This window comes from Microbacterium bovistercoris, assembly GCF_003387575.1.
GTDB classification, from domain to species: Bacteria; Actinomycetota; Actinomycetes; order Actinomycetales; family Microbacteriaceae; genus Microbacterium; species Microbacterium bovistercoris.
The window spans coordinates 57,672-114,446 of record NZ_QUAB01000015.1 but is presented as its reverse complement, the minus strand read 5'-3'; the positions used below and the strand labels follow the sequence as shown (position 1 = coordinate 114,446).

Below are 56,775 nucleotides of genomic sequence, written 5' to 3'. Positions count from 1 at the left end.
GCCGACGAGGGCGACGCCAGGAAGACGGCGGCGCCGGCGAAGTCCTCGGGCAGCCCGTTGCGCCCGATCATCGTGCGGGCGGCGAGTTCGGCGACCTTCTGCGGATCCTGCTGCAGCCTGGCGTTCAGCGGGGTGAGCACGAAGCCCGGCACGAGCGCATTGCTGGTGACGCCCGTGCCGCCCCATGCCTCGGCCTCGGAGCGTACGAGGGACTCGATCGCGCCCTTCGAGACGCCGTACACGCCGCTCTGCACGAACGCGCGATGCGCCTGCTGCGAGCTGATGTGGATGAGCCGGCCGAAACCGCGTTCGGCCATGCCGGGCGCGAAGCGCTGGCCCAGCAGGAACGGTGCGAGCGCGTTCACCGTCATCGTGGCGTCCCAGTCGTCCTCGGTGATCTCGGTGAACGACGGGCGGATGTTGATGCCGGCCGAGTGCACGACGATGTCCGGCTCGCCGAACGGGCCGGCCGCGGCGTCGGCGACGGCATGGATGCCGGCGCGAGTGCTCAGATCACCGGGCAGGGCTGCGGCGCGGCATCCGGCTTCCGTCAGCTCGTGCACCGTCTCGGCGACCCGTTCCTCGCCGCGTGCCACGATCACGACCGCGGCTCCGGCGCGCGCGAGCGCGGTCGCTATGCCGCGGCCGATTCCCGACGAACCGCCGGTTACGACGGCCGTGCGTCCGGCGAGCGAGAAGAGATCGGCGAGGTAGGCGTTCACCCGATCACCGTATCGGCTGTCGACGGTGCCCGGCTGCGGATGCCACGGAGGAGACTCCGCGGCATCGCCGGCCCGTGTCACCAATGCAGCGCCTCCGAGAGGCCGGGGTCGGGGGTGGCGTGTGCGAACTCTGGCAGCGCCCGCAGCGTCGCCACGAAGGCGTCGAGCTCGGCTCGGTAGGCGGGGTCGGGATGCGTGGCGGCGATGTGCGTCAGCGGCGGCACGTCCATGGCCAGGATCAGGTCGAGACGGGCGACGACCGCGGCGGATGCGCCGGCCTGCTGCAGCACCCGGATGCCGCCGAGCAGCGCGGCGAGGTAGTCGCGCAGCACCGGCAGCCGGTCCTTGCCCTGCGTGATGGAGGTGCCGTCGGCGCGCAGCCGCCAGTGCACGAGCACGTCGGGGACGACGTCGAAGGCGCGGGCCGTCACGTACATCTGCTGCGCGACGATCTGGTCCTCGTAGGCGACCCCGACCGGAAAGCGGCGGCCGTCCCAGAAGGCGGTGCGGCTGATCTTCGACCAGGCGACGATGTTAGCGGATGCCGCCGGGTGGGCGTGGATCGTGGTCGACAGCCGCTCCGGATCGGTGGCGGCGGTGGTCCACGGCTGCACGCGCCCCGCTCGGTAGTGGCCGTCGATCAGACGCGAGCGCACGTACGCGCCGGCGACGAAGTCGCTGCCCGTCTCGGCGAGCGTCGCGGTCGTCCTCGCCAGCGCACCCGGGGTGAGCTCATCATCGCCGTCCAGGAAACCGAGGAAGGGCGTGTCGACGAGGTCGAGGCCGGTGTTGCGAGCGGCGCCGAGCCCGCGGGGCTCGTCGTGCCGGACCACGGTGAAACGCGGGTCGGCTGCTGCGGCGGCGGCGAACACGCCGCCGGTGGCATCCGCCGACCCGTCGTCCACGAGGATCGCCCGCCAGCGCCGCTCGGTCTGAGCGCGCAGCGAATCGAGCGCAGCGGGGGCGTATGCCGCGATGTCGCGACCGGGCACGATCATGGTCACGAGCGCTTCGGGCACCCGCCGAGTCTATCCGCGGCTGCCGTGCCGAGGGCGGGGGTTACGGATGCCGGCACCCGTGTGCTGGACTGGGGGGACTCGCAGTCACCCGCCTGACACGGCGGCCACGGAATCCGCGACCAGCCCGGCCAGCGATTCCGGGTTCTCCAGCGGCGCACGTCCGAACGTGAACCGCACCGACGTCTGAGCGACGACCGGATCGATGCCGCAGGCGACCAGCACGTGCGAGGGCTTGTCGCTGCCCGCGGCGCAGGCCGAGCCGCTCGAGGAGACCACACCGCGACGCTCGAGCTCGAGCAGCACCGATTCGCCGCTGACGCCGCCGAAGGTGAAGCTCGCCACGGCGGGCAGGCGGTGATCGTCGTCACCGGTCAGCGCGGCTGACGGCACGAGCCGCAGCACCGCCTCGATGAAGGTCGCCGTCCGTCGGCGCACGAGATCGGCGGATGCCACGCGCTCAGCCTCCGCGAGCTCCAGTGCCACAGCCAAGCCGACTGCCGCCGCGACGTTCTCGGTGCCCGAGCGCCGTCCGTGCTCCTGTCCTCCGCCGTGCAGCAGCGGTTCGACGGGCACGCGTCCGCGCACGGCAAGGGCGCCGATGCCCTTCGGCGCGCCCAGCTTGTGTCCGGCGATGGAGATCGCATCCGCCCCGAGGCCGGCGAGATCCAGCCATCCGGCGGACTGCACGGCGTCGAGGTGCAGCGGGACCGTCCTTGCAGACGGCGGACGATTCTGCAGTCGGCGGGTGCCGTCGCCGTGTGTCGTCCGCCGTCCGCCATCCGCTCCGCCGTCTGCAAGCCGCGTCGCGATCTCGGCGATGTCCTGCACGGTGCCGATCTCGTTGTTGGCGTGCCCGATCGACACCAGCGCCGTGTCAGGGCGTACGGCCGCCGAGACGGCATCCGGATCGACGAGCCCGGTCGCCGAGACCGGCAGCAGGGTGACCTCGACACCATGGAAGCGTCGCAGGTACGCGGCGGACTCCAGGATCGACTCGTGCTCGATCGGCGTGGTGATCAGGTGACGCCTGCCGGATGCCAGCACGATGCCCTTCACGGCGAGGTTGTTCGCCTCGGTGCCGCCGGAGGTGAACACGATGTCGCCGGCGCGCATGCCGAGCACGGCCGCCATGCGTGCGCGGGCGTCCGCCAGGGCTCGGGATGCGGCTTCGCCGATCGTGTGGTGGCTCGACGGGTTGCCGAACACCCCGCCGAGGTACGGCGCCATCGCCTGGAGCACCTCGGGGCGCACCGGCGAGGTGGCGGCGTGATCGGCGTAGAGCACAGTCAGCCGATCCTCACGTCCAGACCCAGGTCGAGAGCCCGTGCCGAGTGGGTGAGCGCGCCGACCGAGATGACCTGCACGCCCGACTGGGCGATCGCACGGACCGTGTCGAGGTTCACCCCGCCGGATGCCTCGGCGACTGCGCGCCCGTCGATGAGGGCGACGGCCTCGCGCAGCTGTTCCGGGGTGAAGTTGTCGAGCAGGATCGTGTCGGCTCCGCCGTCGATCACAGCCACGATCTGATCGATGCGGTCGACCTCAACCACGACGTGGGCGGTGTGCGGCAGCCGTTCGCGCGCGGCGCGGAGACCTGCGGCGAGGTCGCCGCCGTCGCGCGTGAGCAGTGCGAGGTGGTTGTCCTTGGCCATCACCGCGTCCGAGAGCGAGTAGCGGTGGTTGTGGCCGCCGCCGCTGACCACGGCGTGCCGCTCGAACGCGCGCAGACCTGGAGTGGTCTTGCGGGTGTCGGCGATGCGCGCTTCGGTGCCGGCGATCTCGTCGACGTAGGCGGCGGTGAGGGTCGCGATGCCGCTCAGCCGCTGCGTGAAGTTCAGCGCCACGCGCTCGGCGGTGAGGATGCCCCTGGCCGGTCCGGTCACCGTCGCCAGCACGTCGCCGGCCTCGAACCTGTCGCCGTCGGCGACATGCAGGTCCACGGTGATGTCCGGGTCGGTGAGCGCGAAAGCCGTGGCGAAGACCGCGCCGCCGGCGAGCACGCCTGGCTCACGCGCGACGAGATCGGCGACCGCGGCGGCATCCGCGGGGATCAGCGACGTGCTGGTGAGATCACCCCAGGGGGCATCCTCCTCGAGAGCGGCGGAGACGACGCGCGTGAGGGTGGCGGGAGTGATCATCGGGCTCCGATCAGGGCGGGTTCCAGGAAGTGCGCGCCGACCGATACGGGCCGCGCGAGCGCCGCTGCGGCGGTGGCTTCGGCGACGAGGAGCAGGTTCGCGTCCTCGTGCTCGGCGACGGTGACCGGCGGGTGCTGCCGTGCTCTCCAGGCGCGAACGGTGCCGAGCGCGTGCGTGAGCCCTTCGATCGTGCGCAGCAGCCCGACCTCGTCCCACATCAGCTGCTGCAGCGTGGCCCGGCTGAACGGCTCGGCGGGGTCGCAGAACTCGTCGGTCCCGGCATCCGAGAAGGACGGACTCTGCGATCCGGACGGCCACGGGCGACCCAGCGCCTCGACCGCGCGTGCGGCGAACACCGCCCCTTCGAGCAGCGAGTTGGATGCCAGACGGTTCGCGCCGTGCACGCCGGTGCGCGCGACCTCGCCCACCGCCAGCAGTCCGGGGATCGACGTGCGCCCGTCGATGTCGGTCGCGATGCCGCCCATCAGGTAGTGCTCCGCGGGCGTCACCGGGATCGGCTCGCGCGCCCAGTCCAGGCCGCGCTCGCGGACGACACTGTCGATCGTCGGGAAGCGCTCTGCCAGGCGCGCGGCGCCCAGTGCCGTGGCATCCAGCCGCACCGGCGCGCCGTCGGCGGACTGCTGCCGGGCGATCGCCCTCGCGACGACGTCGCGCGGGGCGAGCTCGCCGTCGGGGTGTGCATCGAACGCGAAGCGCCGCCCTGCGGCATCCCGCAGCACAGCTCCCTCGCCGCGCACGGCCTCCGAGATGAGGAACGGGGCGCCGATCGCCAGCATCGTCGGGTGGAACTGCACGAACTCCAGATCGGCGACCGCTGCGCCGGCGCGCAGCGCCGCGGCGATCCCGTCGCCGGTCGCCCCGGCCGGATTGGTCGTGTGCCGGTACAGCTGCCCGGCCCCGCCGGTCGCGAGGATCACGGCATCGGCGAGCAGGACGGCCGGCACCTGGCGGACCGATTCGCGTTCGGCGGCGGATTCCGCGGCGGGTCGTCCGCCATCCGCCGGATCGTCCGCCACCTGCGGTCCCGGGAGGAATCGGATGCCGCGGCACGCACCGCCATCGATCACGAGATCGGTGAGGAATGCGTGCTCGATGACCTCGATCCCGGCTTGCGCCTGGCGGATCGATTCGCGTTCGGCGGTGGATTGCGCGGCGTGTCGTCCGCCATCCGCCGGATGCTCCGCCGTCCGCGAGCCGATCTCGCGGACTCGCGCGACCTGCGATGCGTGCTCGATGACCTCGATCCCTGACGGGCGGCGGATCGATTCGCGTTCGGCGGTGGATTGCGCGGCGTGTCGTCCGCCACCCGCCGGATGCTCCGCCGTCCGCGAGCCGATCTCGCGGACTCGCGCGACCAGCGCCGCCGAGATCGCTGCTCCCGTGGCATCCCCGCCGGCGTGCGCGATGCGCGGATGCGAGTGGGCCGCCTCCTGTCCGCGGGACAGCGTGCCGTCGGCGGACCGGTCGAAGACGACGCCGCGTGCGGCGAGCTCCGCGATGCGCTCGGCGGCATCGGAGACCAGCACGTCGACGGCGAGCGGGTCGGAGAGTCCTGCTCCGGCGGTGCGGGTGTCGGCGGCGTGCTCCGCGGCCGAGTCGTCCGGGCCGTAGACGCCCGCGATGCCGCCCTGCGCGAGCGGCGTGCTGCCGCCGCCGAGCGCGCCCTTGGCGACCAGTGTCACCGCGTACCCCGCCTCGTGGGCGCGCAGCGCCGCGGTCAGACCCGCGATGCCGCTGCCCACGACCACGACGTTCATGCGCTCGCCGCCTCCGGCTTCGCCGCGAGCATCCGCTCCAGGGCGACGCGCGCGGGTTCCGCGACATCGGCGGCGACCGAGATCCGGTTCACCGTGCGCCCTGCGACGAGTTCCTCGAGCGCCCACGCGAGGTAGCCGGGGTGGATGCGGTACATCGTCGAGCAGGGGCAGACGACGGGGTCGAGACAGAAGATCTCGTGCTGCGGATGCTGCGCGGCGAGCCGTCGCACGAGGTTGATCTCGGTGCCGATCGCGAACGTCGTGGGCTCGGTGGCCTCTTCGATCGCCCGGCGGATGTAGGCCGTCGAGCCGGCCTCGTCGGCCGCGTCGACGACCTCCATCGGGCACTCCGGGTGCACGATCACGCGCACGCCGGGATGCTCGGCCCGCGCCTGATCGATCTGCGCGGTCGTGAACCGGCGGTGCACCGAGCAGAACCCGTGCCACAGCAGCACGCGGGCGTCCTCCAGCTGCTCCGCGGTCGATCCGCCCAGCGCCTTCCGCGGGTTCCACAGCGGCATCCGCTCCAGCGGCACGCCCATGGCCTTCGCCGTGTTGCGACCGAGGTGCTGATCGGGGAAGAACAGCACCCTGCGCCCGCGCGTGAACGCCCACTCCAGCACGGTCCTCGCGTTGGACGAGGTGCACACGATGCCGCCGTGCCGGCCCACGAAGCCCTTGATCGCGGCGGAGGAGTTCATGTAGGTCACCGGCACGACGGGGACGCGGCCCTCGGCGTCGGGTACGTCGAGCGGTCCGTAGACGTCGGCGAGCTGCTCCCAGCAGTCCTCGACCTGGTCGATGTCGGCCATGTCGGCCATCGAGCATCCGGCGGCGAGGTTCGGCAGGATGACGGCCTGATCGGGTCGCGACAGCAGATCGGCGGTCTCGGCCATGAAGTGCACGCCGCAGAACACGATCGCCTCGGCCTCCGGCCGGTCCAGCGCGGCCTGTGCGAGCTGGAAGGAATCGCCGACGTAATCGGCGTGCCGCACCACCTCCTCGCGCTGGTAGAAGTGGCCGAGCACGACCACGCGGTCTCCGAGCGCCTGCTTCGCCGTGCGGATGCGCGCCTCGAGGTCTTCCTCGGACGCATCACGGTACGCCGCCGGCAGCTCACCCTGGCGCGGGGCGCCGGTCGGGATCACGTCGCCCATCGACGACCCGGGGCCGTAGCCGGGCCGGGTGTCGAAGTCCCAGGGCCCCGCGGCGAGGTCGGTCGTGCATGTCTCCTCGGTGGAGGCGCCGGTGACGATCAGCTGCAGCGCGTGGTCGACGGAGGGGTCGAGAAGGGGGAGCGATGACATGAGAACCTTCTGGTCGCTATGACACTTACTGTGCGGGACCAGATTATGTCGAACTGACCAGAAGTGCAATCAGGTGTCGCGGTTGCGGCGGTACAGGCGCGCGGGGCGGTGCTTGCCGGTGCGGAACCGCTCGGTCGGCACCAGCTCGTCTGTGCCCTCCAGCAGCCGGCGGAAGTTGGAGGGGTCGAGGCGGCGGCCCAGCACCGCTTCATACACCTCGCGCAGCTCGGTCAGGGTGAACTCGTCGGGCAGCAGCCCTGCGGCGATCCGGCTGTAGCCGACCTTGTTGCGCAGTCGGTCCAGCGCGTAGTCGGCGATGTGGTTGTGGTCGAAGGCGAGGGGCGGGAGATCGTCCGCGTCGAACCACTCGACGTTCTCGGGAGCGCCGGCGGACGAGCGCTGCGCATCGACGAGATCCGAGCGCAGCAGCGCCCAGTACACGATCGAGACGACCCTGGTCGGCGAGCGGTCCACCGCGCCGAACGTGTACAGCTGCTCGAGGTAGCTCGGCATCAGTGCGGTCGTCTCGGCCAGGGTCCGCGACGCGGCGGAATCCAGGTCCTCGTCGGGATCCAGCCAGCCGCCGGGCAGTGCCCACACGCCGAGATGGGGGTCTCGTGTGCGGCGGACCAGGGGGAGCATCAGCCGATCGCCTTCCGGTGCCGAGCGCAGCGAGAAGATCACGGCGGACACGGCGACGCGGATGGCGTCGTCCTCGGTGCTTCTGGTGCTCACGCATCGAGCCTATGGGTTGTGTGCGCCGGCCCCGTGAGGGTTCCGATTCCGAAACGTTACCTGTTCCGGCCGATCCGCCCTTGACACGCCATGAGGATTTGTTAGGTTACTGTCCTAACAAACCTCCACCCATCTCTGCAGTGCAGCACCGAGAGGAAACACAGGAATGATCCGAAACGGCAAGCGCAGCCTCGCGCTCACCGCGCTCGCGGGGGCCTCGGTCCTTGCGATCGCCCTGACCGGCTGCTCGACGGGCGGCGACAGCGGCGCCGGAGCCGCCGCCAGCGGCTTCGACACCAAGGGTGCGAAGAACCAGGACATCACGTTCTGGGTCATGGGTGGCGACACCCCGCAGGAAGCCCGCGACTACCTGGTCAAGGAGTACAAGGCCGCCACCGGCGGCACCCTGACCATTCAGCAGCAGGACTGGACCGATGCGCTCACCAAGCTGACCAACCAGCTGCCCGACGCGAAGAACACCCCCGACGTCACCGAGATCGGCAACACCTGGTCGCCGACCTTCACCACCGCCGGTGCGTTCACCGACCTGAGCGGCATCTACGAGGACCTCGGCGGCGGCGACCTGCTGAAGTCGTTCGTCGACGTCGGCACGGTCGACGGCAAGCAGTACGCGCTGCCCTACTACTTCGGCTCGCGCTACATCACCTACCGCAAGGACATCTGGGAGGCCGCGGGCCTCGAGGTCCCCTCGACTCTCGACGAGTTCAACGCCGACGTCGCCAAGCTGAAGACCGCCGGCCAGTCCGGCTTCTACATCGGTGGTCAGGACTGGCGCAACGGTGTCTCCTGGGTCTTCGCGAACGGCGGGGATCTCGCGGAGAAGGACGGCGACAAGTGGGTCTCCACGCTGTCGAGCGAGAAGACGCAGACCGGTCTGAAGCAGTTCCAGGAGCTGTTCAAGAACGCCTCGAACGCTCCGGCGACCGAGGACGACTCCACCCCGTGGGTGAACATCAACAACGACAAGGACGGGGCCGCCCCCACGGCAGCGACGATCATCGCTCCGGGCTGGGCGCACTGGTCGGTCGGCGACTACAAGGGCGACGACGACAAGGGCAACGAGAAGCGCGAGTGGAACGACGCCACCTTCGGCGTGTTCCCGCTGCCGGGCGTCGAGGCCGGCACCGTCGCACCGGTCTTCGCGGGCGGTTCGAACGTGGCCATCTCGGCGAAGAGCACCAAGCAGGCCGGCGCCAAGGAGCTGCTGCGCATCATCTTCTCCGAGGACTACCAGACCCTGCTGGCCAAGAACGGCCTGGGCCCGGCGAACACGAAGTACGTCGCCGAGCTCGGCACCGACCAGTTCGCCAAGGCGCTCGTCGACTCGGCTCTGGGTTCCAAGCTGACCCCGGCTGCTCCGGGCTGGGCGGCTGTCGAGGGCCAGAAGATCCTCGAGGAGTTCTTCGGCAAGATCGCCGAGGGCGGCGACACCGCCTCCCTGGCGAAGGAGTACGACAGCAAGATCAACGGCATCATCAACGGCTGATGCCTCTCGCGGGGGTCGGGCGTCGCCCGGCCCCCGCACCGTCGTCATCTCCCCCTTCCAGAGACGGGTTTCGCGTTTCCATGACATCCACCGCAGTCCCCACGCAGGCGCAGCCGAAGCAGGCGCCACCGGCGCCTGAGCGCCGCAAGAACTGGGCGCCCTACGCACTCATCACCGGCGCGGTGCTCGTGCTCCTGCTCGGCATGGGGTATCCGGTCGGGTGGCAGATCGTCACCTCGTTCCAGAAGTACGGCGCCCTGCAGCAGCTCGGCGGCAAGGCTCCCGACTTCGTCTGGTTCGACAACTACATCGCCATCGCACAGAACCCCACGTTCTGGGAGGTCACCTTCCGGTCGGTGCTGTTCTGCCTGGTCACCGCCTTCGTCACCGTCGTGGTCGGCGTGCTGATGGCGCTGCTGATGACCAAGGTCCCCGCGGCGTTCCGGTTCATTCTGCAGATCGCACTGCTGCTGGCGTGGGCCATGCCCGTGATCGCCGCCATGACCGTGTGGATCTGGCTGTTCGACCGGCGCAAGGGCGTGATCAACTACCTGATCAACCTCATCCCCGGGGTGGACATCGGCAACTTCAACTGGATCGGCACGACGCCGCTGCTGTTCTTCATCGTCGCGTCGATCATCATCACCTGGATGTCGGTTCCGTTCGTGGCGTTCTCCGCCTACGCCGGCCTCACCCAGGTCTCCGGCGAGGTGCTCGAGGCCGCGCAGCTCGACGGCGCCGGCGCCTTCCAGCGCTTCCAGCACATCATGTACCCGGTGCTCAAGCCCGTGATCGCGATCGTTCTGCTGCTGAACCTGATCTGGGACCTGCGCGTGTTCGCCCAGATCACGCTGCTTCAGGACGCCGGTCCCAAGTCGACCGACTACGACCTGCTCGGCACGTACATCTACAAGACCGGCGTGGCCGGCATGGACTTCGGCGGGGGAGCGGCGATGTCGATCTTCGTCCTCGCCATCACGATCGCGCTGAGCTGGTTCTACGTGCGCAGCCTCATCAAGGAGGAGACCCAGTGACCACCGCAGCAGACACGGCCGTCGTCGCCGAACGACTCGGGAGCGCCCACCCCGCCAAGGATGCCGCACCCGCGGATCGTATCCCGCGCAAGCGCCGTCGGTTCCGGGCATCCACCTGGCTGCTCAGCGCGATCGCTCTCGTGCTCGCCCTGGCGTGGGCCTTCCCGGTGTACTGGATGATCAACTCGTCCATGCTCTCGGCGGCGACCCTCGAGTCCAGGACCCCGACGTTCCTCCCGATCGGAGGCACGTTCAACAACTTCCAGAACGTGCTGACCCCGGCGTTCTTCTCGGCGCTGGGGGTGAGCGTCTCGGTCACGCTGCTCTCCGTCGCGGTCTGCCTGGTCTTCGCGTTCCTGGCGGCCATCGCGATCAGCCGGTTCAAGTTCAAGGGTCGCGTCACGTTCATCGTGACGATCCTGCTCATCCAGATGCTGCCCGCCGAGGGTCTGTTCATCGCGCAGTACAAGATGATGTCCAGCCTCGGTCTGCTCAGCAACGTGCTGGGACTCAGCATCCTGTACGTCGCGGCCGTCGTGCCGTTCACGATCTGGATGCTGCGCGGCTTCGTCGCCGGCGTGCCGGCAGAGCTCGAAGAGGCTGCCATGATCGACGGTCTCAGCCGCACACAGGCGTTCATCCGGATCACCTTTCCGCTGCTCGCTCCGGGACTGGTCGCGACCGGCGTGTTCGCCTTCCTGCAGTGCTGGAACGAGTTCACCGTCGCACTCGTGATCATGGAGAACAACCGCACGCTGCCGCTCTGGCTGCGCGGCTTCGTGCAGCAGAGCCAGACCGAGGCGATCAACTGGGGACAGGTGATGGCGGCATCCGCCATCGTCGCGATCCCCGTGATCATCTTCTTCGTCATCGTCCAGGGCCGCATGACCAGCGGGCTGGTGGCGGGTGCCGTCAAGGGCTGAGCATCCATGGACCCCCGCCCGCGCACCGGCCCCTTGATGTGCGCGGGCGGGCACCATCACGGGCATCCGGAACCGGTATGATTGCCCGAGCAGTGCCCACAACAGAAGACAGGCCGCACGACGCGTGCGGGAGAGCCCGGTGAAGCAGGCCGGGCACCGAAGGAGCAAGCCTCCCCGCCAATCTCTCAGGTACCCCCACCGCCCGCGTCCGGCCACTCTGAAAAGCGATGCACACGCATCCGCCGACGGTGAAAGCCCCGCACCCCTTCTGGCTCCCTGAGCCTGTCGAAGGGCAGGGTGAAGCTCTCAGGCCCATGACAGAGGGGGAGTTCGCAGGACACGGTGATCCGCCGTGCCGCCCGACAACGGGAGAACTCATGACCGACGCCCGCTACACCCCCCTTCGCTCGCGCCACGAGGCGCTGGGGGCATCCTTCACCGACTTCGGCGGCTGGCAGATGCCGGTGCGCTACACGTCGGACCTCGCCGAGCACCACGCCGTGCGCCAGGCCGCCGGTGTCTTCGACATCTCGCACATGGCCGAGTTCACGATCGTCGGCGCGCAGGCGGGGGAGTACCTCGACTACGTGCTCGCCGGGCGGCTGTCCGCCCTGGCGATCGGCAAGGCGAAGTACTCGCTGCTGCTCGCCGAGGACGGCGGCATCATCGACGACGTCATCGTGTACCGCCTGAAGGACGACGAGTATCTGATCATCTCGAATGCCGGCAACCGCGAGTTCGTCGCCGAGGCGCTCTCGGCGCGCGTGGACCGGTTCCTGAGCGAGCGGAGCGAGACGAAGGGCGAGGTCGCTGTGACCGACGTCTCCGACGACTACGCGCTGATCGCCGTGCAGGGCCCGCAGGCCGAGGCGATCGTGTCCGCGATCGCCGGTCTCGACGACGTCAGCGTCGCCTGGGAGGAGCAGAAGTACTACGCCTGGGCGAGCGCCACGTTCGCCGGCAAGCCCGTGCTGGTCGCCCGCACCGGCTACACCGGTGAGGACGGCTTCGAGCTGATGGTCGCGGCCGCCGACGCCGAGTCGCTCTGGGACGCCGTGCTCGCCGCCGGCGAGCCCCTCGGGCTCGTCCCCGCCGGCCTCGCCGCGCGCGACACTCTGCGCCTCGAGGCGGGCATGCCGCTGTACGGCCACGAGCTGAACCGCCAGACCAAGCCCGCGCAGGCCGGGCTCGGCCGCGTGGTCGTCACCGCGAAGGAGCGCTTCGTCGGCAAGGACGCCGTGGAGCCGGCGGCGGATGCTCCGGTGCTGATCGGCCTCGCCGCGGAGGGCCGTCGTGCCGGCCGCGCCGGCTACGCGATCGTGCTCGAGGACGGCACCGCCGTCGGCGAGATCACCAGCGGCGCCCTGAGCCCGACCCTCGGGCATCCGATCGCCATGGCGTTCGTCGCCCCCTCTTACGCGGCGGGCGAAACCCCGCTATTCCTGGATGTGCGCGGGACGAAGATCCCCGCGACCGTGACCGCACTGCCTTTCTACCGGAGGACGAAATGACCGATCTGACCACCCTCAAGTACAGCGAAGAGCACGAGTGGGTCGCCCTCGAGGGCGCCGTCGCGACCGTCGGCATCACCGACTTCGCCGCTGACGCCCTCGGCGACATCGTCTTCGTCGAGCTGCCCGCCGTGGGCACCGAACTGAGCCGCGGCGACGTGTTCGGCGAGGCCGAGTCGACCAAGTCGGTCTCCGAGCTCTACGCACCCGTCGCAGGCACCGTCACCGAGATCAACGACGCCGTCGTCGACGACCCGGCTCTGCTGAACTCCGAGCCCTTCGAGGGTGCCTGGCTGATCAAGGTCGAGGTGGCTGACGGCGCCACCGATGGCCTGCTCGACCGCGACGGCTACGTCGCGATCACGGGGGCCTGATGGTCTCGTTCGCCGATCGCCACATCGGGCCGGATGCCGGTGACCGGGGGCGCATGCTCGATGCCCTCGGCGTCACTTCGACAGGCTCAGCGACCCAGGACCCGATCGACGTCCTGATGCGCCAGGCGGTGCCCGGCACCATCTTCACCGAGCCCGCCGCCGACTCCGTCATCCCGGTCGCCGCCACCGAGGCCGAGGCTCTCGCCGAGCTGCGAGCCCTCGCGAGCCGCAACACCGTGAACCGCGCCATGATCGGGCTGGGCTACTACGGCACGATCACCCCGAGCGTGATCCAGCGCAACGTGCTGGAGAACCCGTCCTGGTACACGGCCTACACGCCGTACCAGCCGGAGATCTCGCAGGGCCGCCTGGAGGCGCTGATCAACTTCCAGACCATGGTGTCCGATCTCACCGGGCTGTCGACCGCCAACGCGTCGATGCTCGACGAGTCCACCGCGGTGGCCGAGGGCATGCTGCTGGCGCGTCGCGCCTCGAAGTCGAAGTCCTCGGTCTTCGTCGTCGACGCCGACGCCCTGCCGCAGACCAAGGCGCTGCTGTACACCCGGGCCGACGCCGTCGGCATCGAGCTGGTCGAGCGCGACTTCGCCGCCGGCGAGGAGCTGCCCGAGGAGCTATTCGGCGTGTTCGTGCAGTACCCCGGAGCATCCGGCCGGGTCGCCGACCCGAGCGCCGTGATCGACGCCGCGCACGTCGCCGGCGGCCTCGCCGTCGTCGCGGCCGACCTGCTCGCGCTGACCCTGCTGCGCTCGCCCGGTTCTCTGGGCGCCGACGTGGCGGTGGGCACGACGCAGCGCTTCGGCGTGCCGATGGCCTTCGGCGGACCGCACGCCGGCTACATGGCCGTGCGCGCAGGACTCGAGCGGCAGCTGCCGGGCCGCCTGGTCGGCGTCTCGCAGGACGCCTCGGGCTACCCCGCGTATCGCCTGGCACTGCAGACCCGTGAGCAGCACATCCGCCGTGAGAAGGCGACCTCGAACATCTGCACCGCCCAGGTGCTGCTGGCCGTGATCGCCTCGATGTACGCCGTCTACCACGGGCCGGACGGGCTCAAGGCGATCGCCGGCGAGGTCGCGGCCAAGGCCGCGCTGCTGCGCGACCGCCTGGTCGCCGCGGGTGCCGAGATCGTGCACGACGCGTTCTTCGACACGGTGCTGGTGCGGACGACGGATGCCGCGGCAGTCGTCGCGCGCGGACACGAGGCCGGCATCCTGCTGCACCTCGCCGGCCCCGACGCCGTCGGCGTCTCGGTGGATGAGACCACGACCTCCGAGGACCTCGATCTCGTGATCCGGGCGTTCACGGGCAAGAGCGCCGACGAGCCGAAGAGCATCGTCTTCACCGGAGCGAACGCCCTCCCGGGCGCTCTGCGTCGCACCGACGACTACCTCACGCACCCGGTCTTCCACGCGCACCGCTCCGAGACCGCCATGATGCGCTATCTCAAGCAGCTCGCCGACCGCGACTACGCGCTCGACCGCGGCATGATCCCGCTGGGGTCCTGCACGATGAAGCTCAACGCCGCGACCGAGATGGCGGCGATCACCTGGCCCGAGTTCGCCCAGCTGCACCCCTTCGCCCCGCGCGAGGACGTGCAGGGCTCGCTCGAGATGATCGACCAGCTCGAGGCGTGGCTCGCCGAGGTGACCGGCTACGACGCGGTCTCGCTGCAGCCGAACGCCGGCTCGCAGGGCGAGCTCGCCGGTCTGCTCGCGATCCGCGGCTACCACCACGCGAACGGCGACGTGCACCGTGACGTCTGCCTGATCCCGTCGTCGGCGCATGGCACGAACGCGGCATCCGCCGTGCTCGCCGGGATGAAGGTGGTCGTCGTGGCCACCGACGAGCTCGGCAACGTCGACCTGGACGACCTGCGCGCGAAGATCGCCGCGAACGCCGACGCGCTCGCCGCGCTGATGATCACCTACCCGTCCACGCACGGCGTGTACGAGGAGCAGGTCACCGACATCACGGCGGCCGTGCACGAGGCCGGCGGTCAGGTGTACGTCGACGGCGCCAACCTCAACGCACTGCTGGGCTACGCCCGGTTCGGCGACCTGGGCGGCGACGTCTCTCACCTCAACCTGCACAAGACGTTCGCGATCCCGCACGGCGGCGGCGGCCCCGGCATCGGCCCGGTGGCGGCCAAGGCGCATCTCGCGCCGCACCTGCCCGGGCATCCGCAGGCGCAGAAGACCGAGCACGCGGGCGGGTACGTCTTCGACGGCGGTCCGGTCTCCGGCGCGCCTTACGGCTCGGCCGGCGTGCTGCCGATCTCGTGGGCGTACGTGCGGATGATGGGTGCGGCAGGCCTGCGCGAGGCGACCGCTGCCGCGGTGCTCTCGGCGAACTACATCGCCGCGCGCCTGGCCGACCACTACCCGGTGCTGTACACCGGCGAGAACGGCCGCGTCGCGCACGAGTGCATCCTGGACCTGCGTCCGCTCAAGGAGGCCACCGGCATCACCGTCGACGACGTCGCCAAGCGGCTCATCGACTACGGCTTCCACGCGCCGACCATGTCGTTCCCGGTCGCGGGGACGCTGATGGTCGAGCCGACGGAGTCCGAGGACCTGGGCGAGCTGGAGCGGTTCATCGAGGCCATGATCATGATCAAGGCCGAGGCGGATGCCGTGGCGGCGGGCACCTGGCCCGCCGACGACAACCCGCTGGTGAACGCGCCGCACACCGCCGTGTCGCTGATCGCGGGGGAGTGGGCGCACGCCTACACCCGTGAGCAGGCGGCGTACCCGGTGCACGCGCAGATCACGACCAAGTACTGGCCGCCGGTGCGCCGGATCGACAACGCCTGGGGCGACCGCAACCTCGTGTGCGCGTGCCCGCCGATCGAGGCCTTCGCCTGATCCTCCGGCATCCGTGCCGGAATTCCGCCCCGTCGCCCTGCGCGACGGGGCGGAATTCGGTTAAGGGTGGATAACAGTTGTCGTCGAAGCGACCCGCGGGAACGTAGAATTGCGCAATGCCGTGTTCGAGGCTGAACACGGACCGCTCTACGTCCATAGGAGGACACAAGTGAAGCGCAACAAGATCGCACTCGCTAGTGCGGCACTGCTGACGGCGGGTGTACTCGCTCTCGCCGGATGCTCGTCAGGCGGCAACGAACCCGAGAAGTCGGAGCCGGCGGGCGACCCGAAGGCCGTCATCACGGTCAACAACATCGAGCCGCAGAACCCGCTCATCCCGACCAACACCAACGAGGTCGGCGGCGGTCTGGTCATCCAGAGCATCTTCGCGGGCCTGGTTTACTACGACGCGGAAGGCGCCGTGCACAACGACGTCGCCGAGTCGATCGAGACCGAGGACTCGCAGAACTACACCATCAAGATCAAGCCCGGCCTGACCTTCACCAACGGCGACCCGGTCGACGCGGAGTCGTTCGTGACGGCGTGGAACTACGGCGCCGCACTCGATAACGCACAGCTGTCGAGCTACTTCTTCGAGTCGATCGAGGGCTTCTCGTACGACGAGAACGTCCCGGAGCTCTCGGGGCTGAAGGTCGTCGACGAGACCACTTTCACCGTCAAGCTGAAGCAGCCCGAGTCGGACTTCCCGCTCCGTCTCGGCTACACCGCCTTCTTCCCGCTGCCCAAGTCGGCCTGGGCCGACCTCAAGGCCTTCGGTGAGAACCCGGTCGGCAACGGACCCTACATGTTCGACGGCGAGGGCGCCTGGAAGCACAACGAGCGCATCGACCTCGTCAAGAACGACGAGTACGACGGCCCTCGCGCGCCGAAGAACGGCGGCGTGGACATGATCCTGTACGCGACCACCGATGCCGCATACGCCGACCTGCAGGGTGGCGAGCTCGACATCATCCAGGAGATCCCGGACAGCGCGCTGCAGACCTTCGAGAGCGACTTCGAGGGTCGCACGGTGAACCAGCCGGCGGCCGCCAACGCGACGATCACGATCCCGGACCGCCTTGAGCACTTCAGCGGTGAGGAAGGCGCGCTCCGTCGTGCTGCGATCTCGCACGCGATCGACCGCAAGGAGATCACCGACGTGGTCTTCAACGGCACCCGCACCCCGGCCAAGGACTTCACCTCCCCGGTGATCGACGGATACTCCGAGGAGATCCCCGGCTCCGAGGTTCTGGAGTTCGACGCCGACAAGGCGAAGGAGCTGTGGGCCGAGGCCGACGCCATCGCCCCGTGGACCGGCAAGTTCGAGATCCAGTACAACGCCGACGGCCCCAACCAGGGCTGGGTCGACGCTGTCGCCAACCAGATCAAGAACAACCTCGGCATCGAGGCGGCCGGCAAGCCGATCCCGACCTTCGCCGAGCACCGCACGCTGATCACCGAGCGCAAGTCGACCACCGCCTTCCGCGCCGGATGGCAGTTCGACTACCCGTCGATGTTCAACGGTCTCGGGCCGATCTACGGCACCGGCGCCGGTTCGAACGACGGTGACTACTCCAGCGCCGAGTTCGACGCTCTGCTGGACGAGGGCCTCTCCGCCTCCGACGTGGAGGAGGGCATCAAGAAGTTCCAGGAGGCCCAGACCATCCTGTTCGAGGACCTCCCCGCCATCCCGCTGTGGTACACCAACGCCATGGGCGCGTGGGGCGAGGACGTCGAGAACGTGCAGTTCGGCTGGGACACCTGGCCGATCCTGTACGAAGTCACGAAGGCCGCCGAGTAAGTCTGACGACCATCACTGTGAGGCGGTGACGAACCCTCGTCACCGCCTCACAGGCTGTGTCCGTCACGCACTGCTCTGCACCCGACAACAGGAATACCCATGTTCGGCTACATCCTGAGACGCCTTCTGCAGGTGATACCGGTCTTCTTCGGTGCCACTCTGCTCATCTACTTCCTCGTGTTCGCCATGCCGGGCGACCCGATCCTCGGTCTCTTCGGCGACCGCACGCCCGCGCCCGAGGTGGTGGAGCAGCTCCGAGATCAGTACCACCTCAACGATCCCTTCCTGGTGCAGTACTGGTACTACATCCTGGGAGTGTTCCAGGGAGATTTCGGCACCACCTTCTCCGGGCGGGCAGTGAGCGCCGTGCTCGCGGAGACGCTGCCCGTCACCGGCCGGCTCGCCGTGATGTCGATTGCCATCGAGTTCACGCTGGCGATCATCATCGGAACGATCTCCGCGCTGCGCAAGGGCAAGATCTTCGACCACACCATGCTGATCGTGGCGCTCGTCGCGATCGCCATCCCGATCTTCGTGATGGCCTTCCTCGCGCAGTACTTCCTGGCCATCCAGTGGGGCTGGTTCAAGCCCACGGTCGGCTCGGACAACGACTGGGGCGGCCTGTGGCTGCCGGCGATCGTGCTCGGGTTCAGCCTGTACGCGGTCAGCATGCGCCTGATGCGCAGCTCGGTGATCGACACGCTCAATCAGGACTGGGTGCGCACCGCGTACAGCAAGGGCCTCTCCCGCAACCGCGTGATCCCCGTGCACGTGCTGCGCAACTCGCTGATCCCGGTGATCACGAACTCGGCAACCAACTTCGGCGTGCTGCTGGTCGGCGCGACCGTCACCGAGGGCATCTTCAACGTGCCGGGCGTCGGCAACGTGCTGTACCAGGCGGCGATCCGCGGTGAGGGTCCGACAGTGGTGTCGTTCGTCACCGTGTTCGTGATCCTCTACGTCCTGGTCAACCTCGTCATCGACCTTCTGTACGGTCTGCTCGACCCAAGGATCCGCTATGCATGACCCGACAACCCCGACGCACTACGTCGCCCCCGTCGAGACGGAGACCATCGCCGTCGACGCCGTGAAGGTGGCCGAGAAGCCGCGGAACCTGTGGCGCGACGCCTGGGCCGACCTGCGGGGCCGCCCGCTGTTCTGGTTCTCGGTCGCACTCGCCGTGTTCTTCCTGATCATGGCACTCTGGCCGACGCTGTTCACGACCGTGCCGCCGAACAGCGATTGCCAGCTGTCCAACAGCAACGGGGGCCCGGAACCCGGACACCCGCTGGGGTACACGTTCCAGGGCTGCGACATCTACGCCCGCATCGTGTGGGGCGCGCGCACGTCGCTCTCGGTCGGCCTGATCGCCACCCTGATCTCGTCGGTGCTCGGCCTGATCATGGGGGCCCTCGCCGGTTTCTACGGCGGCTGGCTCGACTCGGTGCTCTCCCGCGTAGGCGACATCTTCTTCGCGATCCCCTACATCCTGGCCGCCGTCGTCGTCATGACGGTGTTCTCGCAGTACCGCTCGGTGTGGGTGCTCGCGCTCGCGATCGGTGGTTTCGCCTGGGCATCGACGGCGCGCGTCGTGCGCGCCGAGGTGCTCAGAGTGCGGCAGTCCGACTTCGTGGTCGCTTCGCGGGCGCTGGGGCGGTCGCAGTTCGGAACGCTCATCGGACACGTCATCTCGAACGCGCTCGCGCCGCTCCTGGTCATCATGACCCTGAGCCTCGCTGCCTCGATCGTGGCCGAGGCGACCCTGTCGTTCCTCGGCGTCGGCCTCGACAGCGAGACCATGTCCTGGGGCAACGACATCAGCAAGGCGCAGTCGTCGCTGCGCGTCGCCCCGATGGCGCTCATCTATCCGTCGATCGCGCTCACGCTCGCCGTGCTCGCGTTCGTGACCCTGGGCGAGCTCATCCGAGACGCCCTCGACCCGAAGGCGAGGGCACGTCGATGAGCGCATTCGAACCGACCGACGCGCAGGTACCGCTGCTCAGCATCCGCGACCTCAAGGTGGCCTTCCGAACCCAGGAGGGCATGCGCGAAGTGCTGCACGGCGTCAGCTTCGACGTCATGCCCGGTGAGACCGTGGCGATCGTCGGCGAGTCCGGCTCGGGCAAGTCGACGACCGCGACCGCGATCGTCAACCTGCTCCCCGGCACCGGCGAGATCACCGGCGGGTCGATCACGCTCGACGGGCGCGAGCTGACGAAGCTGAACCGCACCTCGATGGAGTCCGTGCGCGGCCGCGACATCGGCTTCGTGCCGCAGGACCCGATGTCGAACCTCAACCCGGTGTGGAGCATCGGCTTCCAGGTGAAGGAGGCCATCCGGGCGAACGGCATCGCACAGGGCCGCGCGGCCGTGAAGGATCGCGCGATCGAGGTGCTGCGCCAGGCTGGCCTGGCCGACGCCGACAAGCGGCTGCACCAGTACCCGCACCAGTTCTCCGGCGGTATGCGGCAGCGTGCCCTGATCGGCATCGGCCTCGCGGCCGATCCGAAGCTGCTGATCGCGGACGAGCCGACCTCAGCACTGGATGTCACGGTGCAGCGCGTGATCCTCGATCACATGGCCAAGCTCACCCGCGAGCAGGGCACGTCGGTGCTGCTGATCACCCACGATCTCGGCCTCGCGGCCGAGCGCGCGGAGAAGATCATCGTGATGAACAACGGGAACATCGTCGAGGCCGGTCCGAGCCGGAAGATCCTCGAGGATCCGCAGCATCCGTACACCCAGCGGCTGGTCGCCGCAGCGCCCAGCATCGCCTCGCAGCGCATCCAGGCCGTTGTCGAGGACCGCGGCATCGAGACGTTCGACGACCTGGCGGACATCCCTCCGACGGTGCGCGTGAGCGGCCTCGTGAAGGATTACAAGATCCGTCAGGGCGGCTTCCGGAGTATCCCGTTCCGTGCCGTCGACGACGTGAGCTTCGACATCCCGCGCGGCAAGACCCTCGCTCTGGTGGGGGAGTCGGGCTCGGGCAAGTCGACCGTCGCGAAGATGGTCCTCAAGCTCGAAGAGCCCACGGCCGGAGCGATCGAGATCGACGGCGAGGACATCTCGAAGCTGTCGAACGCGCAGGCGTTCCGACTCCGGCGGCGCATGCAGCCGGTGTTCCAGGACCCGTACGGGTCGCTCGATCCGCTGCGCAACATCGGCAACACGATCACCGAGCCGCTGAGCATCCACGGCGTGGGTGACTCCGCGGCGCGGCGCGCGCGGGCCAACGAGCTGCTCGACCAGGTCTCGCTGCCGCGTTCGCTGGCGTCCCGGTACCCGAACGAGCTCTCCGGCGGTCAGCGCCAGCGCGTCGCCATCGCGCGTGCGCTGGCGCTCAAGCCCGACATCGTCGTGCTCGATGAGGCGGTGTCCGCCCTCGACGTGCTCGTGCAGGACCAGATCCTGCAGCTGCTCGCCGAGCTGCAGAGCGAACTGGACCTCACCTACCTCTTCATCACCCACGACCTGGCGGTGGTCCGCGTGTCCAGCGACCTGGTCTGCGTGATGGAGAAGGGCAGGGTGGTCGAGCAGGGCACGGTCGACGAGATCTTCTCGAACCCGCAGCAGGAGTACACGGATCGTCTGCTGCAGGCGATCCCCGGCGCATCCATCCCTCTGGGAGGGAAGTGACCGACGAGCAGCCTTCGGTACGCACGTTCCGCGCCTGGGGCGGCATCGTCGGTGTCGCCCTGGGAGCCGCGCTCGTGCTGTTCCTGCTCGGAGACGCGGTGGCCAAGGGCGGCTGGGGGCAGATGCTGCTCCTGGCGCCCTGGCCGCTGCTGATCCTGTGGGGACTCTACGTCTTGACGGCTGCGTCGACGCTGCGCATCGACGACGCCGGCGCGGTCGTGCAGAACATGCTCCGCCGGACGAGCTTCGGATGGCGGCGGCTGCGTGAGGCGGACTTCCGCTGGCAGCTCGAGTTCCTGCTGGATGACGGCCGCCGCGTGACGGCGATGGCCGGGCCGGCACGTTCCCGCGCTCGCCGTCGTGTCGGGCCGGACGGCGAGGACCGATCCGCTGCGGTGCCGAACGGCGTCCGGATCCTGGGCGAGATCCAGGATCGGCAGGATGCCGCAGGCGCCGATGCGGAGGCGCCGATCCGGCGGACCTGGGACTGGGTGGCGCTCGGTGCCCTCCTCGTCCTCGTGCTGTGGGCGTTCGCCGCGGTGATGATCACCCGCTGAGCCGTTTCATAGGACCGGCTGGTTGGGTGGGGGCATGCAATGTCCCGCAGATGGTACGACCCTTGTGATGAGCGAGCGCAGCGGCATCGAGATCGACTACTGCCCGCAGTGCCGTGGAGTGTGGCTCGACCGTGGTGAGCTCGACAAGATCATCGAGCGGTCGATGTCCGTGCCGCAGCCTCCCGCTTACCAGCCGGAGCCGTCGCGGCCGCAGCCCGGTTACGATGCCCCGCGCTACGACCAGCAGCCTTACGGTCAGCAGTACGGCCGGCGAGACGACGACTACGGGCGTCGGCGCAAGAAGGAGAGCTGGCTGAGCGACCTGTTCGACTGAACTTGCGAGCGGTCTGCCCGGTATCAGCCGGGCAGACCGAACAGGGCCGGCCACATCGCCGCGGCCCACGGGTAGCCCACGAATGCCGTCGCGTCGATGAGGAAGTGCGCGACGAGGAACGGCATCAGCCGGCCGGATCGCGAGAAGAGCCATCCGAACAGCAGCCCCATCGCCAGGTTCCCGACGAAGGCGCCGGGTCCCTGATACAGGTGGTAGCTCGCCCTCAGGATGCTCGTGGCGATGATGATCGACCAGGTGCCCCAGCCCAGGTCGCGCAGCCGGGCGAACAGGTAGCCGAGCACCACGAACTCCTCCTGGACCGCTGCTCGCGCTGCGGACAGCAGCAGTACGGGTACGGTCCACCAGTACGTCGCCAGGCCACCCGGGTCGACGGCGACGAACCAGCCGAGCGCGCGGCCCGCGAGGTACAGTCCGATTCCCGGGATGCCGATCGCCAGCACGAGCAGGACGCCGCGGCCGATGTCGCCCGCGATGCGCGTGCCGTCCAGACCGAGGCGCCCCAGATGCGGGGAGCGATCCTGCCAGAGCAGGAAGCAGACCAGCAGCACCGGCACCACCGCGAAGCCGATCCCGAGCAGCTGGTAGATGAGATCGAAGACCTCCCTGTCGCTGCGCGAGGGGTTCAGGGTCGCCGTCTGGTCGGCGAGGGGAGTCGAGTCGGTGAGTCTGTACGCCAGTTGGACGATCGAGTACACGGCCGACTGACCCAGGCCGAGCGCGAGGACGATCGCGATCTCCCACCACAGGCGGGAGCGCCCTTCGTCCCGTTTCGTTCGCGCGGGAGGCATCGGGGCGGTGATCACGCCCCTACGGTACGCGTTCGGGGTGTGTCCAGGGGCGTTTGCTATTCTGGAACGTCGGCTTCCCGGCGTTTCTCCCATCTGTTTAGGACACCTTCATGGCGCACGCCTTCCGCTCGGATCTCCGCAACGTCGCAATCGTCGCTCACGTCGACCACGGCAAGACCACGCTCGTCGACGCGATGCTCCGTCAGACCGGCTCGTTCGGCGAGCACGCCCACGTCGAAGAGCGCGCGATGGACTCGAACGATCTCGAGCGCGAGAAGGGCATCACGATCCTCGCCAAGAACACGGCGATCACCTACAACGGCGCCCACACGGATGCGCCGGTCACGATCAACGTCGTCGACACCCCCGGCCACGCCGACTTCGGCGGCGAGGTCGAGCGCGCGCTGTCGATGGTCGACGGCGTGGTGCTGCTGGTGGACGCCAGTGAGGGCCCGCTGCCGCAGACCCGCTTCGTGCTGCGCAAGGCGCTCGAGGCCAAGCTGCCCGTCATCCTGCTGGTGAACAAGACCGACCGCCCCGACGCCCGCATCGCGGAGGTCGAGGAGGAGGCCCACGACCTGCTGCTGGGCCTGGCGTCCGACCTCGTCGACGACGTGCCCGACCTCGACGTCGACGCGCTGCTCGACGTGCCGGTGGTCTACGCGTCCGGCCGCGCCGGCGCGGCATCCGCCAACCGCCCGGACAACGGCGCGCTGCCGGACAACGACGATCTCGAGCCGCTCTTCGAGGCGATCCTGAAGCACGTCCCCGCCCCGTCCTACGACGACGAGGCCCCGCTGCAGGCGTGGGTGACCAACCTCGACTCCAGCCCGTTCCTCGGTCGCCTGGCGCTGCTGCGCATCTTCAACGGCACCCTGAAGAAGGGCCAGACCGTCGCCTGGGTGCGCCACGACGGCTCGCACGCCAACGCCCGCATCACCGAGCTGCTGATGACCAAGGCCCTCGAGCGCTACCCGGCCGAGTCCGCCGGCCCCGGTGACATCGTCGCGATCGCCGGCTTCGACAACATCACCATCGGCGAGACCATCGCCGATCCCGAGGATGTGCGCCCGCTGCCCGCGATCCACGTCGACGACCCGGCCATCTCGATGACCATCGGCACGAACACCTCGCCGCTGGTCGGCAAGGTGAAGGGCCACAAGCTGACCGCGCGGATGGTGAAGGACCGTCTGGATCGCGAGCTGATCGGCAACGTCTCGCTCAAGGTCGTCGACGTGGGCCGCCCCGACGCGTGGGAGGTGCAGGGCCGCGGCGAGCTGGCGCTGGCCATCCTCGTCGAGAACATGCGTCGTGAGGGCTTCGAGCTCACGGTCGGCAAGCCTCAGGTGGTCACCCGCCGCAACGAGCACGGCAAGCTCACCGAGCCCTTCGAGCACCTCACCATCGACGCTCCCGAGGAGTACCTCGGCGCGATCACGCAGCTGCTCGCCGGCCGCAAGGGCCGCATGGAGGGCATGAGCAACCACGGCACCGGCTGGGTGCGCATGGAGTTCATCGTCCCGTCCCGCGGTCTGATCGGCTTCCGCACCGAGTTCATGTCGGTCACCCGCGGCACCGGCATCGCCAACGCGATCTCGCACGGGTACGACGAGTGGGCCGGCGAGATCGTCGCCCGCGCATCCGGCTCGATCGTCGCCGACCGCGCCGGCGTCGTGACGCCGTTCGCGATGATGGCGCTCCAGGAGCGCATGAGCTTCTTCGTGAACCCGACCGAAGAGGTGTACGAGGGCATGGTCGTCGGCGAGAACTCGCGCGCCGACGACATGGACGTCAACATCACCAAGGAGAAGAAGCTCACCAACATGCGCTCCTCCACCGCCGACGAGCTGGAGCGCCTCACACCTCCGCGTCAGCTGTCGCTCGAGGAGAGCCTGGAGTGGGCCGGTGACGACGAGTGCGTCGAGGTCACGCCCGAGAAGGTGCGCATCCGCAAGGTGATCCTGGATCAGACGATCCGCGCCCGTGAGACCGCACGCCAGAAGCGTCAGAACGCGAGCGTCTGACACCTGTTGCACGACGAAGGCCCCGGTTCCGACCGGGGCCTTCGTCGTGCTCGGAGGAGATTCTCGGTCAGCAGATCACGATCGCATAACATACATTCCCGAGAGCTTGACGCCGACTTTCCCGGGAAGCAGGCATGGAACGTCCAGGTGGGTATACCAGACTCGACCCCCGTGCCCGGGAAGCCGCTCCCGATGAGCAACCCTGTGCGGGTCCGGGCCGACGACGACCCGAAAGTCGAACCCCCTCATGCTTCACAATCCTCAGACCCGTGCGTCCGGACGCGCCTCAGCGATGGCCCGCGCGCATGCCGATGTCACCTCGCGGCAGCCGCTGATCCTCGGCGTCGCGCTGGGCGCGATCCTGACGGTCGCGATCACTGCGGGTACGGCATCCGCTGCTGTCGCGGCGGAGGCCGGTGACGCGCACGTGGTCACGGTCGCCACGCTCGCGAGCGACGCTCCGGATACGACGGCTTCCGCCGGCACCACCGGCGTCACCATCCGCACCGAGGCCGTGGACACGCTCCGCGACGCTCAGGCCGCCGTCAGGGACGCCCAGGCCGCGACCCTCGAGGTCGCGGTGGCGCGCCTTCCCCTCGACCCGAACGGGACGACCGCGGTCGACACCAGCGAACTGCTGTCGGACCTCGACGGGCTCGCGGGCACGCGACCCGCATCGACCGTGCAACTCATGCTGGGCACCAAGGCTGTCGCCGTCCAGACCGAGCAGACGGTCGCCGAGACGGCTGAGCTGCGCAAGGCCCTCGAGGTCGCCAAGCAGAAGAAGGCCGCTGCGGACGCCGCGGCCAAGAAGGCGGCTGAAGCCCGCAAGAAGGCCGCCGCGGCCGCCGCGGCGCTGGCGCGCAGCAACACGCCCGAGGGGGCGAAGGCCACGGCTCGGGCCATGATGTCCAGCCGCTACGGCTGGGGCGGCGATCAGTTCTCCTGCCTCTCCTCGCTGTGGACCAAGGAGTCCGGCTGGAACTACAAGGCGTACAACCCCAACGGCGGCGCCACCGGCATCCCGCAGTCGCTGCCCGGCAGCAAGATGGCGTCGGCCGGCAGCGATTGGCGCACCAACGCCGCCACGCAGATCTCGTGGGGCCTGGACTACATCAAGCGCGCGTACGGCACGCCGTGCAGCGCATGGGGTCACTCACAGGCCGTGAACTGGTACTGATCCACGCCCACGACGGTCCTGCTCAGCGAAGCTCGCTGAGCAGGACCGCGCTGGTTCCGGGCTCGAGCGCCTCGAACACGTGCGCGGCGTCGCCCGCGTAGGAGAGGTAGTCGCCCGGATGCAGCAGCTCCGGCGCATCCGCAGGGCCGAGGCGGGCCGACCCGCTCAGCAGCACGACGTGCTCGGTGGTGCCCTGGTGGTGGGGGAGTGAACGGCGGGGCTCGCCCGGTTCGGCCTGGATGATGTAGATGTCGCGGCGGGCGCCCGGCGGGCACGCCGACAGCAGCGTCGCGACGTAGGGCGCGGCGGCGGAGGGGACGCCGGCGTGCTCGTCTGCGCGGATCAGTCGTGGGGCGCTCGTGCGCTCCTCGACGAGCGTGGCGAACGGGATGCCGAGGGCGTCGCCGAGTGCCCAGAGCGTCTCGACGCTGGGGTTGCCCGCGCCGCTCTCCAGTTGCGACACCGTCGCCTTCGAGATCCCGGCGCGGCGCGCCAGTTCGGACACCGAGATTCCGGATGCCTCGCGCTCACGGCGCAGGGCCCGGGCGATGCGTTCGCGCAGATCATCCATGTGTTCAGTATCGCAAACGATCGTTCGACTTGACGATCGATCGCCGTGTGTTCAGAATGTTGTCCATGCGTTCGACAGATCGAACAACCGTCCGCGAGGGATCCGCCGTGGTGTGGCGGGAGGCCCTGGGCGTCGCCATCGCGACCAGCGCCTACGGCATCTCCTTCGGCGCGCTCGCCGTCGCCGCCGGTCTCGACGTCTGGCAGGCCTGTGTGCTGAGCCTGGTGATGTTCACCGGCGGCTCGCAGTTCGCGTTCATCGGCGTCTTCGCCTCGGGGGGCGTAGCCGCGCTGCCGGCCGCGATCGCCTCGGCAGGTCTGCTCGGTGTGCGCAACGTCGCCTACGGCATGCGGATGTCGCCCATCATCGGCTCCGGGTTCCTGCGCCGGGCCGCGGCCGCGCAGTTCACGATCGACGAGTCCACCGCGGTCGCGATCTCCCAGGACGACCCGCGGCTGGCGCGGCTCGGGTTCTGGGTGACGGGGCTCGGCATCTACCTGGGGTGGAATGCGACGACCCTCGTCGGGGCGCTGCTCGGTGACGTGCTGGGCGACCCCAGGGTCTGGGGACTGGATGCCGCCGCGGCCGCCGCGTTCCTCGCCCTGCTCTGGCCTCGGCTCAAGCAGCGCCAGGCCGTCGTCGTCGGCGCGGCGGCCGCCGTGGTGGCCGCTGCGCTCACGCCGGTGCTGATGCCCGGCCTGCCGGTGCTGGTGGCTGCGGTCGTGGCGATCGTCGTGGGCTGGTTCAACTGGCTCGGCCGGGACGAGCGCCCCGCAGTGGAGGTCGCATCATGAGCGTGTGGAGCGCCGTGCTGCTCGCGGCCTGCATCTGCGTCGCACTGAAGGCCTTCGGCTACCTCATCCCCGCGAAGGTGATGGAGGCGCCGCGCCCCGCGCGGATCTCGGATCTGCTGACGGTCGCCCTGCTGGCGGCGCTGGTCGCGGTGCAGACGCTGGGCGCAGGCCAGGCGGTCGTCGTGGATGCGCGGGTGCCGGCCGTGCTCGTCGCGGCCGGACTGCTGTGGCTGCGCCAGTCGTTCCTTGTCGTCGTGGTCGCCGCCGCACTCGTCGCCGCGGTGCTGCGGATGCTGGGCTGGGCGTCGTAGGACGACGGTCTAGGCTTTTCCCGTGCCCCACTGGATCTCCCGCGGCCTGTCCTGGCTCGCCGCCGCCATCGTCGGCGCGGTGTACGGCGTCGCCGCGACCATCGCGCACAGCTACACCTGGGGGCCGGTCCCCGTCGGAATGATCCTCGGCGCGATCGCCTGCGCCGCGCTGCTGATCGCCCTGCGAGCGCTCACCGACGACCGGTGGGCGGCTCTGGCGGGCGGCATCGGGATGCTCGCGCTGATCTTCGTGATCTCGCAGCGCGGCCCCGGCGGCTCCGTGATCGTGCCGAACACCCCGCTGGGGCAGATCTGGACCTTCCTGGTCGGGGGGATCGTGCTGCTGGTGGTCGCCTTCCCCGACCTCTCGAAGCTCCGGGCGGCGTCCGCGCGACCCGAGCCTGTGTCGGAGCAGGTGGCGACCGTGCCGGAGCGACCCGAGGCGGAGCCCGATCGGTCGTAGACTGAGCGGGTGACGTATGTGATCGCCCTGCCCTGTGTCGATGTGAAGGATCGAGCCTGCGTCGACGAATGCCCCGTCGATTGCATCTACGAGGGTGAGCGCTCGCTCTACATCCATCCCGACGAGTGCGTGGACTGCGGTGCCTGCGAGCCGGTCTGCCCGGTCGAGGCGATCTACTACGAGGACGATCTGCCCGAGGAGTGGGCCGACTACTACAAGGCCAACGTCGAGTTCTTCGACGAGATCGGCTCCCCGGGCGGCGCGGCGAAGGTGGGCGTCATCCACCACGACCACCCGGTCATCGCGGTGCTTCCCCCGCAGGGCGAGTAGTGAGCGTCCGCGACCTCGCCGACTACCCGTGGGATGCGGTGGTCCCGTATCGCGAGCGTGCAGCGCTGCATCCGGGCGGCATCGTCGACCTGTCGATCGGCTCGCCCGTCGACCCCACGCCTGAGGTCGTGCGGCGCGCGCTCGCCGAGGCGACCGACGCGCACGCCTACCCGCAGACGGTCGGCACCCCCGCCCTCCGTGAGGCGATCGCGGACTGGTATGCGCGGCGCCGCGGGGTGCCGGACCTCACCGTGGACAACGTGCTGCCCACGATCGGATCCAAGGAGTTCGTGGCGCTGCTGCCCACGCTTCTCGGGCTGGGTGCGGGCGACATCGTGGTGCATCCGCGGGTCGCGTACCCGACCTACGAGGTCGGCGCACGCGTGGCCGGTGCGACGCCGCTGCCCTCGGATGACCCGGCCGAGTGGCCTGAGGGCACTCGGCTGATCTGGATCAACACCCCGGGGAACCCCGACGGTCGCACCTGGACCACGGGCGAACTCGCCGCGGCCGTGGCTCGTGCCCGCGAGCTCGGCGCGATCCTGGCGAGCGACGAGTGCTACGCCGAGCTCGGCTGGGACGGCCCCTGGGCATCCGAACCGGTGCCCTCGGTGCTCGATCCGCGCGTGACCGGCGGGAATCGCTCCGGCCTGCTGAGCGTGTACTCGCTCAGCAAGCAGTCCAATCTCGCCGGGTACCGCGCCGCGTTCGTCGCCGGATGCCGCACGGTGATCGCCGATCTCCTCACCGCGCGCAAGCACCTGGGGCTCATGCCGCCTCAGCCGGTGCAGCATGCCATGGCCGTCGCCCTCGGCGACGACGAGCACGTCGCCGCGCAGAAGCGGCTCTACCGCGCGCGGCGCGACGCGCTGCTTCCCGCGCTCCAGCAGGCGGGGTTCCGCATCGACGGCTCGGAGGCGGGGCTCTACCTGTGGGCGACCGAGGGGCGGGATGCCTGGGAGTCGATGGGCCGGCTGGCCGATCTCGGCATCCTCGCCGGTCCAGGTCCCTTCTACGGCGGCTTCTCGGGGGAGCATGTGCGGCTCTCGCTCACGGCGTCGCTGGAGCGGATCGAGGCCGGCGCCGCACGTCTGCGCGCGACAGCGCTGTAGGTTCTGTCAGTCATAATCCGCTGTACCTTGGTGGATGTCACAGTTGGCTCATCGCCGGACTAGGCTGTAAAAGCCATACGGTCGCCCTCAGGCCAGTGGTGCCGCGCCTGACAGGCGCAAGAAGACTTTTCGTCCGCCCGCGACTTCGAATCAGCAGGAGGTTTGGCGTGAGCACAGCTCTGCCGGAGAAGGCGACACTCACCGTCGGCGACAGGATCGCCGAGTTCCCCGTCCTTCAGCCCACTTCGGGTGTGGGGAGCATCGACTTCTCGACCCTGACCCGTCAGACCGGCTACACCGGTCTGGACTACGGCTTCGTGAACACCGCATCCGCGAAGTCGTCGATCACCTACATCGACGGCGACAAGGGCATCCTGCGCTACCGCGGGTACCCGATCGAGCAGATCGCGAAGAACTGCAGCTACCTCGAGGTGGCGTGGCTGCTGATCTACGGCGAGCTGCCGACCGCGGACGAGCTGGCGGGCTTCGACGAGCAGATCCGCAAGCACACGCTGCTGCACGAGGACCTCAAGCACTTCTTCTCGGCGCTGCCCGACAACGCGCACCCGATGGCCGTGCTGTCGTCGGCCGTGGCCGCGCTGTCGACCTACTACCAGGACCACTCCGACCCGGCCAACCCCGAGCACGTGGAGCTGAACCAGATCCGCATGCTCGCCAAGCTGCCGGTGATCGCCGCCTATGCGCACAAGAAGAGCGTCGGCCAGGCCTTCCTCTACCCCGACAACTCACTCAGCTTCGTGGACAACTTCCTGAAGCTGAACTTCGGCGTGATGAGCGAGGACTACGAAGTCAACCCCGTCATGTCCAAGGCGCTCGAACTGCTGCTGATCCTGCACGAGGACCACGAGCAGAACGCCTCCACCTCGACGGTGCGCCTGGTCGGGTCCACCGGCGCCAACCAGTTCGCTTCGGTCTCCGCCGGCATCCAGGCGCTGTCCGGGCCGCTGCACGGCGGTGCGAACGAGGCGGTGCTCACGATGCTCGGTCAGATCCGGGAGTCCGGTCAGAGCGTGCAGCGGTTCGTCGAGCGCGTCAAGAACAAGGAGCAGGGCGTGAAGCTGATGGGCTTCGGGCACCGCGTCTACAAGAACTACGACCCGCGCGCCAAGCTCGTGAAGTCGGCCGCCGACGAGGTGCTCGCCTCGCTCGGCGTCAGCGACCCGCTGCTCGACCTGGCGAAGGAGCTCGAGGAGATCGCCCTCGCCGACGAGTACTTCCAGGAGCGCCGCCTGTACCCGAACGTCGACTTCTACACCGGCGTGATCTACAAGGCCATGGGCTTCCCGACCCGCATGTTCACCGTGCTGTTCGCAATCGGCCGGCTGCCCGGCTGGCTCGCGCAGTGGCGCGAGCTGCAGCTCGACCCGCAGACGAAGATCGGCCGCCCGCAGCAGCTGTACGTCGGCGCCCCGGAGCGCTCGTACCCCGGCGCCTGAGCGCACGCAGCGGCCCCGGCATCCGAGGAAGGATGCCGGGGCCGTTTCGCATTCTCGGACGGGCCGCGTGGAGCCCTCACCGAGGACTCAGTGCGTGCGCGGGGCGCCGGAAGGGCGCTGGGCGCGGCGACGACGGTTCCGCGCAGGGGCGGCGCCGTCGTGCGAGGTCGCGGGGTGGCCGTCGTGGCGGCGCGGCTGGCCCGCGGGCGCTGCGGTCTCGCTCGAGTACCGGGTGACCGATCCGCTGCGGGGCACGTCGTTACGGGCGGATGCCTGACCCTGGGCGCCACCGGAACGGCGGCGGCCGGAACGCTGACCGCCCTGTGCGCGGCCCTCCTGCGCGGCCCCCTGTGCCGGGCGACCCTGCTTCTGGCCGCCCTGCTGACCTGCCTGCGGCTTCTTCTTCTGGCCGCCGCCCTGAGGCTGCTTCACGACCGGCACGTACTTGACCTTCGCCGCGCGCTCGCCGACCAGCTCGTCGACGATCGCCGCGGTGACGGGCTCGAGGTCGGCGGTGATCTGCGCCTTGCGCAGCAGGTCCTTGGTGTCGCGGCGCTGCTCGGGCAGCACGACGGTGACGACGGTGCCGGCGGCACCGGCGCGCGCGGTGCGGCCGGAGCGGTGCAGGTACGCCTTGTGCTCCATCGGCGGATCCACGTGCACGACCAGTTCGACGTCGTCGACGTGCACGCCGCGTGCGGCGACGTCGGTCGCCACCAGCACGCGCACGCCGCCCTCGGCGGGGTCGGCCGAGAACGCGGCCAGATTGCGTTCACGTGCGTTCTGGCCCAGGTTGCCGTGCAGGTCGACCGAGGGGATGCCGGCGGCGGTGAGCACCTTGGCCAGCTTCTTGGCCTGGTGCTTGGTCCGTGTGAAGAGGATGCGGCGGCCGAGGCCTGCGGCGAGGTCCTGGACCAGCTGCTTCTTGGCGTCGGCATCGGGCGAGAGCAGCACGCGGTGGGTCATCTCGCCGACGGGCACGCTGGCCTCGTCGACCTCGTGGCTGACGGCGCCTCGCAGGAAGCGCTTGGCGAGCACGTCGATGCCGCGGTCGAGCGTCGCGCTGAACAGCAGGCGCTGACCGCCCTGCGGGGTCGCGGCGAGGATGCGGGTGACGCCGGGCAGGAAGCCGAGGTCGGCCATGTGGTCGGCCTCGTCGAGCACGGCGACCTCGACGGCGTCGAGCTTCACGACGCCCTGCTTCATGAGGTCTTCGAGGCGGCCGGGGCAGGCCACGACGATGTCGGCACCGGCGCGCAGCGCCTGCTCCTGCGGGCGCTGGCTGACGCCGCCGAAGATCGTGGTGACCTTCAGACCGACGGCCTTCGCCAGCGGGGTGACGGTCGCGGCGATCTGCGTGGCGAGCTCGCGGGTCGGCGCGAGCACCAGGCCGCGCGGGTGGCCGGGGCGGCTGCGCTGCGCAGCATCCGTCAGCCGGGCCACGAGCGGCAGCGCGAACGCGATGGTCTTGCCGCTGCCGGTACGGCCGCGGCCGAGCAGATCGCGCCCTGCGAGGGAGTCGGGGAGCGTGTCGCGCTGGATGGCGAACGCCTCGGTCTTGCCGTCGGCTGCGAGCACGGCGGCGAGCGGCGCGGGCACGCCGAGGTCGAGGAAGGAAGGCATAGGGGTATCTCCGTGAAAGGGGCGCGATTCGTTGCGCGAATGGGCGACGGCGCGGGATCGCGCATCGGTTCGCCGCTCGAGAGGATCGCCACCGGCATCCGGGGCGGAACATGTATCGACGACGCAGACGTCTCGCTCAGCGAGGAGCGTCACGTCGACTCTATCAGCCGGCGCCTGTGCGTCCGCTGCTCCTGCAGGCGGCAGCTCCCTGAGGCCGACGTGCTCGCGCTACTTTCTGTCGCTCATGCGCCGCAGATCCGCGTAGCGTGAACGCCGAAGTGCCGCGCGAACACAGAAGTGCAGCACGGACGCCGGCTCAGGCGTGCAGTGCCTCGTTCAGAGTCACGCCGACGCCGGCGCGCTGCTTGGCCTCGATCGCGCCGGTCACAGAGTTGCGCCAGAACAGGATGCCGTTGCGGCCGGAGAGTTCCGCGGCCTTGACCGTCGGCTTGCCGCCGTCGGCGGTGTTCGGCCCGTCGGCGAGGACCACCTTCGAACCGGCGGTGACGTACAGCCCTGCCTCGACGATGCAGTCGTCGCCGAGGGCGATGCCGATGCCCGCATTGGCGCCGAGCAGCGAGCGCTCGCCGATGGAGACGCGCACGGTGCCGCCGCCGGACAGCGTGCCCATGATCGAGGCGCCGGCGCCGATGTCGCTGTTCGCGCCGACGACCACGCCCTGCGAGATGCGTCCCTCGACCATCACGGGGCCGAGCGTCCCGGCGTTGAAGTTCACGAAGCCCTCGTGCATGACGGTCGTGCCGGGGGAGAGGTGTGCGCCCAGTCGCACCCGGGAGGCGTCGGCGATGCGCACGCCCTCCGGCAGCACGTAGTCGGTGAGGCGGGGGAACTTGTCCAGGCCCTGCACCTGGAGGCCGTGGCTCTGCAGCAGCGGGCGGAGGCGCTCGGCCTCGGCGGGCAGCATCGGGCCGGCCGAGGTCCACGCGTTGTTCGGCAGGTGGCCGAAGATCCCGTCCAGGTTCAGCTCGTTCGGGCGGACCAGAAGGCGCGACAGCGCCTGGAGACGCAGGTAGGCATCCGCGGTCGATGCGACAGCGGCGTCGAGGTCGACAGAGGTCTGCACGAGCTCGGTCCGCACGGCGCGGCGCTCGTCGATGTCGGCGAGGGCGCCCCAGGTGTCGGCGGCCGTGGCCGCGTCACCGGCATCCGGCTCGCCGAAGCCGAGCTCGGGGTACCAGGCGTCCAGAACGGTGCCGTCCGCGGCGATGGTCGACAGGCCGATGCCCCAGACAGTGCGCTCAGTGCTCATGCTTCAACGGTAGAGCATCCGAATGGCCGAACTAAGCTGTGAGTCATGGCGCTCGATCCGTCCGTTTCCTCCGTCGAACTCACCCGTGCGATCTGCGATTTCCACAGCGTCTCGGGTGACGAGGCCGCGCTCGCCGACGCGATCGAGGAGGTTGTGCGCAGATGCGCACACCTCGAGGTGATCCGGCACGGGAACACGATCGTCGCCCGCACAGACCTCGGCCGCGAGCAGCGCGTGGTCATCGCGGGGCACATCGACACCGTCCCGATCAATGACAACCTGCCCACCCGTGACATGGAGATCGACGGCGAGGCCTACCTGTGGGGGCGGGGCACCGTCGACATGAAAGCCGGCGTGGCGGTGCAGCTGAAGCTCGCGGTGGAGCTCACCGAGCCCACGGCCGACATCACGTGGATGTGGTACGACAACGAAGAGGTCGAGGCGACGAAGAACGGCCTCGGACTGCTCGCGGCTGTGCGCCCCGATCTGTTCCAGGCCGACTTCGCAATCCTCGGAGAGCCTTCGAACGGCGAGGTCGAGGGCGGATGCAACGGCACGCTGCGCGTCGTCGTGCGCACCCACGGTGTGCGCGCGCACAGCGCCCGTTCCTGGATCGGGGAGAACGCGATCCATGGTGCGGCGCCGGTCCTCGCGAGGCTCGCCGAGTACCGCGCTCGCGAGGTGCCGGTGGAGGGGCTGGTCTACCGCGAGGGCCTGAACGCCGTGAAGATCAGCGGCGGCGTCGCTGGCAACGTGATCCCCGATCTGTGCGAGGTCGAGGTGAACTACCGCTTCGCACCGAGCAAGGACGTCGCCGAGGCCGAAGCGCACGTGCGCAGCGTGTTCGCCGGTTTCGAGGTCGAGGTGACGGATGCCTCGGACGGTGCGCGTCCCGGACTGGACGCGCCGATCGCCAGGGACTTCCTCGCCGCCGTCGACGGCGAGGCTCGGCCGAAGTACGGCTGGACGGACGTGGCTCGCTTCTCGGCGCTCGGCGTCCCCGCGGTGAACTACGGCCCCGGCGACCCGCATCTCGCGCATCATGACGAGGAGCGGGTCCCTGTCGCGCAGATCGACGCCGTCGAGCGCGGACTGCGCGCGTGGCTGACGGCGTCCTGACCCCGGCGATCCGCCGGTGGGTGAGCCTGCCGGTCGCGCTGCGCATCGCCGTCGTCTACGTCGCGGCGCGTGTGGTCACCACGCTCTTCCTGATGGCGGCGGCGGGGGAGTCGACCTCGCTGTCGCGGTTCGGCGCGAGCCCGGGAATCGACGACTTCGTGCTCGGCTGGGACGCGCAGTGGTACTGGTACGTCGCGGAGAACGGCTATCCGACGGAACTGCCGATCACCGAGTCCGGCGATGTCGCGGAGAACGGCTGGGCGTTCATGCCCGTGTTCGCATATGCCGCGAAGGTGCTCGGCCTGGCATTCGGCTCCTGGGGTGCCGGCGCGCTCGCGATCGCGCTGGTGGCCGGCTACCTCGCCTGTCTCGCCCTGCACCGCCTGCTGCGGGACCGGATCGGCGGCTCCGCCGCGATGTGGGCGGTCGTGTTCTTCGCCTCGGGCCCGCTCGCGGCCATGTTCCAGGTCGGGTACGCCGAGTCGCTGTTCGTGCTGCTGCTGCTCGTGTCGCTCGATCTGGTGGCGAGGCGGCGCTACGGCTGGCTGTACCTGCTGATCCCGGTGATGGGGTTCACCCGGCCGGGCATCCTCGCGTTCGCCCTCTATCTCGGGTTGATCGGGATCATGCGCTGGCTGCGTCGTCGGCAGGACCCGCTTCCGGCGCGGGAGGTCGTGCACATCGTGGCGCTCGGAGCGCTGGCGACGGCCGTCGGATTCTCCTGGCAGGGGCTCGCGGCGATCGCGACGGGCGAGCCGAACGCCTACCTCGCCACCGAGCTCGCCTGGCGGCGCAACTGGGGCATGGGCACGGAGTCGTTCCTGCCGTTCGACGGCTTCGTGCAGGCCGCGCAGTTCTGGTTCGCACAGTGGGGGATGCCGGGCTGGGTGGGACTGATCGCGCTGGTGCTGCTCGTGGTCGGTGCGGCGTACGCACTGCTGCGTGCGCGTGCGGTGCGGGCCATCGGCGTCGATCTGCGCCTGTGGAGCGCCAGCTACCTGCTCTACCTGCTCGCGGTGTTCTTCCCGCAGTCCAGCACCTTCCGCCTGCTCATGCCGCTCACTCCGCTGTGGGGTGCGGTCGCGGTGCCGCGCTCGCGCTGGTACCGGCTGACCGTGCTCGGGCTGTGCCTGCTGGCACAGTGGGCGTGGATCCACTTCATGTACGGACTCGGCCAGACCTACTGGCAGGTGCCCTGATGTCGCCCTGTGCACGGGCGCGCGTCGCATCCTGAGAGTGATCTATAGACTTGTCGTATACCACCGAGGAAAGGAAGCCACGATGGCAGCGATGAAGCCGAGGACAGGCGACGGGCCGATGGAGGCCGTGAAGGAGGGCCGCCTCATCATCGTGCGGGTTCCGCTCGAGGGCGGGGGACGACTCGTCGTCTCCGTCAACGACGCTGAAGCGAAGGAGCTCCACGACGTGCTCGGCGCCGTCGTGAGCGCCGCAGCCTGACCTGACACGTGAAGCGGGGCGACGGAGTGATCCGTCGCCCCGCTTCTGCGTCTTCGCGTTACTCGGAGACGCGGGACAGCTGCAGCAGTCCCTCTCCTGCGGAGTTGATCGCGGCGAGAACCGCCGCCGACTCCTGCGTCTCCTGCAGCAGGGAGCGGTACGCGCTCGTCACGGCATCACGCTGCACGGGGTCGGCCGCTCTGCCGCCGGCGAGCACGCGGGGCACGAGCACGAGACCGCCCGGGCGCACCAGGCGCAGGCCGTGCTCGACGTACTCGATGACGCTCTCGGGGGCGGCGGNACGCGCTCGTCACGGCATCACGCTGCACGGGGTCGGCCGCTCTGCCGCCGGCGAGCACGCGGGGCACGAGCACGAGACCGCCCGGGCGCACCAGGCGCAGGCCGTGCTCGACGTACTCGATGACGCTCTCGGGGTCGGCGTCGATGAGCACGATGTCGTAAGACCCCTCGTTCATGCGGGGCAGCACGTCGGCGGCGCGACCGGTGATGAAGCGGGCCCTGGCAGCGGGGATCTTCGCGTCGGCGAAGGACTGCCGTGCGGCGCCGAGGTGCTCGGGCTCGTTGTCGATCGTGGTCAGCACGGCCTGCGGGGCGCCGCGCAGCAGCCACAGGCCCGAGACGCCGGCACCGGTGCCGACCTCGATGATCGACTTCGCCGCGACGGATGCCGCGAGCACGGCGCACTGGGCGCCGATGACCGGGCTCAGCGGCGCGGCGCCGAGTTCGATCGCGTGCGCACGGGCCCGGGCGATGGGGGCGGGTTCGACGACGGTCTCGCGGACGAATCGGGCGTTCGCATCGTTGTCGCTCATGACGGTCTCCAGAGGGGGCGGGGGATTCCCCAAGAATATGCGTCGATTCGGGATCGAAAGGTCAGGCGCGGCGGGTAGCCTGGGGAGATGGATTTCGGGCTCACCTTCGAGAAGCTGCTGCTGATCGGCGTGGTCGCTGTGCTCATCGTCGGACCGGAGCGCCTTCCCGCGCTCGCCGAGAAGTTCGCCAAGTTCGTGCGGCGGGCCGGCGAGTACATCCGCGACACCAAGGGCCGGATGCGCGACGAGATGGGCCCGGAGATCGACGACATCGACTGGCGCAAGCTCGACCCGCGACAGTACGACCCGCGCCGCATCATCCGCGAGGCGCTGCTCGAAGAGCCGACCCCCGCTGCTCCTGCCGCGGCGGCCGCCGTCTCGACCGCCGCCGCGACCACGGCCGCGCCGGTGCTCACCCGCCCCAGCTTCGACAGCAAGACCCCGCCGCCCTTCGACAACGAGGCCACCTGAGCCTGAGCGCGTCAGCGCGGCGCGAAGGGCAGTGACCGGCCCGCCAGGCCCCGGCCCTGCCCGGCGACCGCGTCGGCCAGTGCCGTGATCGCCTGAGCTGCGGAATCCTGGGGCTCCGCCAGCACCACCGGCATCCCGGCATCGCCTCCGACGCGCAAGGCCGGACTGAGCGGGATCGATGCGAGCAGCGGCACCTCGAGCGCCGCGGCGACCTCCGCACCGCCACCCGACCCGAACAGATCGAGCGTCGTGCCGTCGGGCAGGGCGAGCGCGGCCATGTTCTCGACCACGCCGATGACCTTCTGACCCGTGCGACGGGCCACCAGCCCGCTGCGGATCGCGACGTCGGCCGCGGCCGGCTGAGGGGTGGTCACGACGAGCACCTCGGCGTGCGGCAGGATCTGCCCGATCGAGATGGCGATGTCGCCGGTGCCCGGCGGCATGTCGACCAGCAGCACGTCGAGGTCGCCGAAGAACACGTCGGTGAGGAACTGCTGCACGGTGCGGTGCAGCATCGGCCCCCGCCAGGCGACCACCTGCTCGCCGTCGCGCAGGAACATGCCGATCGAGATCGTCTTCACATCGTGCGCCACCGGCGGCAGCATGAGGTCGTCGATGCGGGTGGGCTGGGTGCCCGGCTCGATGCCCAGCAGCCCGGGGATCGAGAACCCGTGCACGTCGGCGTCGATGAGTCCGACACGCAGACCGCGTGCGGCGAGTGCCACGGCGAGGTTCGCGGTCACAGTGGACTTGCCCACCCCGCCCTTGCCGCTGGAGACGAGGATGACCCGGGTCAGCGAATCGGGGCCGAACGGCATCTGGCGGGCGGGCCGTCCGTCGCGCAGCTTCTCGGTGAGCGCACGGCGCTCCTCCGGCGTCATCACGCCGACGTCGACCTGCACGTCGTCGATGCCGGCCACGGACGCCGCGGCATCGCGCACATCCTGCTCGATGCGCTGCGCGGCGGGGCATCCGACGATGGTGAGCACGATCGCGACCTGCGCGGTCGTACCCTCGACGGAGACACCGCGCACCATGTCCAGATCACCGATCGGACGGCGCAGCTCAGGGTCGGTCACCGCCGATACGGCCTGCCGGACGCTGTCAGCCGAGGTCACTTCGTGTGCTCCTGATCGCTGTCGCCATGCGGGGCCTCGAGCTCGGCGAGCAGCAGCTTCAGCTCCTGCCGGAGCACGTCCCGGGTCACGGTCTGCGCGCTGCGCTCCTCGAGCGCGATGCGCAGCGCCACGACCTCCCGGGCGAGGTACTCGGTGTCGGCCATGTTGCGCTCGGCGCGCTGGCGGTCCTGCTCGATCTGCACCCGGTCGCGGTCGTCCTGGCGGTTCTGGGCGAGCAGGATGAGCGGGGCGGCGTAGGAGGCCTGCAGCGACAGCATGAGGGTCAGCGCCGTGAAGCCGAGGGCCGCGTCGTCGAAGCGCAGGTTCTCGGGCATCATCGTGTTCCACGCGATCCACGCCGCGCAGAACAGGGTCAGGATCAGTAGGAAGGTCGGGGTGCCCATCGCCCGGGCGACCCACTCCGTGAACCGGCCGAACCGGTCGCGCGAGGAGGCGGAGGGGCGTGCGGCGACGCCGCGGTCCAGCGGCTTGTCGAGGCGGGGTGCGCGGGCCATCATCGTGCACCTCCGGTCGCGGTCTCGTCGGCGTCATGGGTGCGCCAGTCGTCGGGCAGCAGATAGTCGAGCACGTCGTCGACGCTCACGGCGCCGACGAGGCGGTGCGCGGTGTCGACGACGGGCAGAGACACGAGGTCGTAGCTCGCGAGCATGCGCGCGACTTCGGCGGCGGATGCCGTGGCGGGCACCGGTTCGAGGCTGTCGTCGACGATCGCGCCGAGGCGCTCGTGCGGCGGGTAGCGCAGCATCCGCTGGAAGTGCACCAGGCCCAGCAGGCGACCGGTCGGGGTCTCGTAGGGCGGCAGCGTGACGAACACCGCGGCCGCGAGGGCCGGATGCAGCTCGTGCCGCCGGATCAGCGCTAGTGCCTCGGCGACGGTCGCGTCAGCGGAGAGGATGATCGGCTCCGGGGTCATCAGGCCGCCGGCAGTGTCGGGGCCGTAGCGCAGCAGCATCCGCACGTCCTCGGCCTCCTCCGGCTCCATGAGGGCGAGCAGTTGCTCGAGGCGCTCCGGGGGGAGCTGCGCGAGCAGGTCGGCGGCGTCGTCGGGTTCCATCTCGTCGAGCACGTCCGCTGCGCGCTCGTCGCCGAGGCGATCGAGGATGCCGACCTGGTCGTCCTCGGGCATCTCCTCCAGAGCATCCGCCAGACGCTCGTCGGGCAGCTCCTCGGCCACCTCGATCATGCGCTGCTCCGGCAGGTCGAGGAGGGTCGTCGCGAGGTCTGCGGCGTGCAGCTCCGAGTAGCTGGCCACCAGCTGCTCGGCGGACTGCGCCGCTCCGGGCGTGCGCTGCTCGGCGACCTCGTTCCACGCGGCGAAGGTGGTCGGCCCCTTGGCGAACGGCGAGGCGCTCGTCTTCGGCTTGCGCAGGAACAGCTGGGCGATGGCCCACTCGCCATGCCGGTCCTGCTCGATCGCGACGTCCTCGACCACGGCTGTTCCGCTGCCGTCGGCGAACGCGACCTGCCTGCCGAGGTACTCGGCGAGTACGCGCACCTCGCCGGGGCGCGGCTGGAACCGGCGCACGTTGATGAGCCCTGTCGAGATGACCTGGCCGGCGCGGATCGAGGTGACTCGGCCGATGGACAGGAACACCTGACGGCGGCCGGGGATCTCCACGACCAGGCCGATCACGCGGGGCGCGGCCGAACTTCGGTACACGATGACGACATCCCGGACCTTGCCGAGCCGGTCGCCCACGGGGTCGAAGACGGCGCAGCCGGCCAGGCGCGCGACGAATACCCGTTGTGTGCTCACGGATCCAGAGTAGTGCGCGGGCGGTTGCGCCCTCAGCGGAAGCACCCGCTGCGCTCGGGTGCCGCAGAACACGACGTGGAACAATGGCCGCATGAGCATGCTGAACCGACCGTCGAACGGCGCCGACGTGGGCGAGTTGGTGTCGTCGGTGCCCGATTACGAGAGCGCCCAGAAGACGGTCTCGAAGCTGATCGCCGGTGAGGTGCCCGCGCGCGACATCGCGATCGTCGGCATGGGGGTGCGCACGATCGAGCGAGTGACCGGCCGGCTCGGGTACGCCATGGCGGCGCGGTCGGGAGCGATCAACGGCGTGCTCATCGGACTCTTCCTCTCCGCGATCATGCTGTTCGGCAACCCGGATGCGCCGATCACTCTGTTCCTCGGCTTCATCTTCATCGGCGTGGCGCTCGGCATGATCATGAGCCTGATCACGTTCACCATCGTGCGGCGGCGCCGCGACTTCGCGAGCGTGACGCAGCTCGCGGCGGATCATTACGAGGTGCGCGTGCAGCCCGCCTCGCTCGCGAAGGCCCGTCAGGTCGTCGGCGCGGCGACGCGCCCCGAGCCGGTCCGCCCCGCCGTGAACCTCGACGAACCGCCGAAGTACGGCGAGCGCATCGATCCGGATGCCGCCGACCAGCAGGCCGCTGCGGGCGGCCCGGAGGTGGCGATTCCTCCGCGGCCCGCCGCACCGCCGCTCCCGCCCACGCCGGCACCGCCGGCCTACGGCGAACGCGTGGATGCCGCTCCCGAGTCGTCTCCGGCGGATGCCGCGCAGGAGGAGCAGTCCGAGACGGATGTTGCGGACCCGGGGGCCTCGGGACCGTCGGAGGAGCCCCGCCAGGGGTCCTGAGCGACGCATGAAGATCCCCGTGGAGTTGCCGGCCGGTTCCGTGTCCGCGATCTGGGAACCGGTGGACGGCGGCGACGTCGTGGTGATCGCGCACGGCGCGGGCACCGGTATGGAGCATCCGTTCCTGGTGGGCTTCGCCGAGGCGCTGCGCGCCGAGGGGTTCTCGACCCTGCGCTTCAACTTCCCGTATGTGGATGCCGGGCGCCGCATGCCGGGACCGGCCGCGCAGTCGATCACGACGTGGCGCGGCGTCGTGGCGTGGGTGCGCGCGCAGGCGCAGGATGCCCGGATCTTCGCCTCCGGCAGATCGTACGGCGGGCGCATGGCGTCGATGGCGGTCGCTGAAGGGCTCGAGGTGGATGCGCTCGTGTACCTGGGGTATCCGCTGCATCCGCCCGGGAGGCCGGAGAAGCCGCGCGTCGAGCACCTGCCGGCGATCGTGCCGCCGCAGCTGTTCCTCTCGGGAACGAACGACCCGTTCGTCCAGCCGCAGTCGCAGCTGGAGGAGGCCGTGGCGTCCTGCCAGGACGCCCGGATCGAGTGGGTGGACGGGGGAGGGCACTCCTTCGAGGTGAAGGGGCGCAAGCGCCCGGCATCCGAGATCGGCGCGGCGATCGCACCGGTCGTGGTGGAGTTCCTGACCGCCGTGGCGTGACACGATGGACGGGTGGATCGCATCGCCCTCATCTCCGACGTGCACGGCAATCTGAGTGCGCTCGAGGCGGTGCTCGACGACATTCACGCGCGGGGGATCCATCGCATCTTCAACCTCGGCGACACCGCGGGCAAGGGCCCGAGGGGCGAGGCGGCCGTGCAGCGCTGCCGCGAGGCGTGCGCGGTGAACGTGCGCGGCAACTGGGACGACTTCCTGCGCTTCGTCCCGGACCAGCCGGATGCGGGGGCGGCGCTGCGCTGGTGGCACTCCGAGCTTTCGGCCGACAGCCTGGCGTGGTTGGGAGCGCTGCCGCTCAGCCACGATCTGCTCATGAGCGGGCGGCGCATCCGGCTGTTCCACGCCTCGGCGGAGAGCCCCCACGTGCGTGTGCACTTCCACCACACCCGCGAGGAGTTCTCGGCGATGTTCGAGAACACCGAGATGACCGGCGACGGCCCGGCGCCCGATGTCGTCGGCTACGCAGACATCCACGATGCGTACATCGAGTCGGAGGGCGGCAGGACCCTGTTCAACGTCGGCAGTGTGGGCAATCCGCTGGACGAGCCGACGCCGTCGTACGTCATCCTCGAGGGCGCTCTCGACGCGGAGGATGCCGCGCCCTTCAGCATCCAGTTCGTGCGGGTGCCGTACGACGTCGAGGCCGAGATCGCGGTCGCGGAGGAGATGGCGATGCCCGAGCGCGACGTCTGGGCGGTCGAGCTGCGCACCGCGCGGTATCGGGGGTTCCAGTGAGCGGGGTCGGGTTCCATCACGTCGAGGTCTGGGTCGCGGATGCCGCCGAGTTCGGCGCCTGGGCCTGGTTGATGGAGCGGCTCGGGTTCGAGCTCGTGCAGGAGTGGCCGGAGGGCGTGTCCTGGGCAGCCGGCGGCGCATATCTCACGCTCACCACCTCGCCGAATCTCTCGGACGGTGAGCACGATCGGCGTCGCCCGGGGGTGAATCACGTGGCATTCCACGGCGGTTCGCAGAAAGCCGTGGACGCCCTGATGGCAGATGCTCCGGCCCGTGGCTGGCAGCCGCTGTACGCGGAACGCTATCCTCACGCCGGCGGCGCGGACCATTACGCCGGATGGCTGGAGAACGCGGCCGGTTTCAAGGTCGAAGTGGTCGCGGGCAGGGCAGACGGATGATCACGACGGTGCTCTTCGACCTTGACGGGGTGATCCGCCATTTCGATCCCGAGGTCACCGCGGAGATCGAACGGCGGCACGGGATCGAGCCCGGCAGGCTCATGGAGACGGCTTTCGCAGGAACGGCGGCCGAGGAGCTCACGATCGGACGGCTGCGTCGCGACGAGTGGATCGCCGGTATCGGCGCCTCGCTGGGCTGTCCCGCGGCGGCCGAGGAGTGGGGCGCGCAGCGCGCCCGCCTCGACGAGGACGTGCTCGCGCTCGCCGCGGAGCTGCGCGGCCGCGGCATCCGCGTGGCGATCCTGACCAACGGAACCGACGGCATCCCCGCCGAGATCGACGCGCTCGGCCTGGCGGACTCCTTCGACCCGATCTTCAACTCCGCCGAGATCGGGCACGCGAAGCCGGATGAGCGCGTGTTCGCGCACGTCGTGGACGCACTCGACTGCGCCCCGGAGGATGTCTTCTTCGCTGACGACTCCGCGACGAACACCGCGGCAGCGATCGAGACGGGCATGCTCGCGCATCACTTCGAACACCTCGACGGACTGCGCACGGCGCTGCGCGCGAGCGGCATCGCGGTCAGGTGATGGCACGTGCGTCGTGCGCTCGACGAACGCTGCGCTAGAAGGGCGCTGCCCTGTCTTCGGTGAACACGACCGTGTTCTGTGGTGGTGGTTCATCGACGTAGGTACGGCCGGTGGGGCTGGTCCATCCCAGCTTTCCGGCGCCGAGCTGTTTCACGTGCCAGGGCGAGTGGTGTTTGAGCACGTGGTGTCTGCGGCAGAAGCCACCGAGATTCTCCACGTCGGTAGTGCCGCCGAGCGCGGCGTCGACAGTGTGGTCGAGGTCGCATTCGCGCGCCGCGTGCCCGCAGGTGGTGAACCGGCATCGCCCGTCCCGTGCTCTCAGGTGCCGGCGCATCCGTTTCGAGGGCCGGTATCGGTCCACCGCGAGCAGGCCACCGGTGATCGGATGCGTGAGCACCCGGTCCCACCCGGTCGCAGCACCGGCCAGGGCGCGCGCCGTGTCCGCATCGATCGGGCAGGCCCCGTCGAGCTCGGCGGGCGGGCTGTCGGGTCGGCCCATCAGAGTGGTGACCGGGACGGTCACCGAGACCTCCGCCCGGACCTCGTCCAGCAGGTCGCCGTCATGTGCGGTGGGGGTGCCGGTGAGGATCATTTCGGCCAGCAGATCGAAGCGCAACTGCGCCAGCGTCCGCTCGTCACCGGCCATCCGCAGCGCCTTGCCCATCTGCGTGACGCGGTCGTGCATGCCGTGCACCAGCGCGGACGGCCCGTGGATGACCATGTCCGACATCCCGTCAGGCTGGTCCGCAACCCATGCGCCCCGCTTCTCACACGCGTCCTGGTGGCGTTCCTCGATCGACCGGGGCTGGATCTGCTCGGCGATCCTCGCCGCGATCAGCCGCAGCCGGTTCGGAGACTCCGCCTCGGCGAACGGCAGTACCCGGCCGCAGTACCGTTCCCGGTCGTCGGGGTCGTCCAGGTGCTCGGCGGCGTCGAGGATCACCCGGGTGTGCGCGGCGCTGATCCGCCCCGCGCCCTGCGCCTGCCACACGAGCGGGAACCGGGTGACCAGCCAGTGCGCCTCCGACATCCGTCGCTGCACCGTCCGGTCGGACACGTGCTGCACCGCGCCGAGCTCGGCGGCCACGGTCCGCAGGCTCAGGTCACTGCTGTCGAGCCCGACGCTCTCCTCGGCCGCGGACAGCGCGAACCGGGATGCCAGCGCCAGCAGCCCGTCACGCGCAGCCTGCAGCTCTGAGATCGTCGTCTCGATGTCGCGCACGGACTCCACGATCTCACCGAGCACCTGCCGCTGCTCGGGACTGATCTGCGAAAGTCCGTTCATAACTCAAGTATGAACGGGGCCTCCGACATTCGTATATATGCATGAGGTCGCTCAGTGGAGGAGGGCGACGGCCTCCGCGGCGACCAGTTCGGGTTCGGTGATCGGGATCAGGTGGCCGGAGTACTTCGCGATGACGAATCTCGCATCGAGCGCGCGAGCCGTCGCGCCGTGCGCAGCGACGAGCCGTGCACGCATCCGCCGATCGGCGAAGGTGCTGCGTCCGCCCGAGAGGACGGTGACGGGGACCTCGCTCAGGTCCGGCGACGCGTTCTGCAGCTGATCGACGCCGCCCGCGACCTGTCTCAGTTCGGCTGCCGCAGCGCGCGCAGCAGCGATCGTGGAGGAGGCAACTGCGGTCGCGGCGCGCCACGGCTCCGGCAGTCCGGCGAGCGTCGAACGCATCAGCGGCGCGAGCATCCGCATCTGCGCGAGCGGGGGAAGCAGCCGAGCTTGGGCGGCGGAGGCCCAGCGCATCATCGGCGAGACGTAGAGGTCGGCGGCGTGCTCATCGCTCTGGTCCACGAGCACGACGCCGGCCGGAGGTACGCCGGCGGCGCAGAGCCGCGCCGCCAGCATCCGCACGATCGGGCCTCCCCAACTGTGCCCTACGAGCACCAGCCGCCGGTGCGGCTCGGACTCGATGACCGATCGGAGATCGTCAGTCAGACCCGCGAGGTCGCGGTGGAGCGTACAGGGCGTGCTGGTGCCATAGCCGGCGCGCTCGTACGCGACGACTCGGGCCGCTCCCGCGATGCGCTCCTGCACCGGCCCCCAGTACCGCCCGCTGATCCCGAGACCGGCTTCGAGCACGACCAGGTCGTCGCCCTCACCGGAGCGCATCGTGTGCAGCAGACGTCCGTCCGCGGTCTCCACGAATCGATCGGTTCCAACGGGCGCCACGATGCCGAGCCTATCGGGGGCTCGCTACGGTCAGGATGAAGCGGACTCACCCACGCCTCCCCGGGATCTCACGCGCCGCACGTCAGCCCGGCTCATGCTCGTCAGTCGCGCAACTCCTCCGCCGCCAGCAGCCGTCCCATCGTGCGCAGACCGAGCCGCGCCATCGCCGGGTTGGAGCGCTCGTAGTACCAGCCGAGCCCCATCGCCTGCTGCAGGGCCCAGGCGGCTCCGCGCCGCCACTCCGCGTCATCCGATCCGACCCCGGCTCGCACTGCAGCGCGATCCTCGGCTTCGAACAGATGCCACGCGACGACCAGGTCGAGCGCGGGGTCGACGGGGCCGAACGAGCCGGTGTCGAGCACGCCGGCCAGCCGTCCGTCGCGCGACACGACGAGGTTCGGCGGAATCAGGTCGCGATGCGACATCACCTCCGTGCCCGGATGCGGGATGCCGCGGAGCTGCGCCCACAGCGTGCGCGCAGCGTCCACATCGAGCAGGTGTCCGCTGCGATCGAAGCACTCCTGGAGCCAGCCGTCGTGGTCGGTGAGGCCGCCGCCTCGGCCGGCCCCGTCGAACGTCCGCCCGCGCAGCGGCTCGGTGCGCAGCGCGACGATGAGGCCTGCGAGATCGCCGGCGAGCAGCGGATGCCGGGCATCCGAAAGCCCTTCCGCCGTCTCGCCCTCGACCCACGAGGTGACCATCCACGCCGAGGGGTACTCCACCGAAGCATCCACCACGCGCACCGGACGGGGCGCGGGCACAGGGGAGATGTCGGAGAACTCGGCCATCTTCTCGGCCTCGGCCCGCACCGCAGCGAGATCGGTCGACATGAGGGGGAAGCGCGCGACCAGTCCGTCGCCGATGCGGAACAGCGCATTCACGGTCCCGGGCGACGAGAGCCGGCGCACCGGCATCCCCTCCGCCTCCGGCACAGAGGCGGAGATCAGCGCGACGGCCAGCGGGTCCTCCAGGACCAGCTGGCCGTCGTGCATCCGCTCGTCGGTCACGCCTGCGGCGGAGCGCCCGGCGCCTGCGGCGGCGCGGCCGGACCCTGTGCCGGGCCGGCCGGCGGATACGGAGCCGCTGTCGCGCCCGCGGGCTTGCCCGCGTCCACCCACCGCGTGTGCGCCTTCAGCGCGTGCAGCACGGCGAAGCGCACGGCGAAGTAGACGACCAGACCGACGACGCCCGCGATGATCGCCCAGACGAAGGGCATGATCAGCAGCATGTGCCAGCCGCTCAGGCCGGCCATCATGCCTGCGCCCGTGCGATCCAGGCCTCGACCTCGTCGGCCGTGCGCGGGATGCCTGCCGACAGGTTCACCGGGCCGTCCTCGGTCATCAGGATGTCGTCCTCGATGCGCACGCCGATGCCGCGGAGCTCCTCGGGCACCGTGACGTCGTCGATCTGGAAGTACAGCCCCGGCTCGATCGTGAACACCATGCCGGCCTTCAGTTCGCCGTCGTAGTACATCTCGCGGCGGGCCTGTGCGCAGTCGTGCACGTCGATGCCGAGGTGGTGCGACGTGCCGTGCACCATGTAGCGGCGCTGCTGGCCGCCCTTGTCGGCATCCAGTGCCTCCTCGGCGCTCACCGGCAGCACGCCCCACTCGGCGGTGCGCTCGGCGATGATCTTCATGGCGGCCTCGTGCACGGCGCGGAACTTCACGCCGGGGCGAGCGGCGGCGAATGCGGCATCCGCAGCCTCGCGCACCGTCTCGTAGACGCGGCGCTGAACCTCGGTGAACGTGCCCGACACGGGAAGGGTGCGGGTGATGTCGGCGGTGTACAGGCTGTCGGCCTCGACGCCCGCGTCGATGAGGATCAGGTCACCGGGGACGACGGCGCCGTCGTTGCGCGTCCAGTGCAGGTAGCAGGCGTGCGGGCCGGATGCTGCGATCGTGTCGTACCCCTCCCAGTTGCCGTCGCTGCGGGCGCGCTGGTGGAAGACGCCCTCCACGATGCGCTCGCCGCGGGGGTGCGCGATCGCCCTGGGCAGGTCCCGGATCACGTCGTCGAAGCCGGCCGCCGTGACGGCGACCGCGTGCTTCATCTCGGCGATCTCGTACTCGTCCTTGATCAGGCGCAGCTCGGAGACGAACCGGGTGAGGTCCTCGTCGGCGTCCACGACCAGGTCGTCGGATCCTTCGGCGAAGTCGTCCAGATGGGCGGTCGCGACGCCGAGGTCGGCGGCGACACCGGCGAGCGACGGACGCGGGCCGATCCAGAACTCGCCGATCGTGGCATCCGAGTAGAACTCCGCAGTCGTGCGGTCGGCGCGCTCGCGGAAGTACAGCGTGACGTCGTGGCCGTCGGGCGTCGGCTCGAAGACCAGCAGCGAGTCCGGCTCGGAGTCGGCCGCCCATCCGGTCAGGTGGGTGAAGGCGGAGTGCGCGCGGAACGGGTAGTCGGTGTCGTTGCTGCGCTGCTTCAGCGAACCGGCCGGCACCACGAGGCGCTTGCCGGGGAACGCCTTCGAGACGGCGTCACGCCGCGCTGCGGCGAAGGGCGCCTGTGCGCGCGGTGCGGGCAGCGACTCGGTGCGCTCGGCCCAGCCGGTCGAGATCGTGTCCAGGAAGCCCTGCGGGAACGGCTGGCGGCGGTTGGTCTTCTCCTCGACGACGACGGCGTCGGAGGTCTCGGCGATCGTGTCGCCGTCTGCGGGGGTGCTCATACCTCCATCCTCTCACCGCGGTCCGCGGGAGCGGACTCAGGATGCGGGATCGAGCTGCGCCACCAGGGCACGGTGGTCGGAGCCCGCTGCGTCGTCGATCACGAGCGACCCCGTCGGCGTCCAGTTCGCACTCGCCATGATGTGGTCGATCGGGGCCGAGAGCAGCGCGGGGATGCTGCTCGGCCAGGTGCCCCACATCCCCGTGCCGGTGCGGGTGGCGACATCCTGGCAGCGACCCATGTCGCCGCCGTCGACGCCGAGCCGCGCCATGTGGTCGATCGTGGCGTTGAAGTCGCCGGCGAGGATGAAGTCGCCCTTCGGGCACTGGTCGGCGATCCACTGCAGGTCCGTGCGCCACTCGTCCATGGCGTCCTGACGCGGCGCGACGGCGTGCACGGCCACCACGGTCGGGCCGTGCCCGTCGACGGGCATCGCGACGACGCTCGGCACGGACTTCGTGTTACTGGAGCCGTCGGTCGACGACTGGATCACCGAGTAGTCGCCGAGCGCGGGGGAGATCAGTACGGTCGTCTGCCACGCCTGCGGGCCGTTCTGCACATCGGGCCGGATGTTGACGTTGTGCACCCACATCGGCCGGCCGCTCTCGCGCATCAGCACGGCGATGCGCTCACCGACGCCGTCCGCTGTCTCGGGCAGTGTGACGATGTCCGCCTTCTGCTCGACCGCCGTGCGCGCGATCGTGTCGGCGGATGCCGCCTCGCCCCGGGTGTTCCAGGTCATGACGCGCACGCTGTCTTCGGCCTTCTCCGGAAGAGAGCCCGCGGAGAGCCCGCGCAGGCCTCCGATCACGCCGACAGCGGCGCCGGCGATGATCGACACGACCAGCAGAGACGCCGCGAAGCCGCGCAGCGGGCGGGCGATCATCAGCAGCAGGGAGAGCACGCCGACCACCGCGAAAGCTATCAGCAGGGCACCGCGGGATGCCACCAGCTGGGCGACCGGGAACGTCTGCTCCAGCCGGAAGAACTGCGGCCACACGACGACGGCCGCGGCGATCGCGTAGAGCACGGTCAGCAGCAGACCCAGAAGTCGGAACATCACCTCGAGCCTAGGGGTTCGCGCTGTGACGCCCCTGACCGCGACGGGTGGGTACGCTCAGAGGATGACCACAGGTGCCCCGCCGATCGCAGGTCCTGGCGACCTGCATCTGCACTCGAATCACTCCGACGGCACCCAGGCGCCGGCCGAGGTGGTTCGTCAGGCGCACGCGCACGGGCTGCGCACCGTCGCGCTGACCGATCACGACCGCACCTCGGGCTGGGATGAGGCCGGCGACGAGGCCGTCGCCCTGGGCATGACCTTCATCCCCGGGATGGAGCTGTCGGCGAAGCACGAATGGCGCAGCGTGCACGTGCTGGGGTACCTGTTCGATCCGGCGGATGCCGCCCTGCTCGCCGAGACGACCCGTATCCGTGACGACCGCATCGGTCGCGCCGAGCGCATCGTCCGCAACATCTCCCGGGACTACGACCTGACCTGGGAGGACGTCATCGGGCAGACCGCGGGCGATGCGACCATCGGCCGCCCGCACATCGCCGACGCGCTGATCGCGCGCGGCATCGTGATCGACCGCGGAGAGGCCTTCGACGGCATCCTGCATCCGCGCACCGGGTACTACGAGCCGCACTACGCGCCGGACCCGCTGACCGCGGTCCGGCTGATCACGGATGCCGGGGGAGTGGCGATCATCGCCCATCCGGCCACGGCCGGCCGCGACCGCATGATGCCGCTGCCGTTCATCGAGCGGCTCATCGACGCCGGACTGGCCGGTTTCGAGATCGAGCACCGGGAGAACACCGAGCAGGGCAAGCGGATGCTGCGCGACATCGCCGCCCGGCACGAACTGATCGTCACCGGGTCGAGCGATTACCACGGCGCGGGCAAGCCCAACATCCCGGGCGAGAACAGCACCGGCGCCGACATGCTGGCGCGCCTGGTCGCGCGCGGAACCGGCTCGTCGCCGCGATACCCCGGCTGAGCGGGGCGACCTGCGGCAACCCTGCGTGGGACGTCTCTGCTCGCGCGGCACATCGCTGCTCGCGCGGCACATCGCTGCTCGCGCGGCACATCGCTGCTCGCGCGGCATCCTTCTGCCGCGTCGGATGCTGGCGCTGCACTTCTCGGCTCGCGCGGCGCGCATTCGCGTAGCGCGTGCACGTTTCTGTGGCGCGAACGAATCGGTGAACGCGACCCAGGATTCCTCCATCCGTCGTGGGTAGCCTTCCGCCATGCAGCGGGGCACCTCTCTCGAACGCCGGATCGACGTCGTCGCGAGGCGCGTGCTGCAGGGAGCGCCCCGCCATGGCACCCGCGCGGGACTGATCGAGCTCGCGGTGTTCCTGCTCAAGCAGGCGTGGGCGTGCATCTTCGGCGCGTCCCTGCTCGTGCTCATCATCGCCGCACGGTTCTGGTATCCGGATGACGCGCTCCTGGCTCGCAACGACGCCCTGACGATCGCCGCCGTGCTGATCCAGGTCGTGATGATCGGCTTCCGCTTCGAGACCGGGCGGGAGCTGTGGGTGATCGTGATCTTCCACATCACCGGCACCGTCATGGAGCTCTTCAAGACGGATGTCGGGTCGTGGAGTACGCTGCCGGCGGCTTCCTGCACATCGGTGCGGTTCCGCTGTTCAGCGGCTTCATGTACGGGGCGGTCGGGTCGTACATGGTGCGCGTGCACCGGCTGTTCGATCTCGGGTTCACCCGCTACCCGCGGCGCCTGCTCACCGTGGTCCTCGCCGCGGCGATCTACGCTAACTTCTTCACGCACCACTTCTGGATCGACCTGCGCTGGCTGCTGATCGCCGCGGTCGTCGTGCTGTGGTTCCCGACGATGATGTACGCGCGCTCGTGGCGGGTCACGCTGCGGCTGCCACTCCTGGCGGTCTTCGCCGGAGTGGCGGTGTTCATCTACGCGGCCGAGAACATCGGCACCTGGGCCGGCGCCTGGTCCTACCCGAACCAGGCGGGCGGGTGGGAGCTCGTGTCGCCGAGCAAGCTCACCTCGTGGTTCCTGCTGATGATCATCTCGGTGGTGCTCGTCACCCTGGTCTATCCGCCGCGGGTGCCCGCATCCGTGGTCGTCGAGCGTCCTTCGTCTCGCCAGGTCGCGGATCCTGAGCGAGCGTAGCGAGACGAAGGGCGCTCAGGTACCGGATCCTGAGCGAGCGAAGCGAGAGGAAGCGCGTATTCGCTCGTCAGGCGCCGGTGGGTGCCGCGCCGCCGGAGCGGCGGCGGCGACGGCGCCGCTGCGGAGCGGGCTTGCCGTCGTGGTGCTCCCGAGTGGTGTCGCCGTCGTGCGTGCCGGCGCCCTCTGCGTCGCGGTTCGAGCTGTCGGTCGAGACGGGGGCCGGTGCCGCGGTCTCCGTGCCCTCGGCGAAGGTCGACCCGACCGGCTCGGCCGCCCGGCGGCGCCGGCGACGACGCTTGGTGGTGCCTTCGCTGGTGCCCTCCGCCGCAGCATCCGCGGCCTTCTGCGGCTGACGCTGCTTGCGCTCGCCTGCGGGCTTCTCGGCCTTCGGAGCGGTGCGCAGGCGGCCCTTGGTGCCCTCGGGGATGTCGAGGTCGGTGTACAGGTGCGGGCTCGACGAGTAGGTCTCGACGGGCTCGGGCTGGCCGAACTCGAGAGCGCGGTTGATGAGGGCCCACTTGTGCAGGTCCTCCCAGTCGACGAACGTCACGGCGATGCCGGTCTTGCCTGCGCGGCCGGTGCGGCCGGCGCGGTGCAGGTACGTCTTCTCCTCGTCGGGGATGGTGTGGTTGATCACGTGCGTGACATCGTCGACGTCGATGCCGCGCGCGGCGACATCCGTGGCGACCATGACGTCCTTCTTGCCGGCCTTGAACGCGGCCATGGAGCGCTCGCGCTGATCCTGGCCCATGTCGCCGTGCACGGCCGCGGCGTTGAAGCCGCGGTCGTTCAGCTCGTCGACCAGCTTCTGTGCGGCGCGCTTCGTGCGGGTGAAGATCACGGTCTTGCCGCGGCCCTCGGCCTGCAGGATGCGGGCGATGACCTCGTCCTTGTCGAGTGCGTGCGCCCGGTAGACGAGGTGCTTGATGTTCTTCTGCGTGAGCCCCTCGTCGGGGTCGTTCGCGCGGATGTGGATCGGGTTGGTCATGAACCGGCGCGCGAGGGCGACGATCGGGCCGGGCATCGTGGCCGAGAACAGCTGCGTGTGCCGGGTCGCGGGGACCTTCTGGAAGATCTTCTCGATGTCGGCGAGGAAGCCGAGGTCGAGCATCTTGTCGGCCTCGTCGAGCACGACCTCGACGGCGTTCGACAGGTCGAGCAGGCGCTGGCCGGCGAGGTCGATCAGGCGACCGGGAGTGCCGACGACGATCTGCGCGCCGGCCTTGAGCTGCTCGATCTGGCCCTCATAGGCCTTGCCGCCGTAGATGGCGACGACGCTGGTGCCCCGGTTCGAGGTCAGCAGGTCCATGTCCTCGTACACCTGCACGGCCAGTTCGCGGGTCGGCACGACGATGAGCGCCTTGACACCCGGGCCGGGATTCGCGCCGAGGCGCTGCACCACGGGAATGCCGAACCCGAAGGTCTTGCCGGTGCCGGTCTTCGCCTGGCCGATGATGTCCTGGCCGGGGAGGCCGAGGGGGATGGTCTGCTCCTGGATGGGGAACGCGTCGACGATGCCCTTGGCGGCGAGTGCGTCGACGATGTCCTGGTCGATGCCGAGGTCGGCGAAGGAAGTCACAGTATGTTGCCTGTCCGGCGATCGCGCTGTGCGTCGTCGCACCCCGGGAGTCGCCTCGTAAACGGATCCACGCCGTCTCTGATCTCAGGCGCGGGGCCCTGCTCCAGCGGCAGGACAGTATCCAGCCTACCGGAGAGGGCGGCGGATGCCGGGGAGGGCTCCGCGGCCCGGGTAATCTGGGCGGGTGGTCAACTGGTTCTGGAAGAAGCGCCGCCAGCCCCGCCGCACCCTCGCGGTGCGCAGCCGAGGCGACGTGGGCGACGCGACGCGCGTCGACTTCGCCGAGCTCGCGCCCGAACTGAACCGCTTCCTCGGCCAGGCCGCCTACCTGCAGCTCGGGTACTTCGAGACCCTGACCCGCGGCATCCGTGCCACGCCGGAACTGGCGCGCAAGGAGGCGCTGTCGCGCGCCGCCGGCGCGGCCCTGGACAAGCACCGCGGCATCGTGCGGGTCATCACCGAGCGCGGCGAGGACCCGACCGAGCTGATGCTGCCGTTCCGCGAGAACCTCGACGCCTTCCGCCGCAAGACGATCGGCGCGCGCCAGGAGGAGACGCTGCTCGCGGTGTACCTGACCGCGGGCATGCTGGACGACTTCTACCTCGCGCTCGCCTCGAGCTACGGCGAGACGGGGGAGCGGGTCGCCGAGATCCTCCGCGAGGACGGCGCCGGCGGCGAGATCGTCTCGATCATCCAGCAGACCATCGAGAGCGACGAGGAGTGGCGTTCGCTGCTGTCGATGTGGGGGCGCCGCCTCGTCGGAGACACCCTTCTCGTGTGCCGCGGCGCGCTGCGCCCGGAGCGCCTCGCGCAGGACGAGCAGCGCATCGAGCCGGTCTACACCGAGCTGATGGGCGCGCACGCGCGCCGGATGGATGCGATGGGGCTCGCCTCGTAGAAGGCGCGGGGCTCAGACCCCGATCGCCTGCTGCGTCTTCTCGTCGGAGGCGTGCCGCACGACGGCCAGGAGGTAGGTCGCCAGTGCCGCGATCAGCAGACCGCCGCCGATGCTGGCCAGCCACAACCAGCCGTTGCTCTCCGCGACGCCCGCCCACTGCATGGCCGTGTAGATCACGCCGGACGCCGCAGTGGCGATGGCCGGGGCGACGGCGACACCGCGCAGGTGACGGTGCGGCAGCAGGAAGTGCAGGCCGATGCCCAGCGCGCAGGACGCGATCAGGGCGAGCAGGATGTACATCTCAGGCGACGAAGCCGACGCGGCGGGACTCCTCGGTGCCCAGCTCGATGTAGGCGAGGTTCGCGGTCGGCACGATGTAGTCGTTGCCCTTCACATCGGTGAGGGTGAAGTGGGTCGTGCCCTGCTCGAGTGCGGCGGAGATGGTGCTGCGCACCTCGTCGGCCGCGGTGCTGGTCTCGAAGGTCAGTTCACGGCCGGTGTTGACGATGCCGATGCGGATTTCCACGCGTGCTCCTCTGACTTGCTTGGGTGCTGGCAACTCTACCGTGACCGTTCGGCCCCGGTCCCGGCGGCCGGGCCGGTTTCGCCCAGGGCGCACACGCGCGGCCGTCCGTCGCCGCGACATCGATGTCGCCGCCCGCCGATAGTGTCGAAGCATGACAGAGGATGCTGCGCAGCGGGCCGTCGTGACCGCCGATCCCGACGCATCCGGAGTCATCATCGGCGCACCGGGAACCGGTAAGACGACCGCGCTCATCGACCGGGTGGTGCACCTGCTGGACGGCGGACTCGAGCCGGAGCAGGTCCTCGCGCTCACCCCGAGCAGGCAGGCGGCCACGGGGCTGCGCGACCGCATCGGCGTGCGGATCGGCCAGGCGACGCCTGGGCCGCTCGCGCGCTCGGTCGGCTCCTTCGCGTTCCAGCTCGTGCGCGGCGCCATGGTGCGCGCCGGGGACGACCCCCCGGCGCTGCTCACCGGTGCCGACCAGGACCGCATCATCGCCGACCTGCTCGCCGGCGATGTCGAGGACGGCAGGGTGCAGTGGCCCGAGGCGCTCGGACCTTCGGTGCGAGCCTCCAAGGGCTTCCGCTCCGAACTGCGAGCCTTCCTCGCCGAGTGCACCGAGCTGGGCGTGCGGCCGGGTGAGCTGAGCGCCGCGGGGTCCGAGGTCTGGGCAGCGGCCGGGGTCTTCCTCGACGAGTATCACCGCGTGATGGCGCAGCTGCGCTCAGCCCACCGCGACGCCGCCGACCTGCTGAGCGAGGCCACCGGCATCCTGCACACGGCGGATGCCGCGACTCTGTGCCCGCTGGCCCCGCTGCGCGTCGTGCTGATCGACGACGCGCAGGAGCTCACCCGCGGCGGTATCGAACTGGTGCGCGCACTGCGGGCGCGCGGCATAGCGGTGCTGGCCTTCGGCGATCCCGACATCTCGTCCGGCGCGTTCCGCGGTGCGAGCCCCGAGCTGTTCGCCCGGCTCGCGGCCGATCTCGGCGACGTGCGGGTGCTCGACGGCCCGCACCGGCAGGTGCCGGCGCTGACCGCGCTCACCCGCACGGTCACGCAGGCCATCGGCGCGGCGGGGCGTGTCGACCATCGCCGCGCTCCCGTCACCGTCGACGACGCGGATGCCGCGGTCACGACCTTCGTCGCGCCGTCCCCCTACGAAGAGGTCGATCGCATCGCCGGAGTGATGCGCGACTGGCACCTGTCCGGCGGCATCCGCTGGGACCGGATGGCGGTGATCGCGCACGACACCCGTCAGGTGGCGCAACTCGAGACCGAGCTGGCGGCGCGCGAGATCCCGACACGGGCAGCCGGTGTGCAGCGCCCGCTCGGCGAGGAGACCGTGGTGCGGGATATCGTCGGTCTCGTGCGGCTGGCGCTGCTGCCGGTCGAGGAGCGCACCCCGCAGGAACTCGAAGAGGCGCTGCGCTCGCCGTTCGGCGGCATGGACGCGATCGGGCTGCGTCGCCTGCGCGCCCGGCTGCGGCATCTCGAGTTGGAGCAGGAGGGCAACACTCCCGCCCGCGAGCT

General features: G+C 70.0%; 55 protein-coding genes, 2 pseudogenes and 2 riboswitches (2 of these 59 running past the window's edge). Of the genes and pseudogenes, 33 read left to right on the top strand and 24 right to left on the bottom strand.

The features are described 5' to 3' along the window. From DY023_RS03260 to DY023_RS03230, 7 genes are all read right to left on the bottom strand, one after another. A protein-coding gene (locus DY023_RS03260) for an SDR family NAD(P)-dependent oxidoreductase (RefSeq protein ID WP_116240967.1) crosses the window boundary here: on the bottom strand, positions 1 to 722 show its 5' portion. It extends 52 nt beyond the left edge of the window; 722 of the gene's 774 nt are visible here — the first part of the coding sequence; the start codon lies at positions 720 to 722; its stop codon lies off the left edge, out of view. Positions 723 to 799: 77 nt separating this feature from the next. Beyond that, positions 800 to 1,741, bottom strand: a complete 942-nt coding sequence (locus tag DY023_RS03255; protein WP_116240909.1) for a glycosyltransferase family 2 protein — start codon at positions 1,739 to 1,741, stop codon at positions 800 to 802. Positions 1,742 to 1,825: 84 nt separating this feature from the next. Next, a complete protein-coding gene (locus DY023_RS03250; RefSeq protein WP_116240908.1) occupies positions 1,826 to 3,025 on the bottom strand; it encodes a cysteine desulfurase family protein in 1,200 nt (399 codons plus the stop codon). Between the two features lie 2 nt (positions 3,026 to 3,027). After that, positions 3,028 to 3,879, bottom strand: a complete 852-nt coding sequence (gene nadC / locus DY023_RS03245; protein ID WP_116240907.1) for a carboxylating nicotinate-nucleotide diphosphorylase — start codon at positions 3,877 to 3,879, stop codon at positions 3,028 to 3,030. Beyond that, complete coding sequence (locus DY023_RS03240; RefSeq protein ID WP_245958568.1) at positions 3,876 to 5,657, bottom strand: L-aspartate oxidase; 1,782 nt, start codon at positions 5,655 to 5,657, stop codon at positions 3,876 to 3,878. Before DY023_RS03240 ends, nadC begins: the two co-directional genes overlap by 4 nt. Continuing rightward, the gene (gene nadA, locus DY023_RS03235) at positions 5,654 to 6,964 is read right to left on the bottom strand and encodes a quinolinate synthase NadA (protein ID WP_116240906.1); all 1,311 of its coding nucleotides are present in this window, start codon (positions 6,962 to 6,964) and stop codon (positions 5,654 to 5,656) included. Before nadA ends, DY023_RS03240 begins: the two co-directional genes overlap by 4 nt. 69 nt (positions 6,965 to 7,033) lie before the next feature. Then, positions 7,034 to 7,699, bottom strand: coding sequence for an NUDIX hydrolase (locus tag DY023_RS03230; RefSeq protein ID WP_281271899.1), 666 nt, complete (start codon positions 7,697 to 7,699; stop codon positions 7,034 to 7,036). 166 nt (positions 7,700 to 7,865) lie between these two features. On the opposite strand from DY023_RS03230, the gene DY023_RS03225 reads away from it, so the two are divergent. The 12 genes from DY023_RS03225 (at position 7,866) to DY023_RS03170 (ending at position 22,261) form a co-directional block, all read left to right on the top strand. Then, positions 7,866 to 9,206 (top strand): extracellular solute-binding protein, encoded by a 1,341-nt coding sequence (locus tag DY023_RS03225; protein ID WP_116240905.1) that lies wholly within the window; start codon positions 7,866 to 7,868, stop codon positions 9,204 to 9,206. A gap of 80 nt (positions 9,207 to 9,286) precedes the next feature. Further along, positions 9,287 to 10,240: a carbohydrate ABC transporter permease gene (locus DY023_RS03220; protein WP_116240904.1), complete on the top strand. Its 954-nt coding sequence runs from the start codon at positions 9,287 to 9,289 to the stop codon at positions 10,238 to 10,240. An 80-nt stretch (positions 10,241 to 10,320) separates the two neighbouring features. Continuing rightward, on the top strand, positions 10,321 to 11,163 hold the full coding sequence (locus DY023_RS03215) for a carbohydrate ABC transporter permease (protein WP_245958572.1): 843 nt from the start codon (positions 10,321 to 10,323) through the stop codon (positions 11,161 to 11,163). 117 nt (positions 11,164 to 11,280) lie between these two features. After that, positions 11,281 to 11,374: riboswitch (glycine riboswitch) on the top strand. 1 nt (position 11,375) lies between these two features. Next, a riboswitch (glycine riboswitch) is annotated at positions 11,376 to 11,491 on the top strand. A 49-nt stretch (positions 11,492 to 11,540) separates the two neighbouring features. After that, entirely contained in the window at positions 11,541 to 12,674 is a 1,134-nt protein-coding gene (gene gcvT, locus DY023_RS03210) for a glycine cleavage system aminomethyltransferase GcvT (protein ID WP_116240902.1), read from the top strand. Continuing rightward, a complete protein-coding gene (gene gcvH, locus DY023_RS03205) occupies positions 12,671 to 13,048 on the top strand; it encodes a glycine cleavage system protein GcvH (RefSeq protein ID WP_116240901.1) in 378 nt (125 codons plus the stop codon). Before gcvT ends, gcvH begins: the two co-directional genes overlap by 4 nt. Next, the gene (gene gcvP / locus DY023_RS03200; RefSeq protein WP_116240900.1) at positions 13,048 to 15,930 is read left to right on the top strand and encodes an aminomethyl-transferring glycine dehydrogenase; all 2,883 of its coding nucleotides are present in this window, start codon (positions 13,048 to 13,050) and stop codon (positions 15,928 to 15,930) included. The genes gcvH and gcvP overlap by 1 nt, the downstream gene beginning before the upstream one ends. Positions 15,931 to 16,099: 169 nt before the next feature. Further along, complete coding sequence (locus DY023_RS03195) at positions 16,100 to 17,731, top strand: peptide ABC transporter substrate-binding protein (RefSeq protein ID WP_116240899.1); 1,632 nt, start codon at positions 16,100 to 16,102, stop codon at positions 17,729 to 17,731. A gap of 99 nt (positions 17,732 to 17,830) precedes the next feature. Beyond that, positions 17,831 to 18,757, top strand: coding sequence for an ABC transporter permease (locus DY023_RS03190; RefSeq protein ID WP_116240898.1), 927 nt, complete (start codon positions 17,831 to 17,833; stop codon positions 18,755 to 18,757). Next, a complete protein-coding gene (locus tag DY023_RS03185; RefSeq protein WP_116240897.1) occupies positions 18,750 to 19,694 on the top strand; it encodes an ABC transporter permease in 945 nt (314 codons plus the stop codon). Before DY023_RS03190 ends, DY023_RS03185 begins: the two co-directional genes overlap by 8 nt. Continuing rightward, on the top strand, positions 19,691 to 21,370 hold the full coding sequence (locus DY023_RS03180; RefSeq protein ID WP_116240896.1) for a dipeptide ABC transporter ATP-binding protein: 1,680 nt from the start codon (positions 19,691 to 19,693) through the stop codon (positions 21,368 to 21,370). Before DY023_RS03185 ends, DY023_RS03180 begins: the two co-directional genes overlap by 4 nt. Next, positions 21,367 to 21,927 (top strand): PH domain-containing protein, encoded by a 561-nt coding sequence (locus DY023_RS03175; RefSeq protein ID WP_116240895.1) that lies wholly within the window; start codon positions 21,367 to 21,369, stop codon positions 21,925 to 21,927. Before DY023_RS03180 ends, DY023_RS03175 begins: the two co-directional genes overlap by 4 nt. A gap of 34 nt (positions 21,928 to 21,961) precedes the next feature. Then, on the top strand, positions 21,962 to 22,261 hold the full coding sequence (locus DY023_RS03170; RefSeq protein ID WP_116240894.1) for a TFIIB-type zinc ribbon-containing protein: 300 nt from the start codon (positions 21,962 to 21,964) through the stop codon (positions 22,259 to 22,261). A 23-nt stretch (positions 22,262 to 22,284) separates the two neighbouring features. Here DY023_RS03170 and DY023_RS03165 read toward each other — a convergent pair whose 3' ends face one another. After that, positions 22,285 to 23,070 (bottom strand): CPBP family intramembrane glutamic endopeptidase, encoded by a 786-nt coding sequence (locus tag DY023_RS03165; protein ID WP_116240964.1) that lies wholly within the window; start codon positions 23,068 to 23,070, stop codon positions 22,285 to 22,287. 110 nt (positions 23,071 to 23,180) lie between these two features. Here DY023_RS03165 and typA point away from each other — a divergent pair, with 110 nt between their 5' ends. Together typA and DY023_RS03155 are read left to right on the top strand one after the other, a co-directional pair. Further along, complete coding sequence (gene typA, locus DY023_RS03160; RefSeq protein WP_116240893.1) at positions 23,181 to 25,094, top strand: translational GTPase TypA; 1,914 nt, start codon at positions 23,181 to 23,183, stop codon at positions 25,092 to 25,094. A 292-nt stretch (positions 25,095 to 25,386) separates the two neighbouring features. Next, on the top strand, positions 25,387 to 26,274 hold the full coding sequence (locus tag DY023_RS03155; protein WP_245958567.1) for an aggregation-promoting factor C-terminal-like domain-containing protein: 888 nt from the start codon (positions 25,387 to 25,389) through the stop codon (positions 26,272 to 26,274). Between the two features lie 22 nt (positions 26,275 to 26,296). Here the strand turns inward: DY023_RS03155 and DY023_RS03150 are convergent, their stop codons facing one another. Beyond that, the gene (locus tag DY023_RS03150; protein ID WP_116240891.1) at positions 26,297 to 26,845 is read right to left on the bottom strand and encodes a helix-turn-helix domain-containing protein; all 549 of its coding nucleotides are present in this window, start codon (positions 26,843 to 26,845) and stop codon (positions 26,297 to 26,299) included. Positions 26,846 to 26,910: 65 nt separating this feature from the next. Here DY023_RS03150 and DY023_RS03145 point away from each other — a divergent pair, with 65 nt between their 5' ends. The 6 genes from DY023_RS03145 (at position 26,911) to DY023_RS03120 (ending at position 31,312) form a co-directional block, all read left to right on the top strand. Continuing rightward, entirely contained in the window at positions 26,911 to 27,639 is a 729-nt protein-coding gene (locus DY023_RS03145; protein ID WP_116240890.1) for an AzlC family ABC transporter permease, read from the top strand. Continuing rightward, positions 27,636 to 27,950, top strand: coding sequence for an AzlD domain-containing protein (locus DY023_RS03140; protein WP_116240889.1), 315 nt, complete (start codon positions 27,636 to 27,638; stop codon positions 27,948 to 27,950). Before DY023_RS03145 ends, DY023_RS03140 begins: the two co-directional genes overlap by 4 nt. A 22-nt stretch (positions 27,951 to 27,972) precedes the next feature. Further along, entirely contained in the window at positions 27,973 to 28,413 is a 441-nt protein-coding gene (locus DY023_RS03135; protein ID WP_245958566.1) for a histidinol dehydrogenase, read from the top strand. Positions 28,414 to 28,422: 9 nt separating this feature from the next. Next, positions 28,423 to 28,743, top strand: coding sequence for a ferredoxin (fdxA, locus tag DY023_RS03130; protein ID WP_045272231.1), 321 nt, complete (start codon positions 28,423 to 28,425; stop codon positions 28,741 to 28,743). Beyond that, the gene (dapC, locus tag DY023_RS03125) at positions 28,743 to 29,855 is read left to right on the top strand and encodes a succinyldiaminopimelate transaminase (protein WP_116240888.1); all 1,113 of its coding nucleotides are present in this window, start codon (positions 28,743 to 28,745) and stop codon (positions 29,853 to 29,855) included. The genes fdxA and dapC overlap by 1 nt, the downstream gene beginning before the upstream one ends. A gap of 167 nt (positions 29,856 to 30,022) precedes the next feature. Then, complete coding sequence (locus DY023_RS03120) at positions 30,023 to 31,312, top strand: citrate synthase (RefSeq protein ID WP_116240887.1); 1,290 nt, start codon at positions 30,023 to 30,025, stop codon at positions 31,310 to 31,312. 87 nt (positions 31,313 to 31,399) lie between these two features. Here the strand turns inward: DY023_RS03120 and DY023_RS03115 are convergent, their stop codons facing one another. Both DY023_RS03115 and dapD read right to left on the bottom strand, forming a co-directional pair. Continuing rightward, positions 31,400 to 32,935, bottom strand: coding sequence for a DEAD/DEAH box helicase (locus DY023_RS03115; RefSeq protein ID WP_116240886.1), 1,536 nt, complete (start codon positions 32,933 to 32,935; stop codon positions 31,400 to 31,402). 316 nt (positions 32,936 to 33,251) lie between these two features. After that, positions 33,252 to 34,205 carry a 2,3,4,5-tetrahydropyridine-2,6-dicarboxylate N-succinyltransferase gene (gene dapD, locus DY023_RS03105; protein WP_116240884.1) on the bottom strand — a complete coding sequence of 318 codons (954 nt, stop codon included), beginning with the start codon at positions 34,203 to 34,205 and terminating at the stop codon, positions 33,252 to 33,254. 45 nt (positions 34,206 to 34,250) lie between these two features. Here dapD and dapE point away from each other — a divergent pair, with 45 nt between their 5' ends. The 3 genes from dapE (at position 34,251) to DY023_RS03090 (ending at position 36,782) form a co-directional block, all read left to right on the top strand. Further along, the gene (gene dapE, locus DY023_RS03100) at positions 34,251 to 35,324 is read left to right on the top strand and encodes a succinyl-diaminopimelate desuccinylase (RefSeq protein WP_116240883.1); all 1,074 of its coding nucleotides are present in this window, start codon (positions 34,251 to 34,253) and stop codon (positions 35,322 to 35,324) included. Next, positions 35,306 to 36,523, top strand: a complete 1,218-nt coding sequence (locus DY023_RS03095; RefSeq protein WP_116240882.1) for a hypothetical protein — start codon at positions 35,306 to 35,308, stop codon at positions 36,521 to 36,523. The genes dapE and DY023_RS03095 overlap by 19 nt, the downstream gene beginning before the upstream one ends. Positions 36,524 to 36,605: 82 nt before the next feature. After that, positions 36,606 to 36,782 carry a DUF3117 domain-containing protein gene (locus DY023_RS03090; RefSeq protein WP_116240881.1) on the top strand — a complete coding sequence of 59 codons (177 nt, stop codon included), beginning with the start codon at positions 36,606 to 36,608 and terminating at the stop codon, positions 36,780 to 36,782. Between the two features lie 296 nt (positions 36,783 to 37,078). Here DY023_RS03090 and DY023_RS03085 read toward each other — a convergent pair. After that, positions 37,079 to 37,615 (bottom strand): annotated as a pseudogene (locus DY023_RS03085) (O-methyltransferase); the annotation flags it as partial. Between the two features lie 87 nt (positions 37,616 to 37,702). Between DY023_RS03085 and DY023_RS03080 the strand changes: the two are divergent. Next, positions 37,703 to 38,086, top strand: a complete 384-nt coding sequence (locus DY023_RS03080; RefSeq protein WP_116240879.1) for a twin-arginine translocase TatA/TatE family subunit — start codon at positions 37,703 to 37,705, stop codon at positions 38,084 to 38,086. An 11-nt stretch (positions 38,087 to 38,097) separates the two neighbouring features. Here DY023_RS03080 and DY023_RS03075 read toward each other — a convergent pair whose 3' ends face one another. From DY023_RS03075 to DY023_RS03065, 3 genes are read right to left on the bottom strand one after another with little or no spacing between them, the layout of a single operon-like run. After that, positions 38,098 to 39,204 carry an Mrp/NBP35 family ATP-binding protein gene (locus DY023_RS03075; protein WP_116240878.1) on the bottom strand — a complete coding sequence of 369 codons (1,107 nt, stop codon included), beginning with the start codon at positions 39,202 to 39,204 and terminating at the stop codon, positions 38,098 to 38,100. Then, positions 39,201 to 39,719, bottom strand: coding sequence for a DUF1003 domain-containing protein (locus tag DY023_RS03070; protein WP_116240877.1), 519 nt, complete (start codon positions 39,717 to 39,719; stop codon positions 39,201 to 39,203). The genes DY023_RS03075 and DY023_RS03070 overlap by 4 nt, the downstream gene beginning before the upstream one ends. Then, complete coding sequence (locus DY023_RS03065; protein ID WP_116240876.1) at positions 39,719 to 40,981, bottom strand: magnesium transporter MgtE N-terminal domain-containing protein; 1,263 nt, start codon at positions 40,979 to 40,981, stop codon at positions 39,719 to 39,721. Before DY023_RS03065 ends, DY023_RS03070 begins: the two co-directional genes overlap by 1 nt. A gap of 91 nt (positions 40,982 to 41,072) precedes the next feature. Between DY023_RS03065 and DY023_RS03060 the strand changes: the two genes are divergently transcribed. From DY023_RS03060 to DY023_RS03040, 5 genes are read left to right on the top strand one after another with little or no spacing between them, the layout of a single operon-like run. Beyond that, on the top strand, positions 41,073 to 41,834 hold the full coding sequence (locus DY023_RS03060) for a YflT domain-containing protein (RefSeq protein WP_245958565.1): 762 nt from the start codon (positions 41,073 to 41,075) through the stop codon (positions 41,832 to 41,834). Positions 41,835 to 41,841: 7 nt separating this feature from the next. Beyond that, the gene (locus DY023_RS03055) at positions 41,842 to 42,489 is read left to right on the top strand and encodes an alpha/beta hydrolase family protein (protein ID WP_116240875.1); all 648 of its coding nucleotides are present in this window, start codon (positions 41,842 to 41,844) and stop codon (positions 42,487 to 42,489) included. Between the two features lie 12 nt (positions 42,490 to 42,501). Next, entirely contained in the window at positions 42,502 to 43,242 is a 741-nt protein-coding gene (locus DY023_RS03050; protein ID WP_116240874.1) for a metallophosphoesterase family protein, read from the top strand. Continuing rightward, positions 43,239 to 43,640, top strand: coding sequence for a VOC family protein (locus DY023_RS03045; RefSeq protein ID WP_116240873.1), 402 nt, complete (start codon positions 43,239 to 43,241; stop codon positions 43,638 to 43,640). Before DY023_RS03050 ends, DY023_RS03045 begins: the two co-directional genes overlap by 4 nt. 8 nt (positions 43,641 to 43,648) lie before the next feature. After that, on the top strand, positions 43,649 to 44,230 hold the full coding sequence (locus DY023_RS03040) for an HAD-IA family hydrolase (RefSeq protein WP_245958564.1): 582 nt from the start codon (positions 43,649 to 43,651) through the stop codon (positions 44,228 to 44,230). A gap of 34 nt (positions 44,231 to 44,264) precedes the next feature. Here the strand turns inward: DY023_RS03040 and DY023_RS03035 are convergent, their stop codons facing one another. The 6 genes from DY023_RS03035 to DY023_RS03010 all read right to left on the bottom strand — a co-directional run bounded on the left by DY023_RS03035 (position 44,265) and on the right by DY023_RS03010 (position 50,147). Next, the gene (locus tag DY023_RS03035) at positions 44,265 to 45,515 is read right to left on the bottom strand and encodes an HNH endonuclease signature motif containing protein (protein WP_116240871.1); all 1,251 of its coding nucleotides are present in this window, start codon (positions 45,513 to 45,515) and stop codon (positions 44,265 to 44,267) included. A 51-nt stretch (positions 45,516 to 45,566) separates the two neighbouring features. Next, a complete protein-coding gene (locus DY023_RS03030) occupies positions 45,567 to 46,415 on the bottom strand; it encodes an alpha/beta fold hydrolase (protein ID WP_245958563.1) in 849 nt (282 codons plus the stop codon). 101 nt (positions 46,416 to 46,516) lie between these two features. Then, entirely contained in the window at positions 46,517 to 47,422 is a 906-nt protein-coding gene (locus tag DY023_RS03025; RefSeq protein ID WP_245958562.1) for a phosphotransferase, read from the bottom strand. Continuing rightward, entirely contained in the window at positions 47,419 to 47,670 is a 252-nt protein-coding gene (locus tag DY023_RS03020; protein ID WP_147303250.1) for a hypothetical protein, read from the bottom strand. Before DY023_RS03020 ends, DY023_RS03025 begins: the two co-directional genes overlap by 4 nt. After that, positions 47,667 to 49,088 (bottom strand): aminopeptidase P family protein, encoded by a 1,422-nt coding sequence (locus DY023_RS03015; RefSeq protein WP_116240869.1) that lies wholly within the window; start codon positions 49,086 to 49,088, stop codon positions 47,667 to 47,669. The genes DY023_RS03020 and DY023_RS03015 overlap by 4 nt, the downstream gene beginning before the upstream one ends. A 36-nt stretch (positions 49,089 to 49,124) precedes the next feature. Beyond that, positions 49,125 to 50,147 (bottom strand): endonuclease/exonuclease/phosphatase family protein, encoded by a 1,023-nt coding sequence (locus tag DY023_RS03010; RefSeq protein ID WP_116240868.1) that lies wholly within the window; start codon positions 50,145 to 50,147, stop codon positions 49,125 to 49,127. A gap of 64 nt (positions 50,148 to 50,211) precedes the next feature. Between DY023_RS03010 and DY023_RS03005 the strand changes: the two genes are divergently transcribed. Together DY023_RS03005 and DY023_RS03000 are read left to right on the top strand one after the other, a co-directional pair. After that, complete coding sequence (locus tag DY023_RS03005) at positions 50,212 to 51,087, top strand: PHP domain-containing protein (protein WP_116240867.1); 876 nt, start codon at positions 50,212 to 50,214, stop codon at positions 51,085 to 51,087. A gap of 250 nt (positions 51,088 to 51,337) precedes the next feature. After that, positions 51,338 to 52,239, top strand: a pseudogene (locus DY023_RS03000) (DUF817 domain-containing protein). A 67-nt stretch (positions 52,240 to 52,306) separates the two neighbouring features. Here DY023_RS03000 and DY023_RS02995 read toward each other — a convergent pair. Further along, on the bottom strand, positions 52,307 to 53,818 hold the full coding sequence (locus DY023_RS02995) for a DEAD/DEAH box helicase (protein WP_116240866.1): 1,512 nt from the start codon (positions 53,816 to 53,818) through the stop codon (positions 52,307 to 52,309). Between the two features lie 184 nt (positions 53,819 to 54,002). Between DY023_RS02995 and DY023_RS02990 the strand changes: the two genes are divergently transcribed. Next, positions 54,003 to 54,716, top strand: coding sequence for a ferritin-like fold-containing protein (locus DY023_RS02990; RefSeq protein WP_116240865.1), 714 nt, complete (start codon positions 54,003 to 54,005; stop codon positions 54,714 to 54,716). Between the two features lie 12 nt (positions 54,717 to 54,728). On the opposite strand, the gene DY023_RS02985 is transcribed toward DY023_RS02990, so the two are convergent. Further along, on the bottom strand, positions 54,729 to 55,016 hold the full coding sequence (locus tag DY023_RS02985; RefSeq protein WP_116240864.1) for a hypothetical protein: 288 nt from the start codon (positions 55,014 to 55,016) through the stop codon (positions 54,729 to 54,731). Position 55,017: 1 nt separating this feature from the next. After that, a complete protein-coding gene (locus DY023_RS02980; RefSeq protein WP_116240863.1) occupies positions 55,018 to 55,242 on the bottom strand; it encodes a DUF3107 domain-containing protein in 225 nt (74 codons plus the stop codon). Positions 55,243 to 55,393: 151 nt separating this feature from the next. On the opposite strand from DY023_RS02980, the gene DY023_RS02975 reads away from it, so the two are divergent. Beyond that, positions 55,394 to 56,775, top strand: partial view of an ATP-dependent helicase gene (locus DY023_RS02975; protein WP_116240862.1) — the start only. The gene runs 1,819 nt beyond the window's last position; the window shows 1,382 of its 3,201 coding nt (coding positions 1-1,382); it begins with the start codon at positions 55,394 to 55,396; its stop codon lies beyond the right edge, outside the window.

Coding starts and splice junctions, on each gene's coding strand:
- DY023_RS03220 (WP_116240904.1), top strand. CDS start 9,287: ATGACATCCACCGCAGTCCCCACGCAGGCGCAGCCGAAGCAGGCGCCA.
- DY023_RS03060 (WP_245958565.1), top strand. CDS start 41,073: ATGAGCATGCTGAACCGACCGTCGAACGGCGCCGACGTGGGCGAGTTG.
- DY023_RS03015 (WP_116240869.1), bottom strand. CDS start 49,088: ATGAGCACCCCCGCAGACGGCGACACGATCGCCGAGACCTCCGACGCC.
- DY023_RS03035 (WP_116240871.1), bottom strand. CDS start 45,515: ATGAACGGACTTTCGCAGATCAGTCCCGAGCAGCGGCAGGTGCTCGGT.
- DY023_RS03190 (WP_116240898.1), top strand. CDS start 17,831: ATGTTCGGCTACATCCTGAGACGCCTTCTGCAGGTGATACCGGTCTTC.
- DY023_RS03240 (WP_245958568.1), bottom strand. CDS start 5,657: ATGAACGTCGTGGTCGTGGGCAGCGGCATCGCGGGTCTGACCGCGGCG.
- DY023_RS03150 (WP_116240891.1), bottom strand. CDS start 26,845: ATGGATGATCTGCGCGAACGCATCGCCCGGGCCCTGCGCCGTGAGCGC.
- DY023_RS03155 (WP_245958567.1), top strand. CDS start 25,387: ATGGCCCGCGCGCATGCCGATGTCACCTCGCGGCAGCCGCTGATCCTC.
- DY023_RS03180 (WP_116240896.1), top strand. CDS start 19,691: ATGAGCGCATTCGAACCGACCGACGCGCAGGTACCGCTGCTCAGCATC.
- DY023_RS03005 (WP_116240867.1), top strand. CDS start 50,212: ATGACCACAGGTGCCCCGCCGATCGCAGGTCCTGGCGACCTGCATCTG.
- dapE (WP_116240883.1), top strand. CDS start 34,251: ATGGCGCTCGATCCGTCCGTTTCCTCCGTCGAACTCACCCGTGCGATC.
- DY023_RS03070 (WP_116240877.1), bottom strand. CDS start 39,719: ATGGCCCGCGCACCCCGCCTCGACAAGCCGCTGGACCGCGGCGTCGCC.
- DY023_RS03115 (WP_116240886.1), bottom strand. CDS start 32,935: ATGCCTTCCTTCCTCGACCTCGGCGTGCCCGCGCCGCTCGCCGCCGTG.
- DY023_RS03055 (WP_116240875.1), top strand. CDS start 41,842: ATGAAGATCCCCGTGGAGTTGCCGGCCGGTTCCGTGTCCGCGATCTGG.
- gcvH (WP_116240901.1), top strand. CDS start 12,671: ATGACCGATCTGACCACCCTCAAGTACAGCGAAGAGCACGAGTGGGTC.
- DY023_RS03145 (WP_116240890.1), top strand. CDS start 26,911: ATGCGTTCGACAGATCGAACAACCGTCCGCGAGGGATCCGCCGTGGTG.
- typA (WP_116240893.1), top strand. CDS start 23,181: ATGGCGCACGCCTTCCGCTCGGATCTCCGCAACGTCGCAATCGTCGCT.
- DY023_RS03090 (WP_116240881.1), top strand. CDS start 36,606: ATGGCAGCGATGAAGCCGAGGACAGGCGACGGGCCGATGGAGGCCGTG.
- DY023_RS03170 (WP_116240894.1), top strand. CDS start 21,962: ATGCAATGTCCCGCAGATGGTACGACCCTTGTGATGAGCGAGCGCAGC.
- gcvT (WP_116240902.1), top strand. CDS start 11,541: ATGACCGACGCCCGCTACACCCCCCTTCGCTCGCGCCACGAGGCGCTG.
- DY023_RS03020 (WP_147303250.1), bottom strand. CDS start 47,670: ATGATGGCCGGCCTGAGCGGCTGGCACATGCTGCTGATCATGCCCTTC.
- DY023_RS02985 (WP_116240864.1), bottom strand. CDS start 55,016: ATGTACATCCTGCTCGCCCTGATCGCGTCCTGCGCGCTGGGCATCGGC.
- DY023_RS03010 (WP_116240868.1), bottom strand. CDS start 50,147: ATGTTCCGACTTCTGGGTCTGCTGCTGACCGTGCTCTACGCGATCGCC.
- DY023_RS03185 (WP_116240897.1), top strand. CDS start 18,750: ATGCATGACCCGACAACCCCGACGCACTACGTCGCCCCCGTCGAGACG.
- DY023_RS03140 (WP_116240889.1), top strand. CDS start 27,636: ATGAGCGTGTGGAGCGCCGTGCTGCTCGCGGCCTGCATCTGCGTCGCA.
- DY023_RS03080 (WP_116240879.1), top strand. CDS start 37,703: ATGGATTTCGGGCTCACCTTCGAGAAGCTGCTGCTGATCGGCGTGGTC.
- gcvP (WP_116240900.1), top strand. CDS start 13,048: ATGGTCTCGTTCGCCGATCGCCACATCGGGCCGGATGCCGGTGACCGG.
- DY023_RS03165 (WP_116240964.1), bottom strand. CDS start 23,070: ATGCCTCCCGCGCGAACGAAACGGGACGAAGGGCGCTCCCGCCTGTGG.
- dapD (WP_116240884.1), bottom strand. CDS start 34,205: ATGAGCACTGAGCGCACTGTCTGGGGCATCGGCCTGTCGACCATCGCC.
- nadC (WP_116240907.1), bottom strand. CDS start 3,879: ATGATCACTCCCGCCACCCTCACGCGCGTCGTCTCCGCCGCTCTCGAG.
- nadA (WP_116240906.1), bottom strand. CDS start 6,964: ATGTCATCGCTCCCCCTTCTCGACCCCTCCGTCGACCACGCGCTGCAG.
- DY023_RS03225 (WP_116240905.1), top strand. CDS start 7,866: ATGATCCGAAACGGCAAGCGCAGCCTCGCGCTCACCGCGCTCGCGGGG.